Origin of the sequence: Bradyrhizobium sp. SZCCHNRI1009 (assembly GCF_032487575.1) — a bacterium.
GTDB lineage: Bacteria > Pseudomonadota > Alphaproteobacteria > Rhizobiales > Xanthobacteraceae > Bradyrhizobium.
In genome coordinates this window covers 569,190-626,133 of the sequence record NZ_JAUEUL010000001.1, presented here as the reverse complement: position 1 = coordinate 626,133, position 56,944 = coordinate 569,190, and the positions used below count along the sequence as shown (strand labels likewise).

Sequence of the window (56,944 nt, the reverse complement as noted above, 5' to 3'; positions counted from 1 at the left end):
ATTGGAGAGATCGCCGATGATTCGCTTGAGGGGCTCGGGCAGTTGACGGATCAAGGTCGGGATTGCGACGATCTGGTCTCGTTGCGCGAGGGCCGGATCCTTCATCAGGTCGATCACCTCGATGGTGTAGCGCCCCGGCAGATGCGTCTCGCACAGCTTCTTGAGGTTGGCGAGCGCCGCCAGCGATTTCGGCGTCTGACCGGCGACATAGAGCCGGAGATTGTAGCCGTCCTGTTCCATCGGAGCCGCCGTCATTTGCTGGATGTCAGCGGGTTGGCTGGGGAGCTCGGACCAGGCCTGGACGAACGGCTCTCGATCTGCGCTAGGCGAGCGGCTGCGCGCTGATCCTCGCGGGCAGCGCCTTCCAGACTGATGAGCTCCATCTCGCTCTCCTCGTTGGCCAGCTGAGCCTTGAGCGTTTCGATCTGAGCCGCGAGGTCGCGGCGGCGACGTTCGATCTCGCGCGTGCGGCGTTCCGTATCCTGCGTGCGCAGCAGGCGCTCTACGCGATCTCGCGCCTCCTGCGCCACCCTGGCCGATCCCGTGAGCACGCCCTCCGGGCCGACATAGACCTCGCGCAGCGAGATGCCGTCGGCACTCATGAGGAATTCGCGGACCTGGTTGGAATGCGCCATGCCGCGCGACTTCAGCAGATAGAGCTGGCGGTTGTGCTCGCCGTTGCTCTCGCGATTGTAGAGCAGCAGCCAGGTGTCGGTGAGCGACGAGATCTGCATCTCGGTCGTCGCCGTCTCCGCGCTGCCGGCGCCGAGATTGGTGAACAGCGCCGTCACGCCGCGCGCCTTCAGGAAATCGATGAGGCGCAACGTCATCGAATGCACGTCGCCGGCGACGCCGGCGCCCATGAGCGCCGAGATGGGATCGACCACGACGGCGGCGGGATCGAACTCCTTGACCTCGCGATGCATCGCGGCGAGATGCGTTTCCAGGCCGTACAGATTGGGGCGCCGCGCCGAGAACCGCAGCAGGCCGCGATCGACCCATTGCTGCAAGTCGAGACCGACCGACTTCATGTTGCGGATGATCTGCTGCGGGGATTCCTCCAGCGCGAAATAGATGCAGCGTTGCCCGCTCTTGCAGATCGAATTGGCAAAGTGTGCCGACACCGTCGACTTGCCCGAGCCGGCCATGCCCGAGATCAGGATGCTCGACCCCTTGTAGTAGCCCTGGCCTTCGAGCATCTCGTCGAGATCGGCGATGCCGGTCGACACCCGATCGGTCCACGCATCATGCGCGAGGCCCGACGAGGTGATCGGCATCACCGTGATGCCTTCCTGGTCGATGATGAAGGGATATTCGTTGGTGCCATGCGCCGTGCCGCGATACTTCACGACGCGCAGCCGGCGGGTCGAGAGCTGATCGTGCACGCGGTTGTCGAGCAGGATGACGCAGTCGGCGACGTATTCCTCGAGGCCGTAGCGCGTCAGCGTACCGTCACCGCGCTCGCCGGTGATGATGGCGGTGACGCCCTTGCTCTTCAGCCATTCGAACAGCCGGCGCAACTCGGAGCGCAGCACCGCCTGGTTGTCGAGGCCGCCGAACAGGGTCTCGATCGTATCGATCACGACGCGCTTGGCGCCGATCGAATCGATCGCGAAGCCGATGCGGATGAACAGGCCGTCGAGATCGTAGTCGCCGGCCTCTTCGATCTCGTTGCGATCGAGATGAATGTGGTCGACCACGATCTTCTTCTGCTCGATCAGCCTGTCGATGTCGTAGCTGAGCGAGCCGACGTTCTTGATCAGGTCCTCGGGCTGCTCCTCGAACGCGATGAACACGCCCGGCTCGTCATAGGCGACTGCGCCATTATAGAGAAACGTCATCGCGAACAACGTCTTGCCGCAGCCGGCCGCGCCGCACAGCAGCGTCGGCCGCCCTTGCGGCAGGCCACCGAAGGTGACCTCGTCGAGGCCGTCGATCCCGGTCGGCGATTTGGCGATGACAGGGAGATCCCGCGTCACGATTCGAGGACGCACACTCGTTTTCATCCAATCCCCCGCCATCAATTCAACACGCATGAGCCCGCACCAAGGCGAGTAAACGCGTCGGGAACCTAAAAGTTCCATGGGGCCGGCGAGATTTGCTCCGAAAGGCGGCCTGCGGGCGCAGAAACGGCTGGCCGCCCGCGCGGGACGGACGCACGCGGGACGGAACGGCCGGCCGCCCGACCGGTCGAAGCACCCCGGTCATAGACGGTACTGGCCGGCCTCAGCGCGCCGCAACCACCTTGAGGCCGGGCAGCAGCGCCGCGCCGCCGCGCGGGCTGCGCACCGGATTGATCTGGTACAGACCCCGCCGCTCCTGGTTGGGCCGGAACGCGTCGGTGATGCCGACGACCGATTCGGCGGCTCCCAGCAACAGCGTGCCGTCCGGCTCCATCACCTTGGCCATCCGCTCGAAGATCGAGGCCTTGGTGTCCTGATCGAAATAGATCAGCACGTTGCGGCAGAAGATGATGTCGAACTTGCCGAGATGCGAGAAGTCCTGCAGCAGATTGAGCTGGCGATGCTGGACCATGCCGCGGATGTCGGCGCTGAGCTGCCAGAGCTCGCCGAGCTGCGTGAAATATTTCACCAGCAGCTGGATCGGCAATCCACGCTGCACCTCGAACTGGCTGTAGAGGCCGGCCTTCGATTTCTCCAGCACCTCCTGCGACAGGTCGGTGGCGATGATCTCGATGCGCCAGCCGGCCAGCGCCGCGCCATGCTCCCGCAGGCACATCGCGATCGAATACGGCTCCTGTCCGGTCGAGCAGGCGGCCGACCAGATGCGCAGGGAACGGCGATTGGCGCGCGACTGGATCAGCGCCGGCAGGATGCCCTCACGGAGATGATCGAACGGAATCTTGTCGCGAAAGAAGAACGTCTCGTTGGTGGTCATCGCCTCGACCACCTGCGTCGTGAGCTGCTCCGCGCCGCTCTTGATCTTCTGCACCAGCTCCGTGATGCCCGGCAGGTTGGAGCGGCGGGCCAGCGGCAGCAACCGGCTTTCGACCAGGTACTGCTTATCGGCCGACAGATCGAGGCCGGAGCGATCCTTCAGGACCTTACGCAAGAACTCATAGTCCAGGGGTGTCACGAACGGTCTCCAGCAAACAGACGAACCAGCTTCGGTCCAATCTGATTCAAGGGAAGGACGGCCGCGCAGATGCCGGCATTGGCGGCCGCGCCCGGCATGCCCCAGACCACGCTGGTCGCCTCGTCCTGCGCGATCACGCTGCCACCGGCGGCGACGATGTCCTTGCCGCCGCGCATGCCGTCGGATCCCATGCCGGTGAGGATCACGGCCAGGGTCGAGCCCTGCCAGACCTCGATCGCCGACATGAACAAGGGATCGACGGCGGGCTTGCAGAAATTGACCGGAGGACCGTTGTCGAGCGCGATCACCACATCGGCGCCATGACGCGCCACACGCATGTGGCGGCCGCCGGGGGCAAGGTAGATCTGACCCGGCTTCACCACTTCACCGTCGACGGCCTCGTGGGCCGGCCGGCGGCTCGAGCGCGCCAGATGCTCGGCGAGGATGGTGGTGAAGGTCGGCGGCATGTGCTGGGTGATCAGCACCGGAAAGCGATCGATCACGGGGCCGAGCTCGGTCACCAGCGACATCAGCGCCTGCGGGCCGCCGGTCGACGATCCGATCAGCAGCACCTTCGGCATCTGCGAGCTGAATGAGCGGCGCGCCAGCTGGGTCGGCACGGCGGGCGCCACGGGGGCGACCATCGGCCGCGCCGTGGGCGCAGGCCGGAGCCCCTGGACTTGCGGGACGATCGGCGAGGCGGCCGGCGCATGCGGAGCGGGAGCGGCGCGGCGCGCCTTGGCGCCGAGATTGCGGATCTTCTGAATCAGATCGTAGTGGAAATTGTCGGCCGCCGAGGCCTCGCGCGTGCTCTCGGGCTTCGGGATGTAGTCGGCCGCGCCGAGCGACAGCGCCTTGAAGCTGATCTCCGCGTTGCGGCGGGTCAGCGTCGACGCCATGATGACGGCGAGGTTCTTCTTCTTGGCAAGCAGCTTCGGCAGGGCGGCGATGCCGTCGAGCTCGGGCATCTCGATGTCGAGCACGGCGACGTCGGGATTGACGCGATCGATCTGGTTCACGGCTTCGAGGCCGGTGCGCAGCGACGCCGCCACGACCATGTCGGGCTCAGACGCGATCCAACGCGAGATCATGCCGCGGATGACCACGGAATCGTCCACGACCATCACCCGGAGAGGTTCCTGCCTGGTCGAACTTGGGATCGAAGAACTGGCCAACGCGACGCTCATAGTTCACCAACAGGACAGAGGCACGGGGTGACGGCAAGCCCGGATGACCACGGGACCGACGCACGCAACGGAGATCAGATCAGCCCGACTTCCTGAAACTTCGCGGTCACGATGTCCTTGTCGAAGGGCTTCATGATGTACTCGTTGGCCCCGGCGTGCAGCGCGCGCGCGATGTGCGCGACATCGTTCTCGGTCGTGCAGAACACCACCTTCGGCGCGTCGCCGCCCGGCATGCGTCGGAGGTTGCCGAGGAACTCGTAGCCGTCCATGACGGGCATGTTCCAGTCGAGCAGCACCGCATCCGGGAGGCCCCGCTTGCAGATCTCCAGCGCCTGCTCGCCGTCCTCCGCTTCTACGATCTGGAAATCCAGACCTTCCAGAATGCGTCGCGCCACCTTTCGAATGACGCTGGAATCGTCAACTACCAGACAAGTTCTCATTTCAGCCTCACGAGATCAGGGTCCAATGCAACGACGCCTGATGCGCCGCTGCCCTCACGTTGCAGTGTTCAGGCCGCCATCTTGTCGGCGGCGAGCTCGAGCACGCGATCGACGTCGAGAATGACCATCAGCTGGCCGTCGAGGCGGTGCACGCCGCCGGCAAGCTTCGCCATGCGCGGGTCGAGGTTGACGGGGTTCTCCTCCCGGCCTTCCTCGGGCAGCCGCAGCACCTCGCCGATCTGGTCGATCAGGAGACCATAGGACTCGCCGCGCAGATCGACGCCGACCGCCATCGGCGGCTTGCCGTCCTCGGCGCGGGCAAGGCCGAGCCGCGCCCGCATGTCGACGACGGTCACGATGCGGCCGCGCAGGTTCAGGACGCCTGCGATCTCCGCCGATGACAGCGGCACCCGCGTCACCCGCTCCGGCATGAACACGTCCTGGACCCGGGAGATCGGCAGGCCGAACAGCTGGCCGCCGATCATCGCGGTGACGTATTCGACGGCGGCGCCCTCGGTGGTTTCGATCTTGCTGCTCATCGCACGCTACTCCTGTCCGCTTGCTGTCACGCGGCCCGCCGGTTGGCTTCGGCGCGGGCCCGTTCCTCGATCTGTTCCTTCAGCGCCGCGATCAGGCCGGGCCGGTCGAACTTGGCGATGTAGTCGTAGAGCCCCGCCTGGCGGCCGCGCTCGATCGCCGCCGGCGACACCAGCGACGACACCGCGATGACCGGCATCTGGTTCAGGTTCTGGTCGGCGCGGATCGCCTCGGTGAACTCGAAGCCGTTCATCTCCGGCATCTCGATGTCGGTGACGACGATGTCGAAGCTGTGCCCGGAGCGCAGCGTGGCGAGGCCCTCGAGCGCCGAGGCCGCGGTGCGCACCTTGTAGCCGGCCGACTTCAACACCGGCGCCAGCATGTTGCGGAAGAACGGCGAGTCGTCGACCAGCAGCACCGACTGCGTCTGCGACTCGGTGGCCATCTCCTTGCGGATGAACCAGTCGGCGAACGCCATCGGCAGGAAGTGGCCGACGTCGATCACCTCGGTCGCCTGGCCCTTGATCACCGCCGAGCCGAGGATGCCGTCCTTGGCGCCGGAGACCTGGATGTTGAGCCGCTCCTCGACGATGTCGATGATCTCGTCGACCACGAGGCCCATCGCGCGGGTCTCGTCGGCGAACACCAGGATCGGCTGCGAGCCTGACGTCTGCACCGACACGCCTTCCATCTGCACCAAGGGCATCAGCTGGTCGCGGTACTGCACCATGTAGCGGCCGTTGGAGATCTCGATCTTGTCGGCCGCGATCTCCTCGAGCCGCGTGACCAGCGCCAGCGGCACCGCCTTGGGCTGCGCCGTCCCGGCCCGGAACACCAAGAGCGAGGTGAGCTGCTCGCCGCCGATGGCGTGATGCGCGGCGTGCTCGTCGGACACCGCCTGCGAGGCCGAGCCGGCGGCGCCGAGCGCTTTCGCAATGCCGTTCGGATCGATGATCATGATCACGGCGCCGTCGCCCAGGATCGTGTTGCCCGAGAACATGTCGATGTGACGCAGCTTGGTCGACATCGGCTTGACCACGATTTCCTCGGTGTGGAACACGCAGTCCACCACGATGCCGAAGGTCTGGTTGCCGACCTGCGTCACCACGATGAAGCCGTTCTCCGGATCGGTCGACGAGCCGTCGTCGATCTTCAGGAGCTTCTTCAGATGCATCAGCGGCAAGAGCTTGTTGCGCAGGCGCAAGACCGCAGTGTCCTTGATGCGCTCGATGCGGTGCTCGGAGTTGGCGCGCGCGCGCACCAGCTCGACGACCGACAGCTGCGGGATCGCGAAGCGGTCGCCGCCGGCTTCGACGATCAGCGCCGAGACGATCGCGAGCGTCAGCGGGATCTTGATGGTGACCGAGGTGCCCTCGCCGACCACCGACTTGATGTCGATGGTGCCGCCGATCTGGTCGATGTTGGTGCGCACCACGTCCATGCCGACGCCGCGGCCCGAGACCGAGGTGACGGCGGCCGCGGTCGAGAAGCCCGGCTCGAAGATGAACTTGTGGATCTGCGCTTCCGTCATCTTCTCGAGCTCGGCCTCGGTGACGAGGCCGTTCGCCAAGGCCTTGGCCTTGATGCGCTCGGTGTTGAGGCCGCGGCCGTTGTCGGCGATGCAGATGATGATATGGCCGCCTTCATGATAGGCGGAGAGCCGGATGGTGCCCTGCTCGGCCTTGCCGGCCGCGGCGCGCTCGGCCATCGTCTCCAGGCCGTGATCGGCGGAGTTGCGCACCATGTGGGTGAGCGGGTCCTTGATCAGGTCGAGCACCTGGCGGTCGAGCTCGGTGTCGGCGCCGTGCATCTCGAGCTCGATCTGCTTGCCGAGTTCGGTCGCGAGATCGCGGACGATGCGCGGCAGCTTCTGCCAGGCATTGCCGATCGGCTGCATGCGCGTCTTCATGACGCCCTCCTGCAGCTCGGCGGTGACGTTGGACAGCCGCTGCAGTGGCACCTTGAACTCGGTATCCTCGTTGCGGCGGGCGATCTCGAGCAGCTGGTTGCGCGTCAGCACCAGCTCGGAGACCATCGTCATCAGATGTTCGAGCGTGTCGACGTTGACGCGGATCGACTGGTTGGCGACCTTGTCGTTCTCGTGCACCTCGCCGTCGGCATTGGCCTTCGGCCGCGCCGCCTTCTTCGGCTCGGCCTTGGCCTCTGCTTCCGCCTTGGCAGGCCCGGCCTTGGCGACCGGCGCCGGGGCAGCGGGTTTGGGCTCAGGCGCCTTCTCATGCGCGGGCGGCATCTCGATCGCGGTCTCGCGGAAGGCGCGCTCCAGCTCGTCGAGCGACACCTCGCCCGGACGCAGCGGACGCTCCAGCGTCTGGTCGATCAGCGAGCCGTGCGTTACCGCGGGGGCTGGCGGCGGTGCGGGCGGCGCGGGCGCGAGCGGTGGCGCGGCCTCGCCGGCGGCCATGGCCGCCATGCCGCGCTCGACCATGGCTTCGAGCTCGCTGATGAGGTCGCGGTCCTCGCCCTCGGGCTCGGCCTCGTTGGCCTCGAGCTGTCCCAGGATGTCCTTGATGCGGTCGATGGTGGTGAGGATCAGCGTCACGGCCTCGCCGGTGACCGGCATGCCGTCGCGGAATTTGCCCATCAGGGTTTCGGCGGCATGCGCCAGCGCCTCGAGCCGCGGCAGGCCGAGGAAACCGCAGGTCCCCTTGATCGTGTGCACCAGCCGGAAGATGTTATCGAGGATCTTGGCGTTGTTCGGCTCCTGCTCGAACCGCACCAATTGATTGTCGACGGTATCCAGGCTCTCGCTGGTCTCCGTCAGGAACTCACGCAACAGGTCATCCATGAAACTGGCCTTCGCACGCAACGGAACGCGACATGACGCGCCCTTCAAACCGTGGCCAGTTTCGGTGCAAAGCGTTTAATATTAGTTGAGTAAGCGCAAATGAACGGACTCAACAAAGAGATAAGATGCATCCGGACGAATTCGGACACATCGGCAAGGCTTGATTAACCGTGGTGAACGGATTCTTGCGCCTGTCCCACGACAAGAGGTCGCAGCACCGGCGCGGCAGGACGTCCGCCCGATCAGGCCGCCTGCACGACCATCGCATTGCCGTCGGCGGCGAGCGTCACCTTGAGGCCGCAGGCATCGGCGAGCAGTCGGGTGTAGTAGGGCTGCACCGCGTGGGCATCGATGGTCGATTGCAGGTCGCCACCGAGCAGATTGACGATGTTCTGCGGCAGCCGGGCATTGAGGCCGGTGGCGGCGACGCGGAAGCTCATGGTCTCGCCATCGCCGATCGGGTCGACGGTCAGCATGCCGCCGCGCGGGATCGTCTGCTGCGCCACCACCATCATGTTGAGCAGCAGCTTGACCCGGTTCTTGGGCAATAGCAGCCGCGGCAGATTCCAGGTGATCGAGGTCTTGGCGTCCTCGATGTGGCCGCGCGCCATGGTCTGGGCGTCGCCGAGATCGATCTGCGCGCCCGCCGAGCCGGCCGCACCAAAGGCGAGGCGGCAGAATTGCAGCCGGGCCGACGCCGTCTTGGCGCTCTTGCGGATCAGCTCCAGCGCGAAGTCGCGATCCTCCGGCTTCGGATTGTCGTCGAGCACCTCGAGCCCGTTGACGATGGCGCCGACCGGACTAATCAGGTCGTGGCAGACCTTCGAGCAGAGCAGAGCGGCAAGTTCGAGCGTATCGGGAGCGGGAATCGGATTGGCGATCTCGGGAGAGGACGTGCCGGACATTCGATGTTCCTGAAATCCGCGAACCTGGGCGAATCATGCTTGCGTTAACGCTTGATACACTGCGAAAGCAGGGACCGCCACCGGACTGAACGCGGGACACGGGAAAGTACGTAGCGGTCTTCCCGGCAGCGGCGGCTCAACGACCATGCGAACGGCCGTACCCGGATGCGCCGGGCGCCAGAACAGGGATACGATGATGCAAGCTGCGTACGGACCGGCCGGAAGGAGCACCGCGCAATGACGACGGCACCGACTGCAGGAACCGTCGAGGTCGAGGCCGCCGCGGCGCTGATGGCACCCCTGACGGAGCTCGTCGTCGAGGCGGCCCACGCGATCCTCGCCGTCAACCGCCGCGCCATGGCCGTCACCGACAAATCCGACGGCTCGCCGGTCACCGAGGCCGATCTCGCCGCCGACCGGGTCATTGCCGAGGGGCTGGCCCGGCTGGCGCCGGCGATTCCCGCGCTGTCGGAGGAGCGGGTCGGAGCCAGCGCAGGACCGTTCAAGGGCAGCTTCTTCCTGATCGATCCGCTCGACGGCACCAAGGAGTTCGTCGCCGGGCGCGGCGAGTTCACGGTCAATCTGGCGCTGGTCACCGGCGGCAGCCCGCTGCTCGGCATCGTCTGCGCGCCGGCCATCGGCCAGATCTGGCGCGGGCTGGTCGGCCGTGGCGCCGAGCGGCTGTCGTTCACGGAGGCGGGTCTGGCGGCCGCCGAGCCGATCCGCACCCGGCCGATGCCGCCGCAAGGCGCGGCATGGGTCGCCGCGGTCAGCCGGTCGCATGGCGATGCCCGCACCGAAGCCTTCATTGCGGCGCGACCGGGCGCCGTGCGCCTGCCGCTCGGCTCGGCCGTGAAGTTCGGCCGGCTCGCCGAAGGTCTGGCCGACATCTATCCGCGGCTCGGCCCGACGTCGGAATGGGACGTGGCGGCAGGCCATGCCGTGGTCGTAGCCGCCGGCGGCACCGTCACCAGCGAGACCGGCGCGCCGTTGCGCTATGGCGAGCGCCCCGACGGCTTCATCGTGCCGTCCTTCATCGCCTGGGGCGACCCGGCTGCGGTGAAGGTGTGAGACAGCCCTGCCGCGCTATTGCGGCAGGTCGTCCTCGAGCGCCGGCCAACGGGCCTCCGCACGCGGCAGATAGCGGCCCGGGTCGGCCGCGAAAGCGTCGCGGCTCTCCTCACGGTTGAACAGGAACAGCCGTTCCTCGACCACGACGAAGAAGCGCGGGTTGCCGGCCACCGTCACGCCGCGAGCCACGTCGGTCGGGTCATAGCCGCCGAATTGCGGGCCGTAGACCTCCGGATGGGCCAGGAACGAGGCGCGATTGCCCTCGTTGCGAAACCGCCAGACCACCCCGCCCTGGGACGCCTCGAAATCCGGCAGCCCCGGCATGGCCTTGCCATCCACGAAATAGGAAACAGGATCGAAGCCGTCGATCGCCAGCCCGCTGAAGCGGTCGGAGATGATGCGCTGCGTCGTGGCCGCCGGCGCGCCGACCGGCGGCAGCGCGGCGAGCGTGATGGCGGCAATTACAAGGCGAAACAGCGACTTTGACCCGGTCTGGGGCGGTTGTTGCCGTTGTGCGGTCATAGTTGGTGCCGATAACATGGGAGTCGCAGGGGCATCGCCCCTCGCCCGACAATCGCCCGATGTGGTTGGCGTCAGGTTAAGGCGAGGCTCGGGCAGCCGATAGCAGGGGATTTCCATCGATGAGTTTCGCATCCCGCCTTGCCGCCACGACGCTCGCGGCCGTGCTGGCCATGACCGCGTCGGTCGCCGCGCAGCAGGCGCCCCCGCCTGCCGCGCCGCCCTACCAGGCCGCGCCGCCGTATCAGCAGCCCGCACCGCCGCCGCGCCCTGCGCCCAGCCCGGACAGCTTCAATCCGGACGAGCTGGTCAATGCCGGCCACCGCTTCTTCGGCAACGTCTCGCGTGGCCTCGCCTCGGTGATCGAGCGCGCCGTCAGCCAATGGGGCCTGCCGAACGGCTACATCCTGGGCGAGGAAGGCGCCGGTGCCTTCGTCGCAGGTCTCCGTTACGGCGAAGGCACGCTCTACACCAAGAACGCCGGCGACCTCCGCGTCTATTGGCAGGGCCCCTCGCTGGGCTTCGACTGGGGCGGCGACGGCGCCCGCACCATGACCTTGGTCTACAATCTGCCGGCCACCAGCGCGATCTATCAGCGCTTCGTCGGCATCGACGGCTCGGCCTACATCGTCGGCGGCTTCGGCATGACGGCGCTGACCGCCAACAACATCGTGCTGGTGCCGATCAGGTCCGGCATCGGCCTGCGGCTCGGCGCCAATGTCGGCTACCTCAAGTTCACGCCGAGCGCGACCTGGAACCCGTTCTGACGGCGCTGGCTGATACCGCCAGGACACGTTCTCCCGTGACGGATCAAGGTTAACACGGCATTGGGCTGGCAATGAATCAGCCCGCCGTGCATTGTGATTCCGTTAATCATTTCGGATCGGGAGTTGTGCGTCATGGTCGAGCCGATCATGTATTTTGCGATCGGTTTTCTGATCGCCATGCTCTGTGCCCTCATGGTCGTGCCGCTGGTGCACAATCGTGCGGTGCGGCTGACGACGCGACGGCTCGAGGCGGCGACGCCGCTGTCGATGGCCGAGATCCAGGCCGACAAGGACCAGCTGCGCGCGGAGTTCGCGATGTCGGCGCGGCGGTTGGAGATGAGCGTCGACGCGCTCAAGAACAAGGCCACCGGCCAGCTCGCCGACCTCGGCAAGAAGACCGACGCCATCAACCGCATGAAGATCGAGCTCGGCGAGAAGAACGCCGCGATCTTTGCGCTGGAGGCGCGCGAGAAGGCGCTCAAGGACCAGCTCCGCGCCACCGAGGAAGAATTCGCCGCCAAGACCGAGGCGCTGCGCGCCGCCGAGCAGGCGCTGAAGGAGAAGCAGGCCGAGCAGGTGCGCCTGACAGCCGAGCTCAACGACAAGGCGCTGCTCGCCGACAGCCGCCAGGTCGAACTGGTCTCGGTCAGGACCCAGGTCGAGGAGCTGCGCAGCCGCGTCTCCGACGCCGAGAAGGAATTCTCCGCGACCCAGGCCCGCCTCGCGCTGGAGCGCGACGAATCCGACACCGCGACCAAGGCGCTCAACGACGCCCGCGCGCGGGTCGAGAATCTCAGCCAGCGCGTCACCGAGCTCGACCGCCAGCTGATCGTCCAGGTCAAGGAAGCCGAGATGCTGGCGACGCGCGTCGCCGACCTCGAGGGCCGGCTGTCGACCCAGGGCAAGCTGCTCGCCGAGCGCGACTTCGAGAACAACCAGTTGCGCGAGGCCAACGTGGCCGCCGACCGCGCCTTGAAGGAGCTGCGCGAGGAGCTGGCCGGCATGGGCAGCGGCAAGTCGGCCGCGTTCGAGCGGCTCAAATCCGAGAAGGCCGCCCTCGAACAGCAGCTCCAGGCCGCCCGCGACGAGCGCACCAAGCTGCAGCGCGAGATGAACGCCATCCAGCAGCAGGCCGAGAGCACCTGGGCCCAGGAGCGGATGGAGAACGCGCTGCTGCGCGAGCGCATCAACGACATCGCCGCCGAGGTCGCCAAGCTCGCGATGCAGATCGAGGGCCCGAACTCGACCATCGAGGCCATGCTGGCCGCCGAACCGGCCCCTGCCAAGCCCGCCAACGCCAATGGCGTCGCCGCGGCGCCGGCTGCCGCGGCCGGCGGTGCGCCCCAGGGCGGCACCCTGGCCGACCGCATCCGCGCGCTGCAGTCGCACGCCTCGCGGGCAAGGCAGATCGGGGCCTGAGAACGGGCCAGCGGGGCGCGGAGTGCGCGGCGGATCTGCCCCTCAGTTCAGCATGGAAGCCGGCACGCCATGGGGCCGGTTTCGGCCCCGATCGAGGACAGCCCGGCGCGCACCAGCAGTTTTCCTCGCCATCTCCGCCGCAAATCCTTGACACCCCCTGCCCGCGCTTCGTAAATCGCGGGCTCCGACGGACTGCTTCGGGCGCCTCGCTGGCTCACAGCCACGACCGCCACCGGCAACCGGGCGCATAGCTCAGCGGGAGAGCGTTCCCTTCACACGGGAGAGGTCCAAGGTTCGATCCCTTGTGCGCCCACCATTAAGCCAAACATTTCAACAGCTTAGAAGACCGTTTCCCTAACGATGTGCCCCAATTTGGCCGGGGCACAATCTGGGCACACGATAAATTTCAGCGATCGATTGTCGCGTTGCTCTCGACTCCCGAAAGCGCACCTGCTGGAAGGGTCGAGCAAAGACGCTCCGCTAGACCTTGAAGCTTGCGATTGGGGCCGCGGATGCAAGGAAGTTGTGGCCGTTCACATAGCTGGTTAGGAGAGGGTCTAGATCTTGGGCTTGGCTATAGAGCTCGCAGCTATCGTATCGGCGCAAGCAAGATCGAAACAGCAATGGAATGCCCAACGCCCTTGCAAGCGCGCCGAGTCACTCGAGAAGAACTCTATCAGATGGTCTGGGACAAACCACTCACCCGACTTACCGAGGAATTTGGCGTCACCGGCAGTTGGTCGAGTTGACTGGAGTGGCCGCACAGCTGTCCAGTTCCTGAGTTCGCCCCCCGAGGTCACGGCCACCTCGGATGCAGATCGTTGATGACCACGGGATGGGCGTGCGCGCCATTGTCGTCGCGGATATGGGGATGCTCGGTGGATAGATCCGGATGAACATGAGCCACCACGTCCAGATCCGCCGCCGGCCAGACTGTGGAGGCCAAGGCCGCACCGGCGAGCGTCAGGCTGGCGAGCGCGAACAACGTGGTCGTGAGTCCAGCCGTCGCGCCGAGCCAGCCGGCCAGCGGGTAGGTGATCAGCCAACAGACATGCGACAGTGCAAACTGAGCCGCAAACACCGCGGGCCTATCCGCCGCGGAAGCTGACCGGCGCAGCAGGCGACCGGACGGCGTCAGCACCGCCGAGTAGCCAACGCCCAGCAGCGTCCATGTCGCCAGCACAGCGTATTTGAGAGGTTCGTTCGCCGGCCGCGACCAAAAAGCCACCGTAAAGACGATGAGCACCCCAGCCAGCATCGCCGCGGACACGAGCATAATTCTCCGGTCCGGAAGCCGATCGAGCAGACGCGGCAGCAGCAGCGCAGCGATCATCGAGCCGCCGCCAAAGCACGCCAGCGCAAGGGCCACGTCGCCGTCGCCGCCCGCCATCATTCCCTTGACCAGGACGACGGTGTTCACGAACACCATCGATCCTGCGGCAGCTACGGAGAGGTTCAGCGCCAGCAGGCCGCGCAGGCGCGGCGTGCCGAGATAGATGCGCATCCCGCGGGTCGTATCGTCATAGAAGCCGCGCGCTTGCCGCGCTGGCGGCTGCGGAATGCTGACAGACACCACGAGTGCCGCAGAGCAGAAGAAACCGATCACCGTTCCCAGGAACAGCCAATTGAAGGTGACGAGCGTGAGCAGCGCGGCCGCCAGCGTAGGGCTCAGCAGGCTCTCCAAATCGTAGGCGAGGCGCGACAGCGACAGGGCACGGGTATAGGCATGCTCGTCCGGCAGCACATCTGGAATGGTCGCCTGGAACGTCGGCGTAAACGCCGCCGAGGCCGACTGCAGAACGAAGATGAGCAGGTAGACCTGCCAGACCCGATCGATGAAGGGCAGCGCGACGGCGACGGCCGCCCGGGTGACATCCATCGAGACCAGGAAGGCGCGACGCGGCAATCGGCCCGCGAGGCCGCCGACCACCGGCGCAACCATCACGTAGGCGATCATCTTGATGGCGAGCGCGGTGCCCAGCACGGCACCGGCGTTCTCCCCGGCGATGCGGAAGGCCAGAAGTCCCAGCGCGACCGTCATCAGGCCGGTCCCGACCAGCGCGATCACCTGCGCGGCGAACAGATGACGATAGGTACGGTCGGCAAGGACGGACAGCATCCCCTACTCCGCGGCGCGGCCATGGATGAATGACGGGCTCGCCTGGGCACTCGGCAGGCGAGAGCGTGGCACGGCGAAGCGCGCATACAGTGCGGGCAGGACCACGAGCGTGAGAAGAGTGGCCGACAGCAGACCGCCGATCACCACGGTCGCGAGCGGCTTCTGCACCTCAGCGCCGGTCCCGGTGGCAAGCGCCATCGGGACGAACCCGAACGAGGCGACGAGCGCGGTCATCGCGACGGGACGAAAGCGGGTCAACGCCCCCTCGACAATGCCGGCGCGCGGTTCCGCGCCCTCCGCGATCAGCTTGCGGATCTGCGTCAGCATCACGAGGCCGTTGAGCACCGCGACGCCTGACAGGGCGATGAAGCCGACCGCGGCCGAGATCGAGAACGGCATCCCCCGCAGCCAGAGCGCCGCGATGCCGCCGCTCAACGCCAGCGGTACGGCGCTGAACACGAGCAGCGCATCCCGCGCCGACCCCAGCGCGCCGAACAGCAGCATGTAGATCAGGACGAACACGGCCGGCACCACGAGCGCCAGGCGCTGACGCGCTACTGCGAAATTCTCGAACTGGCCGCCCCATGCCAGATAGCTGCCGGGCGGGAGCCGCACCTGGTCGCCGACCTTGGCCTGCGCTTCCGCCACGAGCGATCCGATGTCACGGCCGCGGACTTCGGCGGTGGCCACGACCCGCCGTTTGCCGTTCTCGCGGCTGATCTGATTGTAGCCGGTGGTCTGCTCGAACGACGCGATCGTCCGCAGAGGGACCGAGGCGGTCGGCGCATCAGGATTCGCGCGGGGCAGCGGCACCGGAAGTTCCTCCAGTGTCGGGATGTCGTTGCGCGCAGCATCGGAAAGCCGCACGACGATCCGGAAGCGGCGGTCGCCCTCGAACACGAGGCCGGCATCCGTGCCGCCGATGGCGGTCTGCACGAGATCCTGGACAGTTCCTAGACTGAGGCCGCGCCTGGCGATCTCAGCCTTGTCGATCTTGATGTCGAGGAAGGGCAGACCCGACGTCTCTTCCACCTTCACGCTCTCCGCGCCGTCGATCTTCCGAACCACATCGGCGATCTGAGCCGCGGTTCTCTGCATTTCGGAGAAGTCTTCACCGAACACTTTGACCGCGAGATCCTCGCGAACGCCGGCGATCAGCTCGTTGAAGCGCATCTCGATCGGCTGCGAGAAGCCGACCTTGTTGCCTGGAAGCTTGACGGCCACTGCCTCGATCTTCTTGATCAGGTCCTCCTTGGTCGCCGACGGATCGGGCCACTCATCCTGCGCCTTGACGATGATGTATGTATCGGATGCGCTGGGCGGCATGGGATCGGCGGCGAGATCCGGTGTTCCCGTACGCGAGAATACGAACGCGACCTCGGGCAATTTGCTGATCTGCCGTTCGATCAGAAGCTGCATCGCCTGTGATTGCGCCAGCGCCGTGCTGGGGACGCGCTTGACCTCCATCACGATGTTCTTTTCGTCCAGCGTCGGCGTGAACTCCTGTCCCAGCCGCGTGAAGAGCAGCACCGCGCCGGCGAACAGCAGCGCAGCCGCTGCGATCACCGGCAGGGGTCTTGCGACCGCGCCCGAAAGCACGGGCGCGTAGAGACGCTTGAGCGAGCGGACGATGACGTTCTCACCTTCCTTGACCGCACCGCCGATCGTGATCGCCACAGCCGCCGGGACGAAGGTCAGCGAGACGATGAAGGCGAAAGCCAGGGCGATCATCACGGTCAGCGCCATCGGCTCGAACGTCTTGCCTTCGACGCCCGTGAACGCGAGCAAGGGCGTATAGACCAGGATGATGATGAGCTGGCCGTAGACCGAAGGCCGGATCATCTCCGACGTCGAGGTCTTGACGGTCTCCAGACGCTCTTGCAGCGACAACACACGGCCGATCTCGCGTTGGCGCTCCGCGAGATGCCGCAGGCTGTTCTCCGCGATGATGACCGCTCCATCGACGATGAGACCGAAATCGAGGGCGCCCAGGCTCATCAGGTTCGCGCTGATGCGCCCCTGCAGCATCCCGGTAGCGGTCATCAGCATCGTGATCGGGATGACGCACGCGGTCACGAGCGCCGCGCGGAAGTTGCCGAGCAGCAGGAAGAGCACGGCGATCACCAGCAGCGCGCCCTCGGCCAGATTCTTGCTGACCGTAAAAATCGTCGCGTCGACCAGCTCGGTGCGGTTGAGAACGGTCCGGGCGAAGATGCCGGGGGGCAGCGTCCTGCTGATCTGTTTGATCTTTGAATCGGCCGCCGCGGCAACGGTGCGGCTGTTGCCGCCGATCAGCATCAAGGCCGTGCCGAGCACGACCTCGCGTCCGTTGATGCTCGCACTGCCGGTCCGCAATTCCTTTCCGATCGAGACATCAGCCAGATCCCTGACGCGCACGGGAACGCCGCCGCGCGTCGTGACCACAACTTGTTCGATGTCTTCGAGATTCTCGACCCGGCCGGCGGCTCGGACGACATAGCCTTCGCCGTTCTGCTCGATGTAATTGGCGCCCCGGCTGGCGTTGTTCGCCTCGATCGCGTCGACGACCTGCTTGAACGACAGACCGTAGCCGATCAGCTTCGCCGGATCCGGCTGCACCTGAAACTGTTTGACGAAGCCGCCGATGGCGTCGGCACCGGCGACGCCGGGAACGGTCTTCATCTGCGGGCGCACGATCCAGTCCTGCACGGTTCGCAGGTAGACCGTGCGCTGGAAATCGTCCGTCAGCCGCTCGCCTTCCGGCGTGAGATAGCTGCCGTCGGTCTGCCAGCCAGGCGCTCCGTCCCGGACCGGCGCAGACGCGCCAGGCTTCTCGTACTCGACCGACCACCAGTAGATCTCGCCGAGCCCGGTCGAGACCGGCCCCATCCGGACGTCGACTCCGGGCGGCAGACTCGATTTGGCCTCGTTGATGCGCTCCGTCACCAGCTGACGCGCGAAATAGATGTTGGTGCGGTCGGCAAACACCGCCGTGATCTGCGCGAAGCCATTGCGGGAGAACGACCGGGTCGCCTCCAGCCCGGGCATGCCGGCCAGCGCCGTCTCCAACGCGACCGTCACCTGCTTCTCGATCTCGACCGGGGTCAGCGCCGGCGCGACGGCATTGATCTGGACCTGCACGTTGGTGACGTCAGGCACGGCATCGATCGGCAGCCGTGCGAGCGACCAGAATCCGGTCGCTGCGGCGACGAGCGCCACGAACAGCACCAGCCATCGGCGATCAACGGAGAACGCGACGATACGTTCGATCATGCTCAGTCCTCGTCGCTGGGCTTGGCGAGCTCGGCCTTCAGCGAGAAGGTGTTCGTCGCGGCGATCGTCTCGCCTGCCGCGAGCCCGGAGACGATCTCCACGATCGCGCCGTCTCGTGTTCCGAGCACGACCTCGCGCTTTTCGAACCCCTGGGGCGTCCGGACGAAGACGGCCTTGCGGCCGTCGACCGTCTGCACGGCGGACACCGGAGCGGTGACGGGCACGTCGCGACGGTCGACAGCGATCGCAGCAGTGACGAACGACCCTGGGCGCCACCGGCCGTCGGGATTGGGGAGCGACGCCACCACCCTTGCTGCCCGCGTCTCTCTGTCGAGCAGCGGACTGACGAAGACGATCTTCGCCGCGCCGGCTTCCGGGATGCCGCGCAAGGTGATCGCGACCGGCTGGCCTTCTTTCACCATGGGCAGATCCGTCGATGAGACGGCCAGATCGACCCAGACCTGGCTCAGATCGACGATGACGAACAGCTCGGTCTCGAGACTATCTCGCCCGACTGCAGCACCGGCTTCGACCTTCCTCTCGGCGATCCGCCCGGAGATCGGCGCGCGGATATTCTGACTGCGCATCGTTCCGTCAGGGGCCTGCGGCAGCGACACGATCTCGGAATCATTGACGCCGAGTGCCATCAGCTTCTGGCGCGCGATGGCAAAACGCATTTCGCTCTGGGCGGCAGCATTGCGCGACTTGATATACTGCTGCTCGGGGACGGCGCGTCCCTCCCAGAGCGATTTGTCACGCGCGGTCAGATCCTGCTGCAGTTCATTCGAAAGCCTCGCCGCCAGATACTCGCTCTTTGCATCGGCGACTTCCCGGCTTTCGAGAACGGCAACGACGTCATCTTTCGTAACGTCGTCACCGATGTTCTTGCGCAGCTCGGACACGGTGCCCGCCAGCTTGACCGAGACGTGGGCGACGCGTCCGGAGTCCGGAACGATCGTGCCGGGGACGATCAATCGTCTCGCCACGGCGGCTGGGCCGGCCCGGGCGAGGTCAATCTCGGCAAGCTTGATGCGCTCGTCGTCCATGACGATCACCGCCGCTTTCGGATCGGGCTTGGCCGGCGCTGACTGCGCGAAGAGCGGCGACGCCAGCGTGGCCGCAGCGAGCGAGACGGCGAGACATGCACCCGCGGACCGGGTGGCCAAACCCATGCGATTTCTCCGCATCAAAGGTACCGCGATATCGCTTTGAACTCGGCAAGCACGGTCTTGGTCGACTTCCCGGAGGCGCCACCGTTGGCGGCCGCGTCCAGACAATGATCGACGTGATCGTGGATAAGAGCCTTCTTGGCCTCGGCGATCGCCTTCTCAACCGCGTGAAGCTGTTGGGCAAGATCAAGACAGGAACGGCCGTCGTCGAACATCGAGATCACCCTGTGAAGATGCCCCTCGGCGCGCTTCAGTCGCTTGACGATATCCGGGTGACTACTGTGAACGTGCTGCTTCATTGTCGATGATCCTATCCCCCTGGAGGGGATAGTCCATGGTAGAGGTCCGGCCAAGCCCCCCCGTTCAAGTGGGCCACGGGCCGAGCGTCTTGCGCTGCGTCCCCCTCACACCCGGCTTGGTGAAAAGATACACCCATGTCCGGGCGCCAGTTGCGCGCATGCGCAGGGCGAGACCAGGCAGCTTGTCGTCGTGGAGATAATGCTGTGCCTTGCCCGCCGGCAACGAGGCGGTGCGAATGAGAGCATCCGTGAGTGTCAGCTGGCTCGCTGCTTTCGCCATCAACCCGGTCCTTTCCATGTCCCGCGTGTGCCCCGCGACGAGGCCGAAACAGCCCCAGAACAAACCGGGTCTGAACTCTCCCTCTTTGTGTGCCCCCGGGGAAAATCCGCCGGGGGCACAACAGGGCACACAAAATGCAGTAAGGCGCACTATGGCCTGCCGTGGTAAAAACGGACACAAGCCACTGCTATTACGTACATTTTATAGGTTTCGACTGTGGCGCGAATGGGCTGGCCCTGGTCTAGGGATTGTGGTTCACACGGGAGAGGTCCAAGGTTCGATCCCTTGTGCGCCCACCATTTGCCGTCGCCATCCTTTTCCGTTCATGCGCCCCCTTGGGCTGGTCTGGCCTGTCGCCATGCCTCGGGCGACGCGATGGTCACGCAGGATTGAGCGGGATCAACGACTGCGCCGGCGCCTCGCTTATGTTAGCTGTCTCGCTCTGCGACCGGAAAGGTAACTCCATCTCGATGCGGCTCGTCCGTACCATCCTGGCGTTCGCGATTGCCCTGTCCGTGGCGATGCTGCCGATTGGCGCATCGGCGATGCTGCCGATTGGCGCATCGGCGGCTGCGATGGCGTCGTCGGACGAGATGCAGACGAGCATGCAGATGGACGACGGGTCCGGCATGTCGATGGACGAATGCTGTCCCGACGACATGAAGGGCACCGGCTCTCCTTCGCACACCTACAAGTGCGGCATGGGCTTCTGCTGCGCGGGCGGGACGGTTGCGCTCGGCGATGTCAGGGCCGTTGCCTTTGCGCCCCTCGCCGCGAGCGCGACCACGATCGCCATTCCCGCCGATCAGGTCGCTTCTCTTCACAGCGGCAGCCCTCCGTTCCGACCTCCTCGAATCTGATCTCGCACGAGCCGACGCGCGCCGTGCATGCGCGCCGATGACTGACGTGCGCGCCGCGGGCGCCACGGCCGAGATCCATTCATGAGGACAGGACCATGCTTTCCGGAATCAGCACCGCGGCGCTTGCCGCCACCCTTTCGCTCGCCGCATCGGCCGCCGTCGCCGGCGCCGCCGACTACAGCTTCGAGCCCGTCACGGCCGAGATGAAGAAGGGCGACGACGTCACGGTCGCCGTTCGTCTCACCCATAAGCAGACCGGCAAGGCCGTGACGGACGCGGTCATTTTCAAGACCCGCGTCGACATGGCGCCGGACGGGATGGCCGACATGGTGTCGGACGTGGCGCCGCTGCCCTCCAAGGAGCCCGGCGTCTACGCCTTCAAGACCGACCTGCCGATGGCCGGGCGCTACCAGGTCACACTCTCCGCGAAGGTGCAGGGCGAGCCCGAGACAGTCACCGGCAAGGTCGTCGTCAAGGCGACGAAGTGAGCCTGCGGGGCGCTCCCCGCGAGCGCCCCGATCTTCCCAACGGATAGCGCGCGTCGCGCGCCTCACGGTGATGTCATGAATATTTTGCGTCTGCTCGCGGCCGGAACGCTCGGCGCCGGCCTTGGTTTGGCTGGCCTCTGGTCGATCCAGACCTCGCCTCCGTCGCTTCGCAGCCATCTCGCCGCCGCGGCGGCCGAGCGAATGCCGCTGTATTATCGCGATCCCAGCGGCGCCCCTGCCTGGTCGGCAGGTCCCAGGAAGGACCAACGCGGGCGGGATTACCTGCCGGTCTACGACGACGATCAAGCCGCGCCGGACCCTGCGAAGCCGAAGCAGCAGGCGGACTCCTCGCGCCGGATTCTCTACTACCGCAATCCGATGGGCCTGCCTGACACGTCGCCTTCTCCGAAGAAGGACCCGATGGGAATGGACTACGTTCCCGTCTACGAGGGCGACGATGCCGAGGATGGCGTGGTGAAGCTGTCGCCCGGCAAGATCCAGCGCACGGGCGTGAAGTCCACGCCGGTCGAGCGGCGCACGCTCCATGTCGCGGTCAAGGCGCCGGGCACCATCCAGCTCGACGAGCGCCGCGTCTCGGTGATCGCGATGCGCGCCGAAAGCTTCGTGCAGAAGGTCGCCGACGTGACCACGGGCACGCGCGTGAAGGCGGGGCAGTCGTTGATGGAGATCTACAGTTCGGCCATTGCCGCGGCCGCAGCAGAATATCTGTCGACGATCAATTCCAACATCGTCGCCGGCAACGCCGCCTACGGCCGCGGCTCGCGCCAGCGCTTGACTAATCTCGATGTCCCGGAGCCGGTCATCACCGCAATGGAGAAGTCGCGCATCGCCCCGGTCACGGTGCAGTGGTCGGCGCCCCGCGACGGCATCGTGCTCGAGCGCAATGCGATCGAAGGCATGCGTGCCAATCCCGGCGACGTGCTGTTTCGTATCGCCGACATCTCACGGGTCTGGGCGCTGGCCGATGTCGCTGAACGGGACCTCGGAAGCATTGCCGTGGGACAGCCCGTGACGATCCGCGCGCGCAGCTTCCCTGGCCGGACGTTCACCGGGTCGATTGCGGTGATCTATCCGCAGGTGAACAAGGAGACGCGCACGGCACGGGTGCGGATCGAGCTCGCCAATCCCGACCTCGCGCTGCTCCCGGACATGTATGTCGATGCCGAGATCGACACGGCCGCCGCGGCGCCGGTGCTGGCCGTGCCGGCCGATGCCGTGCTCGACACCGGCAGCCGTCAGGCGGTGCTGATCGACAAGGGCGACGGCCGCTACGAGCCGCGCGCCGTGAAGCTCGGCCGCCGCGGCGCCGGCCATGTCGAGGTGCGCGACGGCCTGTCGGATGGCGAGGCGGTCGTCACCTCCGCCAACTTCCTGATCGATGCCGAAAGCAACCTGAAGGCCGCGCTGAAGAGTTTTGCGGACGCCAGCGAGCCGCAGCCCGCCGACGCCGATCATGCCGCCATGGGAGAGCACAAATGATCGCCCGCATCATCGCGTGGTCAGCGCGCAACCTGCTGCTGGTCCTGTTCGGCACCGGCTTCGCGGCGGCGGCAGGCTTCTACGCGCTCATTCATCTGCCGCTCGACGCGATCCCCGATCTGTCCGACACCCAGGTCATCGTCTACACCGAATATCCCGGTCAAGCGCCGCAGGTGATCGAGGACCAGGTCACCTATCCCTTGACTACGGCGATGCTGACAGTGCCGAAATCGAAGGTCGTGCGCGGCTTCTCGTTCTTCGGCGTGTCGTTCGTCTACGTCATCTTCGAGGACGGCACCGACATCTACTGGGCGCGCTCGCGCGTGATGGAGTTCCTGAACGGCGCCGCCTCGCGGCTTCCGGCGGGGGTCACGCCGACGATCGGGCCGGACGCGACCGGCGTCGGCTGGGTCTATCAATACGCCGTCATGTCGAAGGAGCTGAATCTCGCCGACACCCGCACGATCCAGGACTGGAACCTGAAGTTCGCGCTCGCCAAGGCCGAGGGTGTCGCCGAGGTCGCGAGCATCGGCGGCTTCGTCAAGCAGTACAATGTGGTGCTCGATCCGCAGCGCATGCGCGACCGCGGCATCTCCTTGCAGAAGATCCGCGATGCGATCCGCGCCAGCAACGCCGATGTCGGCGGCCGCACCGTCGAGCTGTCCGAGTTCGAATATGTCATCCGCGGCAAGGGCTATCTGAAGAGCATCAACGATCTCGGCAACATCGTGCTCAAAAGCTCCGGCGGTACCCCCGTGCTGCTGCGCGACGTCGCCAATGTCGAGCTCGGGCCCGACGAGCGGCGGGGCATTGCCGAGCTCAATGGCGAGGGCGAGGTGGCCAGCGGCATCGTGCTGCAGCGCTTCGGCGTCAATGCGCTCGACGTGATCGAGAACGTCAAGAAACGCTTCAAGGACATCGCGAGCAGCTTGCCCAGATCGGTCGAGATCGTTCCGGTCTACGACCGCTCGAACCTGATCTATGCCGCGATCGACACGCTCAAGCACACGCTGCTCGAGGAGAGCATCGTCGTCGCCTTCGTCTGCATCGTGTTCCTGCTGCATGTGCGCAGCGCCCTGGTCGCCATCCTGATGTTGCCGGTCGGCGTGCTGATGGCGTTCGGCGCGATGAAGCTGCTCGGCCTAGGCTCGAACATCATGAGCCTGGGGGGCATCGCAATTGCGATCGGCGCCATGGTGGATGCGGCGATCGTCATGATCGAGAACGCCCACAAGCACCTGGAGCGCGCCAAGCCCGACCAGTCGCGCGTCCAGATCCTGATCGACGCGGCCGCGGAGGTTGGTCCCGCCCTGTTCTTCAGCCTGCTGATCATCACCGTGTCGTTCATGCCGATCTTCACGCTGGAGTCGCAGGAAGGCCGCCTGTTCAGCCCGCTCGCCTTCACCAAGACGTTCTCGATGGCGGCAGCGGCGCTGCTCTCGGTGACGCTGGTGCCGGCGCTGATGGTGATCTTCGTCCGCGGCAGGATCATTCCCGAGCATCGCAACATCATCAACCGCTTCCTGATCTGGATCTACCGCCCGGTCATCAAGGGCGTGCTGCAAGCGAAAACGCTCGTGATCCTCGCAGCCATGGTCGTTCTTGCCGTCTCCATCTGGCCGGCGCGCCAGCTCGGCACCGAGTTCATGCCGAGCCTGAACGAGGGCACGCTGCTCTACATGCCGACCACCCTGCCCGGCATCTCCGTGACCAAGGCGGCAGAGCTGATGCAGATGCAGGACCGGATCATCAAGTCGTTCCCGGAGGTCGCCTCGGTTTATGGCAAGGCCGGACGCGCGGCGACCGCCACCGACCCTGCGCCGACCGAGATGTTCGAGACGGTCGTCAACCTCAAGCCGAGGGAACAGTGGCGTCCCGGCGTCACCATCGACGGCCTCGTTGCCGAGATGGACAAGGCGCTGCAATTCCCTGGCGTCTCCAACGCCTGGACGATGCCGATCAAGGCGCGCATCGACATGCTCTCGACCGGCATCCGCACGCCGATCGGCGTCAAGGTGATGGGCACGGACCTCGCCGAGATCGATCGTCTGGCCAAGCAGATCGAGCGGGTGATCAAGACCGTTCCCGGAACCTCCTCGGCCTATGCCGAGCGCGGCATCGGCGGCTATTACCTCGAGATCACGCCCGATCGCGAGGCTCTCGCCCGCTACGGCCTCCTGGTCCAGGACGTTCAGGATACGATCGCAGCGGCCCTCGGCGGCCAGACGATCACCACGACCGTCGAGGGCCGCCAGCGCTTCAGCGTGAACATGCGCTATCCGCGCGATCTCCGCGACAATCCGAAGGCCATCGCCAGCGACGTGCTGGTGCCGATGCCCTCGGGCGGCGCCGTGCCGCTCGGCGAGGTCGCGAAGGTCGAGCCGACCCGGGGTCCCACCTCGATCCGCACCGAGAACGGCCAGCTCGCAACCTACATCTATGTCGACATCCGCGACCGCGACATCGGCAGCTACGTCGCCGACGCGCAGCGCGCCGTCACCGAGAACATTCAGTTCCCGGCCGGGTACTACGTGGTCTGGAGCGGGCAGTATGAGTATCTCCAGCGCGCGGCGGCCCGGCTCAAGATCGTCATCCCTGTCACGCTCACCATCATCTTCCTGCTGCTGTATCTGAATTTCAGGGCCATGACCGAAACCCTGATCGTGATGCTGTCGCTGCCGTTTGCGCTGGTGGGCGGCATCTGGATGATGTGGTGGCTCGGCTTCAACCTGTCGGTCGCCGTCGCCGTCGGCTTCATTGCGCTGGCCGGCGTCGCCGCCGAGACCGGCGTCGTGATGCTGATCTATCTCGATCACGCGTTGGCCGAGATGAAGGCCAGGTGTGCTGCCGAAGGTCGCCCCCTGAACCGCCAGGATCTCCAGGACGCGATCATGGAGGGCGCGGTCGACCGCGTGCGCCCGAAGATGATGACCGTCGTCGCCATCATGGCGGGTCTCTTGCCGATCATGTGGAGCACCGGCACGGGGTCGGAGATCATGCAGCGCATCGCCGTGCCGATGATCGGCGGCATGATTTCGTCGACCCTTCTCACCCTGATCGTGATTCCGGCCATCTTCGGCCTGGTCAAGGGACACAGCCTGTCGACCAGAACAGGGACGGCGGCAGGCGCCCCAAGCGAGTCGCAGGACGTGCCGAGGGCCGCTTGACCACACCGACGGCGCCAACAAACGATCGTCACCCCTGAGCCCGCCGACCGTTGATGTGGATCAACCTGAATGGCCCACGTCCGGCCATTGTTGATCGCCCCCTGAAGGAGGACTTGGTCATGCAAAGATTGCCCCTGGCTTTTCTGTTGGCGTTTTCGGCTTTGGCGCATCCCGCCTTTGCTCAATCCTCCACTGACCATTCGGCCCATCATCCTGATCAGAAGGAAGCGCCAGCAACGGATGCCGGCAAATCGACCAGCGGAGCGAGCTCGTCACAGACCATGATGGGCGGCGGCATGATGAAGATGATGGACGGCATGCCGATGTCCAACATGATGCCGATGATGTCCGGCATGACGCGGCCGTCCGACGATGGCATGGGCGGCATGGAGGTGCTCGATCATGTGGAGGGACGGATCGCGTTCCTGCGGGCGGAGCTCAAGATCACGGACGCCCAGATGCCGGCATGGAACGGCTTCGCCGACGCGTTTCGCGCGCGTGCGAAGACGCTCGGTGATCTCAGGACTGCGATGATGTCGCAGGCCGGCTCGGAGACGGTGCTCGAACAGCTCACCGCACAGGAAAAATCGCTATCGGCCCGCCTCGAGGTCACGCGAGCGATCAAGACCACCCTGAGCGACCTCGTCGCAACCTTTTCCGACGAGCAGCGAAAGGTGGCCGACGAACTGCTCGCGCCCAATCTCGGTATGCCGCAGATGGGGATGCGGGGCGGCCGAATGAGCTCCATGCGGATGCAGCGGGGCCATTAGGAGAGGACCGGCTCCATGAAGCCGTCGACTCCGCCTCCGCCTAGCAGTCGTCAATCCGAACGGCGGATCCGCAGCGCTCGTCGGTTTCGTGCAACGACCGGTACGACGGGGCTGCCGGGGGCTGATCAGCAAGCGGATACGCCGCGAGCGTCGCATTCGATTTCTGCGGTCGACATGCGACGTTGACCGCTATAGGGTACCCCCCTATATTATGCTGATGTCGCATACCATCAAGCACAAGTCCAAGCTTCTCGCGCGCGTCCGGCGCATCAAGGGCCAGATCGACGCGGTGGAGCGCGCGCTCGAGGCGGAGCTCGGCTGCGCCGACGTGCTGATGCTCGTCGCGTCAGTCCGGGGCGCCATCGGAGGCCTGACCACCGAGCTGCTGGAAGATCACATCCGGCACCATGTCGTGGACCCCGCCCACGAAAGCGATCCCGACAAGGCCAAGGGCGCCGCCGACCTGATCGAAGTCGTGCGGACCTATCTGAAGTGAGACTGGCATGACCGATCTGGCTCAACTGCTCCAGCAAGGCAGCGCGCATGCGTGGCTGTTCGTGCCCAGCGCGATTGCCCTGGGTGCGCTGCATGGCCTGGAGCCCGGTCATTCCAAGACCATGATGGCCGCCTTCATCGTCGCGATCCGTGGCACCGTCCTTCAGGCCGTGCTGCTCGGCCTCTCGGCGACCATCTCCCACACCGCGATCGTATGGGTGGTCGCGCTCGCCGGCCTTCACTTCGGCCAGGAGCTTTCGGGCGAGCGCAGCGAAGCCGTCCTGCAACTGATCTCGGCCGTCATCATCATCGGCATCGCGGCCTGGATGGTCTGGCGCACCTGGCGCGACCAGAGTGGGCACCATGACCATCATCATCACGACGAGCCGCGATCGGTCGCGCTCGCCGGCCACGCGCTGTCGGTCGAGATCTTCGAAGACGGCGTGCCGCCACGTTGGCGGATCCGGGACGAGACCGCACTCCCGGCCGCCGACACGCTCCACGTCACGACCGTTCGTGACGACGGCCAAGAGCAGCAGTTCAGTTTCCGGGCCAGCGGCGACGCCTTGGAGAGCGTCGAGGAGATCCCGGAGCCGCACGCGTTCAAGGCACGCATCACGCTTGCCGGCGAGTCCGTGGAGATTCTGTTCGAGGAGCACACGCACGATCACATGGACCTCGGCGACGAGGACGATGCCCATGCGCGCGCCCACGCCGACGACATTCGACGGCGCTTCGCCGGCCGTACCGTCACGACCGCACAGATCGTCCTGTTCGGACTGAGCGGCGGCCTGATCCCTTGCCCCGCTGCCATCACGGTCCTGCTGTTGTGCATTCAACTGAAGCAGTTCAGCCTCGGCTTCGTCCTGGTGCTCTGCTTCGGCATCGGCCTGGCCATCACCATGGTGTCCGCCGGCGTGCTCGCCGCACTCAGCCTTCGGCATGTCGAACGCCACTGGTCCGGCTTCAGCCGCTTCGCGCACCGGGCGCCCTATCTCTCGGCTGCTCTGATCGTGCTGGTGGGGACCTATACGGGTTGGCTGGGCCTGCACGAACTGATGATCTGAGGCGGAGGCGCGCCGGGGGGCAAAGCCCGAGCAGCAGCACGTTCGCAGCGGGTCCAATTGCGCCAAGGACATGCCCTGAGCGCACCCCTCTCCGTCAGCGCATCGCGAAGAGCTCCTGGTGGAACCGCTCTCTGATAGGAAAGTCTTGCGCGCCGAAATCGCGCCTGAGAGCCTCGCCGAAGGCGGTCGGACCGCAGAACCAGATGCTTGCGTTTTGCCAGTCCGGCACTGCCCGGCGAACACGATCGCCCGTCAGCCGTCCGTCGCGGGCGTCGATGAGAACGTGCAGGCGGACATTGGCTGAACGCGCGTCCGCAGCGAGCTTTCCCAATGCCTCCTCGTCGACATCCGCCGTGGTGTGAAACAAGTCCACCGTCGCGACAGGGCAATCGGGGCTCCCCTTCCGCATGGCCAGCTCTTTCATGCGGGCGACAAAAGGCGTGATACCGATGCCACCGCCGATCCAGATCTGGTGTGTGCAATCGTCGTCGAAGGTGAAGCAGCCATAGGGGCCTTCGACCTTCACCTCCTGCCCGACATGGAGCTTCTCCCGCAACTGGCTCGTGTGGTCCCCGAGCTCCTTGGTGATGAAGGTGATCCTGGGGTCCTCAGCGTTCCAGCCGGACGCAATTGTGTAGGGATGGGCGCCCTCGGAGGCGTCCGACGTGGCAAAGGCGAACTGGCCCGGCTTGTGCCCGGGCCAGCCATGGGACACCTCGATTTCGGTCTCCATGGCTCTGACGCCGGGATAATATTTGAGCGAAGTGATCCTGCCTTTGACCTGCCGCCCGGCGCCAACGCGTTGTAGCAGCGCAATCGCGGCCGCCCACATCCCGCAGACAAGCAGCGCCGCCATGGTCAAGCCGAGCGGCGACATCCAGTAGCTGAACTTTGTCAGCGTGACCGCATGAAAGACCAACACCAGGTACGCCAGGGCGAGAAGCCGATGTGTCTTGTAGAACAGCCGATACGGGAAGGACTGAACGAGCGCCAAGGCAATCAGCACCACCGTGCCGTAAAAGGCCCACTCGCCGAGCCCCTCGGCCGATCCATGCAGGCTCGCAAACAGAGACTCGACGGGATTCGCGATGGGCGGCCTTGCCCCACGCTCCGGCCGCGCCAGCAGACCCCAGCCGACCGCCCATTTCGGACCGTTGGCCCAGAGCCAGTGGACGATGGCGGTCACAAGGGCCGCGATGCCGAACCATTTGTGCAGGCGGTACATCTTGTCGAGGCCGCCCAGCCATGCCTCCGGCCAGCGCGGTCGCAATGCGAGGATCATCGCCATGCTCATGCAACCGATTGCCAGGACGCCACTCAGCTGCACCATCCTTTCACGGAGTGGAAAGAAGGCGCCCGGTCCAAATGGATCTGGTTCCGCAACCAGCCACAGTAGCGAGAGAACCGCCAGGGTCCCCCAAAATGCTCGCTTGAGATTTTGCATGCGGGCTTCTCTCACGACGACATCGACGCAATCCTGGACTGATTAGGCGGCGCAGCCTTGAGCTGGCTCAAGGCTGATCGTCATGAGCTGCAAGCCAACTTCAACAGGGCTCGCAGGGTGTTCTCGTTCGGTTAGTTTGGCTGATGACCGTTGATAGCTGATCCGGAAAGCCTCGAGGCAGCGCCCGAGCTTGGCGAGAATGCCGATGCCTGATCGTGGGCTCGAGCAACCTCGGCCGGGATCTCGGCTGCGACGTCGCGCTGCAGGCAGAACTGATCGACGATCCATAGCAGCGCCATGGCCGCTTCGGGCTGGCGAGACTGCGCCGTCCGCAAGGGCGCGAGCGTCGGCACCGCCATGTCACGGCGCTCCGCCTGAGCGTCAGCGAGAGCGCGGTGCGCGAACCTCGCGATCTCCTTGGAAGAGAGAACCGGGCGCTAAACCTTTTGGCATGACATTCATTCCCATGACGCCACGAGGCCACCGCATCGCGATGCGAGCCCAAAGCCCGCAGCCGCAGGTGGAGGCTGCTGCGTAGATGCACTCGGCCAAATTGGCCTCGCTCACCCGCGCATGGGCTCCCTGCGCCCGGCACAATCGTCACAGAACGCCCTCGCCGCTGCCCGTGCCGCCGGTCAAGTCGGCTTTTGCGGGGCGGAACTCTCACGTTTTCCTGATTCCTGCGTCAGAACGCCGCGGGCCGAATTCGCCTATGGTCCGGCGCGTTTCCAACCCACGGAGGTTTTCCGCATGCGTAAACTGATCATCGCCACCGCCGCCCTCGCGTTCGTCTCGTCGGCCGCTCTTGCCCAGTCCACGGAGAAGCCGATGACGACCACCGGCCAGTCGGCGAAGAGCGGCGACGCCATGGGCGGGGGCGACACCATGAAGATGAGCAAGACGAAGAAGAAGTCGGCCAAGAAGACGTCCGGCGACGGCATGTCGAAGTAGATTCAGCGCGGGCGTGCCTCAAGGGGCACGCCCGGCGCTGCCAGTGGCTCGGACCGGTCGGTCCCGGTCCCGTCTGGAGAGCGCAATCGCGTCTGATCTCTTCTTCCCGCGCCTCATGGACGCGCCGCTGGCGGCGCCTCTCACGATGCGGGTCTCAGCGCCCGTGATCTGACGTGTCTATGCGGCCGCCAGCCCCATCTGCTGCAATCGCCCCGCGAACCAGGCCGACAGGACCGGGTCGATCCGGGCCCCGACATAGACCTCCGGCGTGATCACGTGGCGGCGGTCGAGAATCACCAGCACGCCGATCCAATAGGCAAACCACAGATGCGGGTCGGTCAGCGCCATCAGCTTGTGGCGGTCGTGCGCCAATGGCTGGTGGTTGCCGGCCTTGCGGACCTCGATCGCCAGCAGATTGTCGGGCACGGCGCGCTTGTGCACGACGATGTCGGGGTAGATCGATTTTCCCAGCTCGTCGTCGGTCGAGACGATGGTGCCGCGCGGGAGCAGCATGGCGCGGTCGCCGAGCCGGTTGTAGTCGCAATCGACGTCCCAGCCGAGGAAGTTGCGCTCCAGATGCACCGAGAGCCGGTGCGTCAAAGCGCGCTCACCGAGATCGCGGTCGAGGATGAAGCGCTCGCGCGCATAGAACTCCTGCAACGCGGAGATCAGCCGGTTCAATTCGCTGTGCATGCCGCCCAAACAAAACAAACGATGGAGACGTCACCATCAACACGCGATCGTGCTGAGTCGCCAACCACATAAATGCTGACATGACGCTGCCATCAACCGGCGGCCGATTTGCGGCCGCCGGGTTGCGGGCGGAGGAACCTACATCTGCACTTCGATCAGGCGCGGACCGTATTCGGCGTTCGCCTCGGCCAGCGCGGCATTGAACTCGTCGGCCGAGGTGACGGCGCGGCCGGGAACGCCCATGCCCTTGGCCATGGCGACGAAGTCGAGCGTCGGGCGGTCGATCTTGAGCATGTCCTGGGCGCGCTGGCCCGGCTCGCCGGCGCCGACGCCGTCGAACTCGCCGCGCAGGATCTGATAGATCCTGTTGGCGAACACCACCGTGACGACGTTGAGGTTCTCGCGCGCCTGGGTCCACAGCGACTGGATCGTGTACATGGCGCTGCCGTCGCCGACGAGGCACATCACCTTGCGATCCGGGCAGGCCACCGCGGCGCCGGTCGCCACGGGGGTCGAGAAGCCGATCGAGCCGCCCATGTTCTGCAGCCAGTCATGCGGCTTGGCGGCCGCCGTCGGCGGGAAGAAGCCGCGACCCGTGGTGATGGATTCGTCGACCACGATCGCGTTCTCCGGAATCGCATAGGCGATCGCCTGCGCGATGGTGGCGTGGTTGAGCGCCCCAGTGGGCTTGATCAGCTCGGCGAGCGGCTGCGGCTTGACGTCCGCGGCCTTGGCGCCGAGATGGCCGGCGAGCGCCTCGAGCGCGGCGGCCGAGTTCTCGCCCCACGCCGTCATGCGGTGGACCTCGGTGCCCTCGGCCTTCAGCATGCTCGGCTTGTTCGGATAGGCGAAGAAGGCGACGGGGTCGTTGGCCTCGACCAGCACGATGTGCTTGTAGTTCTTCAGGATCGGCAGCGCCTGCTCGATCACGTAGGGAATGCGGTCGATCGAGAACCGGCCGGCGCCGCGCGCCATGCGCGGGTGATAGGTCTGGCCCATCACGCGGCAGCCGGTCTTGCCGGCGATCTGCTGAGCGAAGGTCAGCGCCTGCTCGGTCAGCGCGCCCGCGGTCATCAGCACCAGGGTCTCGGGACCGTGGGCATGCAGGATCTTGGCGGCCTTCTCGACCGCATCGGCCGAGTAGCTCGGGCGCTGCGTCTCCGCCGGAACCTGGGCGATGCCGTCGGCCTCGTTCCAGGCGGTGTCGGCGGGCAGGATCAGGGTCGCGATCTGCGGCGGCGCGCTCTTGGCGGCGGCGATCGCCGCGGCGCCGTCGGCGGCCACGGCCTTGGCGCTCGGCGAGGTCCGCACCCAGTCCGACATCGGCCGCGCCAGGCCCTCGATGTCCGAGGTCAGCGGCGCGTTGAAGCCGATGTGGTAGGTGGCGTGCTGGCCGACGATGTTGACGATGCCGGAGCGCGCCTTCTTGGCGTTGTGCAGATTGGCGAGGCCGTTGGCGAGCCCGGGGCCGAGATGGAGAAGCGTCGAGGCCGGCGTGCCCTTCATGCGGAAATAGCCGTCGGCGGCGCCGGTGACCACGCCCTCGAACAGGCCGAGCACGCAGCGCATGCCCTCGACACGGTCGAGCGCGGCGACGAAGTGCATCTCGGACGTGCCCGGATTGGTAAAGCAGACGTCAACGCCCCCCGCGACCAGGGTCCGCACCAGGCTTTCCGCACCGTTCATCCTATTCTCCTGCTGATTCCGCGCGCCATTTGCAATGCTGGGCAGATCAATCATTGTTCGCCCGCGGCGTCAAAGGGGCTGGCCGCATTGCTGCCATCGCCACGGTGCTCATGCGCGGGCTTGGCTAACAGGATGTTGGTCCAGGACGCGGGCGATTTTCCGTGGGATTTGGGTCACGGACCGTCGCCACATACCGGCCTCACGCCGCCGTGGGTTGCGAAGTGCAACCGTTTATGGCCTGTCTGCGAACGGAATTGATATTTGCCAGGGGATGGAAATGAAGCGCTGTTTGGCTTTGGGAATTGCTGCGGTGGCGTCGGTGGCAAGCGCCGGGATGGCGCGGGCGGAAATGTTCGACACCAGGGACATCTTCGGCGGCGGGCCGAACTTCTACCAGGGCGCCGTCAGCCCGATCCCGCGCGAGACCGTGATGTTCCAGAGCCAGTATGCGCCGGGCACCATCATCGTGAACACCAGCGAGCGCCGGCTCTATCTGGTCCTGCCCGGCGGCCAGGCGCTGCGCTACGGCATCGGCGTCGGCCGCGACGGGTTCCGCTGGAGCGGCGTGCACCGCATCACCGCCAAGAAGGAATGGCCAGCCTGGACCCCGCCGTCGCAGATGCTGCGGCGCCGGCCCGACCTGCCGCGCCACATGGCCGGCGGCATCGAGAACCCGCTCGGCGCGCGCGCGATGTATCTCGGCTCCACGCTGTACCGAATCCACGGCTCGAACGAGCCCGAGACGATCGGCCAGGCGGTATCGTCGGGCTGCTTCCGCATGACCAATGACGACGTCGCCGACCTCTATGACCGCGTTTCGGTCGGCACCACCGTGATCATCAAGAACTGAGCGCCGCACGCGGCCGCGACGATGAAGCAACGTCCCAGCGCGCATCCTCGCCAGGAGCGGCCCCGCTCCTGGCGCCCCGTGCGGAGCGCGGTGGTGGCCGCGCTGGCTGCGCTCGTGACCATGCCGCTGCCGGCGTCCGCCGCCGAGATCCCGGCGATCGCCGCCCGCCAGCGCGTCGAGAAGAAGAGCTTCACCGACGCCGAGATCACCGACGGCTTCTTCAAGACCGCGTTCGGCGCCGAGTATCACCTGGCGGGCCGGGTCGACCGCATCCGCAAGTACAGCGCGCCGGTGCGGGTGTTCGCCGACGGCCGCCGCGCCGACCGCAAGGCGCAGCTCGCCAAGGTCGTCAGCGACATCGCCGCCCGCATCCGCAACCTCGACATCGCGATGACCGAGACCGACGGCGACGCCAATGTCCGCGTCAAGCTGGTGCGCGACCGCGACCTCTACCACACCATCAGCCAGGCCTATGGCAGCGAGCGCGCGCGCGAGATCAAGACCTCGCTGGATCCGCAATGCCTGTCCGGCTTCCGCAAGAACGAGGCGTTCGAGATCGAGCGTTCCGACGTCATCCTCACCGTCGACAACGGCGACTTCGTCTTCCTCGATTGCGCCTATGAGGAGCTGCTGCAGTCGCTCGGGCCCATCAACGACACCGCGAGCGTGCCCTGGACGATGTTCAACGACAACGTCTCGATGGGCTATTTCGACGTCTACGACCAGTACATCCTCAACATGCTGTACGACCCGCGCGTCAAGGCCGGCATGACGCTCGCCGAGGTCAAGGCCGTGCTGCCGGACGTGCTGACGGATGTGCGGGCCTGGGTGAGGAAGACCAACAATCTGGCGGAGTGAGAGGGGTTGAGTTCGCGGGGGGTCTTGGCCCTTAGTTGAGGTTCCTATCGCGCGTCAAACTCTGGTGTCGTCCCGGCGAACGCCGGGACCCATACGCCGCGGCCCTGCGATGAAGCACGCTGGGCGAGACCTTCTTCCAACAATCAAACTCGGTGGTTATGGATCCCGGCGTTCGCCGGGACGACACCGGTTTTGCCGAAACGGACCCGGCAACTCAGTAGCGGCGGCGGCAACTCCGCTACTTGCAAATCCCCTTCAACGCCCGCCATTCTTCCGCGCTCAGCAGGGGCGGGCCGCTCGGCGGCCGGTCTTCGGCGCGCATGCGGGCGAGACGGTCCTCGCTGAGCGGATGGCTGGCCCACAGCGACGGGCGCTTGCCGTCCTCCTTGCCGGTGATGCGGAACAGCAATTCGCCCATCGGCCGCGTCGGCCGTCCGAGCTTGTGCATCACCTCGATCGCGAAGCCGTCCGCGGCCGCCTCCGCCTCGCGCGAATAGGACGCGTTGATCATGGCCCGCGAGGCGAAGACCGCCGCGCCCGCACCGGTGACGTCGCCGAACAGCAGGCCGATCAGGAACGAGCTGCCGCCATTGTGGATCAGCTGCCGCAGGTTGTCGCGATGCTTGAGGTGGCCGAGCTCATGCGCCAGCACGCCGGCGACCTCGTCGGGGTCGTTGGCCTTGTCGAGCAGCCCCCTGAACAGGAAGAACCGCCCGCCCGGCAGCGCGAAGGCGTTGGGGATCGGCGTGTCCAGCACCTGCGACGCGATGCCGTCGTCAAGGCCGGCGGGGCGGCGCAGCGCCGTCACCAGCTTGGCGAAGGCGGCCTGCCCGGCCGCCTCGGTGCAGAGCTTGTCGCCGAACACGGTCTGGATCTGCACCACGGCGGCCTCGCCGAGATGCCGCTCCATGGTCGGCGGCACCAGCGGCGTCAGGCGGTCGGAGGCGAACGGAATCACCACCAGCACGACGGCGACGATGGAGGCCGCGGCCGCCAGCGACCAGCCGACGATGCGCGCGATGGCGCCGCGGGTCATCCTGTTCTGGTCGATGTGGCCGCAACGCGCGATCAGTTCGGCCGACAGCGCCGCGTCGCGGATCTCCAGCCGCGCCAGCGGCGACGCCGACAGGCAGCTTACGCGCAGCGTGCCGCTCGGCGCATCGACACGGCGGATGTCCTCATAGGGCCAGGAGACGAAATTGTCGGCGCTGCGCATCACCAGCTGATTGGCGAGGCCGATCGTGACCGTCTGCCGCCGGTTGGATAGTCCGTCGAAATAGACCGCGGGGCCGCCGAGCGGAGCGGCCGGCTCGACCGGCGTGGCGTTGGCTGGCGCAGCAGCGCCCGCCGGCCCGGGATCAGAATCCGGCGACGTCGAGTCCATCGGCAAACCCTTCGCCGAGCGCGCTGGCCAGATCGCCCTTGGCGGCGACATTGGCCATGGCCTCGATGCCATGCACGTGAACCGACTGCAGCACCTTCGCCCACATGTCGCGCACCAGATAGAGCCGCATCACGACGTTGAGCGCCAGGATCCAGGCGATGTAGCCCAATCCGACCAGCACCAGCATCGGCACATTGTCGGACAGCGCCTGCACCTGAGGCAGGCCGTCGCTTCCCGGCCCCAGCAGCTTGATCATCAGCGCGGCGACGCCGCTGAAATAGGCGCCGGAGGCGATCGACAGCAGGAACCACCAGCCGATCACCTTCCAGTAGAGACCGTAGAAGGCATTGTTTGGCAGGTCCGATTCCAGCCGCACGCCGCCGAAGCGAATGCCCGACAGCCACCAGCGCCACTCGATCGCTTTGAACTGCGCATAGACGAATGGAAACAGCGGAAACAGCAGCAGTGCAAACGGCGCGACCAGCCACAGATACCAGGCGCGCTTGAAGAACTCCCAGCCGCGCCCCTCGAAGTCGCCGCTGAGATCACCGTAATGCGAATGCCGCATCTTGTAGCGCTCGAGCGCGGCGGCGCGCCACGGCCAGGCCAGCCCCAGCGTGACCACCGCCAACAAGGTCCACAGCATGGCGCGGCCGGCATAGGCCCAGCCCGAACCCGTCATCCAGAACCGGATGCCGCGCCAGACCGTGCGCGTCAGCCGGTAGCGGCGCGCGCGGAAGATGGCGAACTGGCCGAACGCGTAGAAGGCGATCACCAGCGGCACGCTGGCGAAGCCCTGGTAGCGCTCGGCCTCGACGCCGATGAGGAAATAGGCGAGATAGATCGGGACGAGGATCGCCATCGCGAACAGGAAGCCGATCAGGAGCTCCTTGCCGCGCCCGGTATATTCGGCGGCATCACCGTCGACAGCCGTGTTGACCCAGAGATGCCGGCGGATGTCGGTCGCGAGCCAGAAGCGGTAGAAGCCCAGTGTGATCAGTTCGATGGCCGCCCCGCGGCTGACCAGCCGGAAGAACTCGCCACGCGCCCCCGAGAAGGTAGCGGTGAGAGGCGGAAGCGGCGGCGGCTGCTCCGGAACGTAACTCATCTGGTTCACGGCTCAGGCCTCCGACACACGCAAAAAGATCTACAATATGCCTCGATGGTTCGTCGCCGGGACGACTCCGAGGTTCGACGCATTTTCTACTTAAGTCGGCCGGAAAAAAACACCGGCCTGGGTGGGGATGATTAAAATATCTGCAACTGGCCGGTTGGCGAACGCATGTCCCGCATACGCCAACCGTTAGGTCGGCGCCTCAGGACGTCTTCTCGAACAATTCCCGCCCGATCAGCATGCGGCGGATCTCGCTGGTGCCGGCGCCGATCTCGTAGAGCTTGGCATCGCGCAACAGCCTCCCGGTCGCATAGTCGTTGATGTAGCCGTTGCCGCCGAGCAGCTGGATCGCGTCCAGCGCACATTGCGTCGCCTTTTCGGCGGCGAACAGAATGGCGCCCGCGGCGTCCTCGCGTGTCGTCTCGCCCCGATCGCAGGCCTTGGCCACCGCATAGACATAGGCGCGCGCGGCGTTCATCGTCGTATACATGTCGGCCACCTTGCCCTGGACGAGCTGGAAGGTGCCGATCGGCTGGCCGAACTGCTTGCGCTCGTGCACATAGGGCAGCACCGCGTCCATGCAGGCCTGCATGATGCCGAGCGGACCCGCCGCGAGCACCGCGCGCTCGTAGTCGAGGCCCGACATCAGCACGTTGACGCCGCGGCCGACCTGCCCCAGCACGTTCTCCTCCGGCACCTCGCAATCCTCGAACACCAGCTCGCAGGTGTCGGAGCCGCGCATGCCGAGCTTGTCGAGCTTCTGCGCGGTCGAGAACCCCTTCATGCCCTTCTCGATGATGAACGCGGTGATGCCGCGCGGGCCGCCTTGCGGATCGGTCTTGGCATAGACCACGAGCGTCTCCGCGACCGGACCGTTGGTGATCCACATCTTGTTGCCGTTGAGGACGAAGCGGTCGCCTTTCTTTTCGGCGCGCGTCTTCATCGACACCACGTCGGAGCCGGCCTGCGGCTCGGACATCGCCAGCGAGCCGACATGCTCGCCCGAGATCAGCTTGGGCAGATATTTGCGCTTCTGCGCCTCGTTGCCGTTCCGGCGGATCTGGTTGACGCAGAGATTGGAGTGGGCGCCGTAGGACAGGCCGACCGAGGCCGAGGCACGCGAGATCTCCTCCATGGCGATGCAGTGCTCGAGATAGCCGAGGCCGGCGCCGCCATACTCCTCCTCGACCGTGATGCCGTGCAGGCCGAGCTCGCCGATCCGCGGCCAGAGGTCGCGTGGAAACTGGTTGGAGCGGTCGATCTCGGCGGCGCGCGGCGCGATCTGCTCCTGCGAAAAGCTCGCCACCGTCTCGCGGATCGCGTCCGCGGTCTCGCCGAGATCGAAATTGAACATGCGCTGCGCGTTGGCGATCATGGGGCGGCCTCCTGCTAGTCTTCTGCTTTGCAACAATGGCTCAAAGCCATATTCCGTGGCGTGGCGCTTGTCACGCCCGACGTCCGGCCGAACACCAGCCTTGCAACGCAAGACTTGACGGGTCAGCCCCCGTCAAACTCGGCGCTTGCCCCGCGCTCCCGGGCAGGATGTAATCGCGCCAAGCATCGCCGGACAGCGCGAATCCGGCCATCAGGGAGACGTCCATGCACGGGACCAGCACGACGGCCGAGGCACATCGTCACGCCGCGAAGGGCGAGCGCGTCATCGACGCTGCCGCCGGCCGCGCCGCATCGCTGCCGCTCGCCGAATTCGACCCCGGTCATCCGGAGTTATTCCGCACCGACACGCACTGGCCCTATTTCGACCGGCTGCGCCGTGAGGATCCGGTGCACTACTGCAAGGAATCGATGTTCGGCCCCTACTGGTCGATCACCCGCTACGACGACATCATGGAGATCGAGACCAATCACGCGGTGTTCTCCTCGGCGTCCGCGCTCGGCGGCATCACCATTCGCGACGTCGATCCGGATCTCCGCCGCGAGAGCTTCATCGCGATGGACCCGCCGCGCCACGCCGCGCAGCGCAAGACCGTGGCACCGATGTTCACGCCGACACATCTCGACGAGCTCGCGATCAACATCCGCAAGCGCTCCGCCGAATGTTTGGACAACCTGCCTGTCGGCGAGGTGTTCGACTGGGTCGATCGCGTCTCGATCGAGCTGACCACGCAGATGCTGGCGGTGCTGTTCGACTTCCCCTGGGAAGACCGCCGCAAGCTGACGCGCTGGTCGGATATCGCCACCACGATTCCCGGCCCCGACGGGCTGGTAGCGACCGAGGACGAGCGGCAGGCGGAGCTGATGGACTGCGCGCGCTATTTCGGTCGGCTCTGGCAGGAGCGCGCCAGCCAGCCGCCGAAGAGCGACCTGCTGTCGATGATGGCCCACAGCGAGGCGACGCGGAACATGGACCCGAAGAACTTCCTCGGCAACCTCGTGCTGCTGATCGTCGGCGGCAACGACACCACGCGCAACACCATGTCCGGCAGCATCTATGCGCTCAGTCAGAACCCTGATCAGTACCGCAAGCTCAAGGACAACCCTGCGCTGATCGACAGCTTCGTGCCCGAGGTCATCCGCTGGCAGACCCCGCTCGCCCACATGCGCCGCACCGCGCTGGAGGACATCGAGTTCCGCGGCAAGCAGATCAGGAAGGGCGACAAGGTCGTGATGTGGTACGTCTCGGGCAACCGCGACGAGGCCGCCATCGAGCGCCCCTACGACTTCATCATCGACCGCGTCAGGCCGCGCCAGCATCTGTCATTCGGCTTCGGCATCCACCGCTGCGTCGGCTTGCGTCTGGCCGAATTGCAACTCAAGATCATCTGGGAGGAGATCCTGAAGCGCTTCGATCATATCGACGTGATGGACGAGCCGAAGCGGGTCTATTCCAGCTTCGTGAAGGGATACGAAACGTTGCCAGTACGGATCGCGGTGTAGGCTGTATTGAAGACGAATCGATCGCGGATTGAAATCCGGCACAAAGCCTCGCGTCGGGTGACGCACAATCGACCCATCCGGACTGAGCGAAGCCGCTCAGCGCGGTATGCGATACAGCGCCCTCTCCCCTTGTGGGAGAGGGCATCTCCGGCCCATCCGCGCACACGGTTGGGTGAGGGGTATCTCTCCGCGATCGACGCCCGCGGAGACAGACCCCTCACCCGACCGAGTTCACAGGGCTTTCCTGCATGCCCTCTCCCACAAGGGGAGAGGGCGCATTCATACGCACCTCATCTGCCGACCCTCGATCGGCAGATGCTGAGTTCAACGAAAGGGACCACCCCATGACCGTCCAGGCCGCGCTGCGTTCCGACAAGGCCGATCTGCTGCGCGACGCGCGCCTCGAGGCCTATGCGACGCCGATCGAGGACTTCCATCCCGGCGCACCGCGGCTGTTCCAGAGCGACACGATCTGGCCGTGGTTCGAGCGGCTGCGCAAGGAGGCGCCGGTGCACTACTGCACCAAGGCGCCGATCGAGCCCTATTGGTCGGTGACGCGCTATCACGACATCATGCATGTCGACACCAGCCACGCGCTCTTCTCCTCGGACGTCAGCAATGGCGGGATCATGATCCGCGACGTGCCGCCCGGCTACGAATGGCCGAGCTTCATCGCGATGGACGAGCCTCGCCATGGCGAGCAGCGCAAGACGGTGCAGCCGATGTTCACGCCGGAGCATCTCGACGAGATGGCGGTGCTGATCCGGCAGCGCTCGGCCAAGGTGCTGGACTCGCTGCCGCGCAACGAGACCTTCAACTGGGTCGAGAAGGTCTCGATCGAGCTGACGACGCAGATGCTGGCGACCCTGTTCGATTTCCCGTTCGAGGAGCGCCGCAAGCTGACGCGCTGGTCGGATGTCTCAACCGCGCTGCCCAAGAGCGGCATCGTGTCATCGGAAGAGGAGCGCCGCCGCGAGCTCGGCGACTGTGCCGAGACCTTCGGCCGGATGTGGAAGCAACGCCAGGCCGAGCCCGGCCGCGACCTGATCTCGATGATGGCGCATAGCGAGGCGACGCGCCACATGACGCCAGACAATCTGATGGGCAATCTGATCCTGCTCATCGTCGGCGGCAACGACACCACCCGCAATACGATGACCGCCTCAGTGCTGGCGCTGAACGAGAACCCGGCCGAGTATCAGAAGCTGCGCGACAATCCGGCGCTGATCGAGACCATGGTGCCCGAGGTGATCCGCTGGCAGACGCCGCTCGCCCATATGCGGCGCACGGCGCTGGTCGATACCGAGCTCGGCGGGAAGACAATCAGGAAGGGTGATCGCGTCGTGATGTGGTACGTCTCGGGCAATCGCGACGAGGAGGTGATCGAGAACCCCGACGCCTTCATCATCGACCGCAAGCGGCCGCGCATCCACCTCTCCTTCGGCTTCGGCATCCACCGCTGCGTCGGCATGCGGCTGGCCGAGCTGCAACTGCGCATCGTCTGGCAGGAGATCCTCAAGCGCTTCGACCGAATCGAGGTCGTGGGCGAGCCGAAGCGGGTCTATTCCAGCTTCGTGCGAGGTTACGAGTCGCTTCCTGTGAGGATTCCGGGGTGAGGGCCACGCCTGAGGCCCCCCACCTGTTCGATCGCCCGTCGTCGCAACCCGGCGGCGCGATTCGAGTTAGAAGCCGCGACTGAAATTGCCGTCAGCCCGCCCAATCTCGAGCGCCTGGGCCTTCGACACCCGATCGCGACACATGATGTATTTCAGAACCTGCGCGTCGGTCCCGGCACGATGAGCACGCCACATGTCGAGGGAGAAGCCGTCCTTTGCCATGCAGGCTTGAGAGTGAGGACTGTCGTTGCGCTCTCTGGCGTTTGCAACGCTGGAAGCGAAGAGCGCGGTCGATACCAGGAAAAAACCAAGCAGTTTCATCAAATCATTCCCTTGAGATGTCATGTGAGATCAAACACGGGAACAATAGCCAGCACGATCGCAAGCACAAGCGTGGGGTTGCCCATAAAATCACGGGGAGACATGATGACCTCATGTGATGAGGCGCAACGCGTGCTTTGACCAGATCATTCCTCGCACCCTTTGCGGGTGCTCATTTACCGAAAGTCGTCATGGCAGTATCCGACCCGCCGACAACAGGCCCCGACTGGCCGCTTGCCATCTACGAGGCGCTGAAGGCCGCCGACGTCCGGCAACTCTGCTACGTCCCGGACGCCGGCCATTCCCGTCTGATCGGCCTTGCGCATGACGATCCCGCAATCGCCACCACGGTCCTGACCACCGAAGAGGAAGGCGTCGCGCTGTCCGCCGGCGCCTGGCTCGGCGGCCAGCGCGCGGTGCTGCTGATGCAATCGAGCGGCGTCGGCAATTGCGTCAACATGCTCTCGCTGCTTCCGAGCTGCCGCTTCCCGTTCCTCACTTTCGTGACGATGCGCGGCGAATGGGCCGAGTTCAATCCGTGGCAGGTGCCGATGGGAAAGGCCACGCAGGCCGCCTTCGAGATCATGGGCGTCACCGTGTTCCGGCTCGAGCATCCCGAGGACGCCGGCGAGATGGCGGCGGCCGCCGCCAAGCTTGCCTATGACAGCGAACAGCCGATCGCGGTGCTGATCTCCCAGCGCATGATCGGCGCCAAGAAGTGGACGGAGGCCAAGTGATGCGTGCCGCACTCGACCGCCGCGCCGCGGTGAAAGCGCTTTTGCAGGACCGCGGCGACCTCCTGGTCGTCAGCGGCCTCGGCTCGTCGTCCTACGACGTATTCGCCGCCGGCGACCATGATGCGAATTTCTACCTGTGGGGCGCGATGGGCGGCGCAGCCATGATCGGCCTCGGATTGGCGCTGGCGCAGCCGTCACGGCCGGTCGCGGTCATCACCGGCGACGGCGAGCAGTTGATGGCGCTCGGCAGCCTCGCGACATCGGCTGCGAAGAGGCCGCGCAATCTTGCGATCGTCGTGCTCGACAATGCCCATTTCGGCGAGACCGGGATGCAGATGAGCCATTCCGGGCTCGGCGCAAATCTCGAGCTGATCGCGACCGGCGCCGGCTTTCCCTCCGTCAGCACGATCGAGGACGGCGCGGCGCTCGCCGCCTTCCGGCCGAAGCTGCACGCGTTGTCCGGGCCGCACTTCGCCCGCGTCGCGATCTCGACCGATCACGTCGACCGCGCGCTGCCGGCGCGCGACGGTGTCTTCCTCAAGAACCGTTTCCGCGGCCATCTCGGATTTCCCGTCAGCTAGAACGCGTGCGCAGGCCGGCTTGCTCTGTCGCTCCGGCAAGGCTGCCCGGCTGCAACGCTGGCATTCCAAGCTTGCCAAGCGTGACCCGCTTGGTCATAGGCTATCAGGAACAAGCCCAGGGAGAGAGCCCAGGCCGCGTCACGGCGGCCCGCGGAGCAACAGATGACAGAACAGCAGCATCAGCACGACGATTACGCCGACATCCGCGACGCAGTGGCCAAGCTGTGCGCGCAGTTCCCCGGCGAATATTGGCGCAAGCTCGATCGCGAGATGGCCTACCCTTCCGCCTTCGTCGATGCGCTGACGCAGGCCGGCTATCTCTCGGTGCTGATCCCCGAGGAATATGGCGGCGCCGGGCTGAAGTTGTCGGCGGCGGCGGCGATCCTCGAGGAGATCCAGCGCGCCGGCTGCAATGGCGGCGGCTGTCACGCCCAGATGTACACGATGGGCACGGTGCTGCGGCACGGCTCGGCCGAGCAGAAGGCGAAGTGGCTGCCGAAGGTCGCCAGCGGCGAGTTGCGGCTGCAGGCGTTCGGCGTCACCGAGCCGACCTCGGGCACCGACACGACCTCGCTGAAGACGGTCGCGAAGCGTGACGGCGACGGCTATATCGTCAACGGCCAGAAGATCTGGACCAGCCGCGCCGAATATTCCGACCTGATGATCCTGCTCGCGCGCACCACGCCGAAGGACCAGGTGCAGAAGCGCACCGAGGGTCTCTCCGTTTTCATCGTCGACATGCGCGAGGCCAAGAAGGCAGGGCTCACCATCCGCCCGATCCGGACGATGATGAACCACGCCACGACGGAAGTGTTCTTCACCGACATGCGCGTTCCGGCGGAGAACCTGATCGGCGAGGAAGGCAAGGGCTTCCGCTACATCCTCTCCGGCATGAATGCCGAGCGCATCCTGATCGCGGCCGAATGCGTCGGGGATGCCAAATGGTTCATCGCCAAGGCCACCGCCTATGCCAAGGAGCGCGTCGTGTTCGGCCGTCCGATCGGCCAGAATCAAGGCATCCAGTTCCCGATCGCCAAGGCCTATGCGTCGATGCGGGCCGCCGAGCTGATGGTCAAGGAAGCCACCCGCAAATACGAGGCCGGGCAGGATTGCGGCGCCGAAGCCAACATGGCCAAGATGCTCGCGGCCGACGCCTCGTTCGAGGCGGCCAATGCCTGCATCCAGACCCATGGCGGCTTCGGCTTCGCCGAGGAATACGACGTCGAGCGCAAGTTCCGCGAGACGCGGCTGTATCAGGTGGCGCCGATCTCGACCAACCTCATCCTCTCCTACGTCGCCGAGCACGTGCTCGGCATGCCCCGGTCGTATTGAGGTCTGCGATGCTGCCGCTTGAGGGAATCACCGTCGTCGCCGTCGAGCAGGCGGTGGCCGCGCCGTTCTGCTCGTCGCGGCTGGCCGATGCCGGCGCTCATGTCATCAAGATCGAGCGGCCCGAGGGCGATTTCGCCCGTGGCTATGACGCCGCCGCCAAGGGGCAGAGCAGCTACTTCGTCTGGCTCAACCGCGGCAAGGATTCGCGCGTCGTCGATCTCGCCAAGCCGGAAGGCCGCGCCGAGCTCGAGAAGCTGATCGCCGGCGCCGACGTGCTGCTGCAGAACCTCAAGCCCGGCTCGATGGACAGAATGGGCTTCGCCCGCGAGCGGCTGCGCAAGGACTATCCGAAGCTGATCTGCTGCACCATCACCGGTTACGGCGACACCGGTCCCTACGCCGACCGCAAGGCCTATGACCTGCTGATCCAGGCCGAGAGCGGGCTCGCCTCGATCACCGGCGGGCCGGATGGTCCGTCGCGCGTCGGCATGTCGATCGTCGACGTCGCCACCGGCGCGACGGCGCATGCCGCGATCCTGGAGGCTCTGATCAAGCGCGGCCGCACCGGCGACGGCGCCGATATCAGGATCTCGATGTTCGACGTGATGGCCGACTGGCTCACGGTGCCGCTGCTCAACGCGGAAGCCGGCAATGCGCCGAAGCGCATCGGCCTCGCCCATCCCTCGATCGCGCCCTATGGCGTGTTCACCTCGAAGGACGGCAAGGACATCCTGATCTCGATCCAGAGCGAGCGCGAGTGGAAGACGCTGTGTGCCAAGGTGCTGGACCAGCCGGCCCTGCCCGACGATCCGCGCTTCGCCAACATGGTCGCGCGCGTGCGCAATCGCAGCGTCACCGACGGCATCGTCGCCGAGCGCTTCGCGGCGCTGTCGCGCGATGAGCTGCTGGGCAAGCTCGCGAGCGCCGACATCGCCTTTGCCGAGGTCAACAGCATGTCGGATCTCGCGGTCCACCCGCATCTGCGGCGGATCGAGGTCGACACGCCAAACGGCGTCGTCAGCTATCCCGCACCGGCGGCGATCGTGGTCGGCGACGACAGGCGTTACGGCGCCGTGCCCGCGATCGGCGAGGCCGCCTCGCCCCATCAGCGAAAGGGATGATCATGACGGACACGCTCGATCTCGATCACCTCCGGCAATGGATCGGCCGCAGCGCCGAGGCGACCGACCTCGTCACCCCGCAGCTCACCAAGGGCCTGCGCGCGACGCTTTTTCTGGACATCGGCGAACCGACGACCGGCGACATCGCGCCCTACACAGTGCACTGGTGTTTGGGCCAACCGGTGTTTCCGCACGATCAGCTCGGCCCCGACGGCCATCCGACGCGCGGCGGCTTCCTGCCGCCGGTGCCGCTGCCACGGCGGATGTGGGCCGGCGGCGAGGTGCAGTTCATCGATCCCCTGCGCGTCGGCGATGTCGCGACGCGTGTTTCGACGATCACCGACGTCACCCTGAAGAGCGGCTCGACCGGCCAGCTCTGCTTCGTGTCGGTGGAGCATGTCGTATCGACGCCGCGCGGTGTCGCGATCCGTGAGCGCCAGGACATTGTCTATCGCGACATGGGCGGCGCGCAGGCTGCGCCGGCAAAAGCGCCGCCGCCTCCGCCGGTCGCGCAGCACAGCGAGACGCGCGTGTCCGATGCGGTGCTGCTGTTTCGCTATTCCGCGCTGACCTTCAACGGCCACCGCATCCACTACGACCGCGACTACGTCACCAGGGTCGAAGGCTATCCGGGCCTGATCTTCCACGGCCCGCTGCAGGCGGCGCTGCTGGTCGAGTTCGCCGCCAAGCTGAAGGGCAAGCCGCCGGCCAGGTTCACCTACCGCGGCGTGCAGCCGTTGTTCGAAGGCAGCGAGTTCTCGGTCAACGCCAACGACAAAGATGGCGGCCTCGAGCTGTGGACGGCCAACGCCGAGCGGCAGCCGACCATGAAGGGCACCGCGACGTGGTGAGATAGGCTATCGTCATTGCGAGCGAAGCGAAGCAATCCAGGGCCGCACCCGGGACTCTGGATTGCTTCATCGCTTCGCTCCTCGCAATGACGGCAATTCGAGGAAACGCCTTTGGCAAGAACAACCAAAACAACAACCAAGCCCGTCACCGTCAAGCAGGCCACCTTCGCGCTGCTGCGCGCCTTCGGCATCAAGAAGGTATTCGGCAATCCCGGCTCGACCGAGCTGCCGTTCCTCAGCGACTGGCCCGACGACATCGACTACGTGCTCGGCCTGCAGGAGGCGAGCGTGGTCGGGATGGCCGACGGCTATGCGCAGGCGACGCGCAATGCCGGCTTCGTCAACCTGCATTCGGCCGCCGGCGTCGGCAACGCGCTCGGCAACATCTACACCGCGCATCGCAACCAGACGCCGCTCGTCATCACCGCCGGCCAGCAGGCGCGCTCGATTCTGCCGCTGCAGGCGTTCCTCTATGCCGAGCGTCCGTCGGAATTTCCCAGGCCCTACGTCAAATACAGCGTCGAGCCGGCGCGTCCGGAGGACGTGCCGGGCGCGATCGCGCGCGCCTATTACACCGCGATGCAGCCGCCCTGCGGCCCGACCTTCGTGTCGATCCCGATCGACGACTGGATGCATCCGGCGCAGCCGGTCGCGGCGCGCAAGGTCAGCCGCGAGCTCGGCCCCGATCGCGCCGCGATGGACGAGCTGGTGGGCGCGCTCGCCGCGGCGAAGAACCCGGCGCTCGTGGTCGGCCCCGGCATCGATCGCGCCGGCTGCGTCGATCTGGTGGTCGCGGTCGCCGAGAAGGCCAGGGCCGCAGTCTGGGTCAGCCCGTTCTCGGCACGCTGCGCGTTCCCCGAGCGCCATCCGCAGTTCCAGGGCTTCCTTCACGCCTCGCCCGGTCAATTGTCCGACGCCCTGAAGCCGCACGACCTCGTCGTCGTGATCGGCGCGCCGGTGTTCACCTTCCATGTCGAGGGCCACGCCGCGATTTTCGACGGCGCCACCACGCTGTATCAGATCACCGACGATGCCGAAGGCGCGGCCGTGCCGCCGATCGGCACCAGCATCATCGCGACGATGCGTCCGGCATTGTCGCTGCTGCTGGAGTTGCTGCCGGAGACTAGGCGCGCGGCGCCGAAGGGCCGCGTGCTGCCCGACGCGCCGAAGCCATCCGATCCGATCCCGGTCGACTATCTCCTGCATACGCTGGCGCAGGCGCTTCCGGCGGGCAGCGCCGTGGTCGAGGAGATTCCCTCGCACCGGCCGGTGATGCACAAGTACATGCCGATGCCGGGCGCGGATTCGTTCTACACGATGGCGAGCGGCGGGCTCGGCTACAGCCTGCCGGCGGCGGTCGGCATGGCGCTGGGCCGTAGCACCGGCCGCACGGTGTGCCTGATCGGCGACGGCTCGGCGATGTATTCGCTGCAGGCGCTGTGGACATCAGCGCAGCGCCGGCTGCCGCTGACGGTCGTGGTCATCAACAATTCCGGCTATGGCGCGATGCGCTCGTTCAGCCAGGTCATGCAGGTGCGCAACGTGCCCGGGCTCGAGCTGCCCGGCCTCGACTTCGTCAAGCTCGCCGAGGGCATGGGCTGCGACGCGGTGCGCGTGAGCCATGCCGCCGAGCTCGAAGGTGCGCTGGCGCGAGGCCTCTCCCATGCCGGCACGAGCCTCATCGAGGTGATGGTCGACGCCGCGGTGCCGCTGCTCTACGCCCAGAAGGGCTGAGCCCGCGTTCGTACAGCGGACGTTCTGTCAACTGCGCCGTATGCGACAATGCGTCGCATCTTCAATGGCGGCAGCATGGCTCGCCGCGAAATGCTCATCGGCCCGCCGCAACCGTGCAACCGGCGGTGTCGAGCGCAACTGATTGTTTCGAAAGCTTTCTGCTCCCCCGCGCCATCTCGCCGCGGCCGGCTTGCCGCAAACATCGCGAAATCCTGCCGTCAGCTTGCAGGCAGACGCCTTGCTGCTTGCAAGGTCCGACCATTCTGCAAGCCAAAATCATTTTCAAAAGGTTCCATCATCCAATCCAGCGTACCAAGGGAGTTGAGCTGATGGCGGATAAGAAGAATCTTCAAACCGCGGCGTCGAGGACCGATCTCTATCGCCATGTCAGCGTGCTGGCCCTGATGTCCGCTCTGGCGGTGACGGCGCTGCCGCATCAGGCCCATGCGCAGGCGATGACCACCGCCCTTGCCACATCGGCCACCACCAACGCCGCCGCGAAGGCGGCGCAGGATGCGGCGGCGAAAGCCGCGGCACAGGCGGCCGCCAAGGCTGCCCAGGATGCCGCTGCCAAGGCCGCGGCTGCTGCCGCCGCCAAGGCCGCGCAGCAGGCCGCCGCCAAGGCTGCGCAGCAGGCTGCTGCGAAGGCGGCGGCCGACGCGGCTGCGAAGGCTGCAGCCAACGCCGCTGCGAAGGCCGCGGCCAGCGCCGCCGCCAAGGCTGCCTCCAAGGCTGCCTCCACGGCTGCGACCGCCGCTGCGGCGACCGCGGCGAGCAGTGCCGCCAAGACTGCGGCTGCAACGACGACGGCCGCGGCCATGACGACCAGCACCACCGCCAAGCCGGTTGCTGCCACCACCACTTCGGCTGCGACGACCAGCACGGCCGCCAAGCCTGTCGCCGCCGCCAGCACCGCTGCCAAGCCCGCTGCTGCCGCCACCGCGGCAACGACGACGACCGGCACGGCCAAGACCGCCGCCGCGACCACCACGAGCACGACCACCACAGCCGCCAAGCCGGCCGCGGCGGCCACGACCACCGTCGCGCTCGCCAAGGCCACCGCGGCGCCGGCAGCCGCAGCGACCCCGGCCAAGGCGGCCGCCGCAGCGTCGAGCAGCAGCGATGCCGTCGCCAAGGCCAATGCCGCCGCAGCAGCCGCGGCGCAGACCGCGGCCGCCGCCGAGGCGCAGGTCGCTGCCGACCGCAAGGCGATCGACGTCGCCCGTCAGGCCGAGCAGAACGCGAAGGGCGCCGCGATCGAGGCGCAGGAACAGGCTGAAAAGAACCCGACAGCCGCCAACCAGGCCGCGGCGACCGCGAACGCCGCGAAGCTAAGCGCGGCCTCGGCCGCGCTGCAGGCCGCGTTCCAGAAGCTCGACAAGGACATCGACGTCTCCAACGAGGCCAAGGAAGCCGCCAACGCCGCCAAGGACACCGCGCGCGAGACGGCCGAGGCTGCCGGCAAGGCGGCCCAGCAGGCCGGCCAGGCGGCCGGCAACGCCAACAATGGCGGCAATGCCAACAATGGCGGAGCGGCGGCCGGCAACGGCGGCAACAACAACAATAACAACAACCAGCAGAACCAGGCGGCCCAGGAAGCCGCCGAGCAGGCTGCGCTGCAGGCGGCGTTGAAGACCGGCGAGCAGGCACGCGCGGTCGCCCAGCAGAAGACCCAGGCCGCGCAGGCGGCTGCGACCCAGAACCAGAAGACGGTCGAGGCTGCGCTGAACCAGAAGATCGGCACGATCGATGCGACGGTCGAAGCGGCCGAGCAGAAGGTGAACGCCGACCGGCAGGCCCTGGAGCAGGCGCGCCAGGCTGCGCAACAGGCCAAGCAGGACGCACAGGAGGCCGCCGAGGTCCTCGAGCGCGCCAACAATGCGGCCAACCAGGCCGCGCTGGCGGCCGCGCAGGCCAAGGCGCAGACCACCGCCAACGCCTTCAACCAGGCCAACGCGACGCTGAACGCCGACAACCAGGCCCTGACCCAGGCCCGCGAGACCGGCGAGCAGCAGGAGCAGGCGCTGCGGGCCACAGCTCAGCAGCAGATCCAGGCCGGCTACACCGCCGCCCAGCAGGCCACCCAGGCCGCCTGGGCCGAGGCGCAGCAGATCGGCAACGCCGCGCTGGCCGCGCTCGAACAGTAAGACCGCTCCGCGCCGCCGCTCGGGTTACGCCGGGCGGCGCGGACACCGATAACGATAACAAGACCATCACCAGCCGCATGCCGAACCGACCGGGGATGGCGCACGCGTCGGCGACCTGACCTCATCCCGCCGCGTGAGACTCCCCGGTCACCCCACCCGTCAGGCATGCATTGCCTCGAGGCCCCGTCCCCTGCGGGGCCTTTCTTTTTTTGCGCGAGACGGGCCAGCCCGCCCTCGACGGCCATGCAGACCGGGCGCATCGGCCACTAATCCGGTCGGACAGACGTCGCCGCGTCGGATGCGCGGGTTCGCGTTCGTGCCCTCGCTGTCGCGCGGCTCGCGCGGAACGACGGGCCGAGGTGCACGCGGCGACTGTCGTCCACCCGCCCTGTTGCCAGCTCAATATTGGAATCGCACGCCGACGACGCCGACCACCGCCATGAAGTTGTTCAGCGCGATATTGGAGCGGGTCCATTCGGTGCGGACCTCGCTCTTGAGCTGAACATTGCGGTTCATCTTGTAGGTGCCGCCCGCGGCAAGGAACATGCGCTGGTCGACGCGGCCGATGCCGACGAACTGATCCTGGCCGTAGCCGCCGCGCAGCGTTCCGATCAGCCACGGCTCGAACTGATGATCCATCTGCAGGATCACGTCGCGCGACAGGATGCCCGAGACGTTCATCGCCGGCGTCTCGGAGGCCTGCGAGCGCGCCACCAGCACGAAGGTGGTGGCGTCGGTCGCGGCCCAGGCGAGCGTCGCATCCGCGATCACGCCGTTGATGTTCGGCATCAGCGGCGAGTCCATGCGGCGCGTGAGATAGCCGACCGAGGCTTCGCCGGTCAGCGTTCCCACGTTGACGACGGCGCCGCCGCGCGCGGTGATGCCGCTGGAATCGCGGCGCTGGCCGTTGAAGTCGACCTGCAGATCGTGGTTGCGCCGATCGAAACTCATGTCGACAAACGGCGAGATGTTCGGCGTCAGCGCATAGGTGACGCGGACCTGCGCGCCCGGCTGGGTGTAGTTGCGGTCCTGCGTCCGCAGCGGCACGTTGGCGACGATCAGCGCGTCGTTGAACACGACGCGGTCGGCCGATCCCTTGAATGCGATCTCGGCGGGACCGATCTTCTGCAGCACGCCGGCGCTGCCGCCGAACGTCGTGGCGCGGGGCAGCTTGAGCGCACCCGGCAGCGCCAATGCATCGTTGACGAAACGCGCCTCGCCGGTGATCGCGGTGCCTTCGACGAAGTCGTAGCGTCCTTGCGCCCGCGCCTCGAAGGTCGGATGGCTGAGCGAGCGGACGTTGGTGTCCTCGGTGTAGGCGCCGCGGAAATCGGCGTTGAGCTGATGCCGCTCCCATTGCGAGCGGACCGCGACTTCCGTCGCCGCGATGGCGACCGGTGAGCCCTGCCCGCCGTTTCGCCGGGTCGGATTGGTGTCGTAGCCGGCCTGGATCTCGACGGCGGGCTTCACCAGGAACGACCCGACCATCACACCCGTCGGATCGTAGGGCTTCGCATCGGCGGTCACCGGTTGCGGTTTCACCGTGTTCAGATTGCGATCGGGAAGAACGTCGCGGTTGCGCAGCACGGCCGCGGGCTGGGCTGCTGCCACGGTCTCGTCCGGCTTGGCCGGCTGTGCCTCGGCGGCTGGCTTTGCTGCGATCTGCCGTGCGGCGGGTTGCGGCGCGGCGCGTTGAGCGTCTCCCGCCGGCTCGGCCGTGGCGACGCGCGCGCCACGGGCGGGCTGAAACGCGGCGAATCCGAAGCTGCCGACCGCCGCGTCGCGCTTGCCCGGCGCGGCCAGCGACGGCGCACCGGCCTCGCGCACCGGACGCAGCAATGCGCTGACGCCACGCGGGTCCTGGCGCATCATCAGCGTCCGGCTGTCGTTGGTGATCCGCGGAACGTTGTAGTAGATGCTGCGCGCCGTCACGTGACGGAAGAACAGCCGGTCGGCGCGTCCCGGAACGACGTCCGTCGGCTTGGCCTTGATGGTCTGCTGCGCGGACGCGCCGTCCACCACCATCACGGTCAACAGCAGCACCTCGACGAGCGCGAGCGTGACCCCGCGGTGGGATCGCGTCACCATGAGCCGCTTGGTCCGCACCGCGAACGCGCCGGTCTTGTGTGGTGAATGAGCCTGCAAAGCAATGCCGGGGTATGCCAATATCACGCGACGACGTCAGGTCAGGGCGCCGTCGCAATGAATACGCAGCGCATGCACGCGACGAGCTCCCCTTGCCTGGCAGATAGCCGGAAAACGTCGGCGGAAGTTTTGCCGAGCCGGGATGATTTCAGGCGAGATTGAGAGCTGTTCGCAATGAGTCGCCGCGAAGCCGCGCAGCGGTGTCTTGGCGTTCGCAGACCAAACTAATTAGTTGAAACGAAGACGATCGCTGCGCGGAAGCCGGCGAAATTCGGACCTCGGCATGATCCTCTTTCGACGACAATCAAGGGTCCGAGACGGCTGCGGCGATCGCGGGCGCTGCGTCGTCGGCGACGGCCGACGCCTCTCGGATTCAGGACGCGAGGAAGCCGCCATCGGCCGCCAGGACGTGGCCCACGACATAGGACGACGCGTCCGACAATAGCCACAGCACGGCCTCGGCGATGTCCTCGGGCTGCCCCATCCGCCGCAGCGGCAGGCCGGCGGCGACGGTCGCGATGTCGCCGACACCGGCGCGCAGCATCATGTCGGTGACGACGCGTCCGGGCGCGATCGCGTTGATCCGGACGCCGCGCGGCGCCGCCTCCATCGCGGCCGATCGCGTCAGCGAAATCACGGCGGCCTTCGACGCCGAATAGAGCGCAAGCCCCGCATTCGGATTGCGCACGCCGCTCACGGAGGCGTTGATCACGATGCGGCCGCGGCCCTGCGCATACATGACCGGCAACTGCGCGCGCAGGCACAGGAACACCGAGCGCACATTGGCGTCGAACACGTCCGCATAGACGCCGTCGCCCTGCTGCTCGATCGGCGCCCGGCGCTCCTGGAATCCGGCATTGTTGAACGCCGCATCCAGCCGGCCATAGCGATCCAGCACGGCCTGCACGAGGTTCGCGACGTCGTCCTCGCGCGTGACGTCGGCCTTCACCGCGAGCGCCTCGGCCCCGAGCGCCCGGCATCGTGCCGCCGTATCGGCCAGCTCGGCCTCGCGCCGTCCGGCGACGACGACTGCCTCTGCGCCGCCGGCGGCGAGCTTCAAGGCGGCGGCCCGGCCGATGCCGGAGCCGCCCCCGGTGACGAGGCAGACCTGCCCCTGCATCCGCGACGCCGCGGGCGCGCTTGCCCCGGCCGTGAGCTGCGTATCACTCATCTCCGACCCTCCGCTGTACGGCGTCGTCGATGCCACGTTGCATCGGCAATTTGTTGTATGATACAACTATATGGCAGGAGTCAAGATGCCCGACCCGGATCTCACGCTCGTCGACGACATCCGCGCCGCCGCGCGCCTGATGGTGCGCGAGCTCGGCTTCATGGAAGCGACGCTGGCCGCCACCGACCTTCCGCCGTCGGCGGTTCACACCATCCTGGAGATCGGCCTGCGCGGCCCGCTGACGGCGATGCAGCTCGGCACGATCCTGCATCTGGAGAAATCCAGCATCAGCCGCATGGTCCGCAAGCTGATCGACAGCGGCGAGTTGCAGGAGACGATCGATGCCGGCGACGCCCGCATCAAGCCGCTCTGCCTCACAACCAAGGGACGGAAAACGCTGGCGGCGCTGCACGCCTTCGGCCGCCAGCAGGTTCGCGGCGCCCTGTCGTCGCTGTCGAAGGCCGAGCAGCGCACGGTGCGCGAGGGCCTGTTGCTGTACGCCCGCGCGCTCGAAGCTTGGCGCGCGGCAGAGCAGGACATGCAGCCGTCGGAGCCATGAGCGCGCCCGACGGGCAGATTGCGCATGCGCGTCATGACGAAACTGCCCGTCGTGTTGAAATGCCGCAGCACGTGGCCTTGCACCGTCGGGCAAATCAGGACGATGTTTCCGCGCATCCCGCCTCACACGAAGGGGCGTTGCGCGCGATCGTCACGACACGCGAGGCGGGGAGCGATGGCCGCGAGATGTCGCAGCGTGCTTGCGCGCGGACGAACGGCAACTTGCGGACGTGAAGTCGCAGGGTCCTGATACCCCGACGCTGGTATCACCCGCGCAATGCGCAAGCATCGTCGCGGCATGGTGGCCAACAAGCCCGGCGCACCAGGGAGACTGCGTATAAGCGTTAAAGACCGTCGCGCAGGGAATGCCGGAGTGTTCGGCTTTGCCTGTGGTACCTGCCGCCTGCATTTTTTCTGCAGGCGGGCCATGGGTGAGGCCCTCACCCGGCATTCCCTGCGCCCTTCGTCTGTTCGGAGGGAGCCAAATGACCGTACAACTCGGACGCCCAAGGTCGCGAGAACGCGAGGTCATGTCATGAGCCGTGCGGATATGGACGCAGGACCTGCCACGCCGTCATTGCGAGCGAAGCGAAGCAATCCAGGGCAGCGCTCGCGACTCTGGATTGCTTCGCTTCGCTCGCAATGACGGAAACGACCAATGTCCGATGTGTCGCGAAGGGTCCACTGTCAGATTGTCCGACAACTCAAATCATCCGACGACAATGGCTGCAATCCTACTTGCCGAACTCGTCCCGCATCTTCGCCTGGATCTTCGCCATGCCGCCGAGCCAGCGGTCGTAGTTCTCGGTCTTCTTGCGCATGTAGCCAAGGACCTGCGGATGCGGCAGGATCAGGAAGCTCTCCTCGGCAAGGCCCTTCAGCACGTCTTGCGCGACCTGCTCCGGGCTCAGATCGCCGTCGCCGGATTGCGGGCCCTTCGGGATCGATCGCAGCATGTCCGTGTCGACGCCCTGCGGACAGAGGATCGAGACCTTGATGTTGTCGGCCTTGTGCGAGATCGCGAGATTCTCGGCAAATCCCACCGCGGCATGCTTGGTGGTGGAGTAAGGCGCGCTGCCGACCTGCGACAGCAGGCCGGCCGCCGAGATCGTGTTGAGGAAATAGCCGCCGCCGCGCGCCTTGTAGCGCGGGATCAGATGCCGCGCCGCGTAGACATGCGCCATCACGTGAATGGCCCAGCTCCGCGCCCACGGCTCGTCGGAGGTGCCGCCGACATTGACCGACAACGGGTCGAAGCCGCCGCCGATGCCGGCATTGGAACAGAACAGCGCAATCGGCCCGAACTGCCGCTCGGTTTCCTCGATCACGTGCCGGATGTCGGCTTCCTGGGAGACGTCGCATCTGAAGGCGGCGCCGCCGATGCCATCAGCGACGGCCTTGGCGCCGGCTTCGTCGAGATCGGCCACGATCACCTTGGCCGCCCCAGCAGCCGCGAACGCCTCGCACAGCGCCTTGCCGATGCCGCGGGCTCCGCCGGTGACCACAACAATCTTGCCGGTCACCTGCATGCAAAGCCCTCCTCGTGGAATTTTCTAGGTCAAGACCAGGTCGAGCACCGCGGTATAATGAAAGCCGGCGCCCAGCAACACGAAACCATGCCAGATCGCGTTCTGGAAGCGCAAGCGCCGCCACGAGTGGAAGATGACGCCGAGGCTGTAGAGGATGCCGCCGGTGAGCACGCAGGCCAGGACCGAGGCCGGCATCACCGAGATCACCCGGTCGTACATCATGACGCCGCTCCAGCCGAGCGCGAGATACAGCCCGATCGACAGCGCGTCGAAGCGGCCCGGCCAGCGCAGCTTCAGAACGATGCCGAAGATGGCGACGCCCCAGACCCCGAGCAGCAGCGCGGCCGAGAACACCGTGTCCTTCAGGGCGGCGATGAACGGCGTATAGGTGGCCGCGATGAGCACGTAGATGGCGGAGTGGTCGAAGCGGCGCAGCACCCATTTGGTCGGCGACACCGGCCACAGATTATAGGTTGCCGACAGCGTCAGCATCGAGAGCAGTCCCGCGACATAGATCGACACCACCACGATGTCGACGGCGCTGGCATAGATCGAGGTCAGCACGACGAGCACGGTTGCGGCGACCAGCCCGGCGGCGATGCCGACGACGTGGACGACGCCGTCCGCGATCATCTCGACCTTGTCGTAGTTCCAGCGCATCGCGCCGGTGGCGGCATGGACGGAGGTCGAGGCGAACTGCTTCAGTTGAAATACGGTCATGTCAGAGCCTGGTGCCGGTTTTCCGGGACAATTGTGCCGGAAGGATTATGGTTTCCAGTGGTCAACGTTCCGTTCAAAGTCTGGTTCTATCCGGAAACGGGCCGGAATTGTGAGCTTGAATCCGGTGTTTTGCATCGCCACCTGTCAACAATCGCTCACGCCCTTTTCAACTGGCGAATTCCCCTCCTCCCATGGTGACCTTTTCCGAACTCGTCGAGGAAGCGCGGCTCTCGGCCCGTGCCCTGCTCGATTATGGCGAGAGCTTCCTCAACCCGACCGTCCGCCTTGGCGTC

The 56,944-nt window shown here is 66.2% G+C and carries 50 protein-coding genes, 1 tRNA gene and 1 pseudogene (2 of these 52 only partly in view); 26 read left to right on the top strand and 26 right to left on the bottom strand.

The genetic code is table 11. The features are described from left to right. The 8 genes from QX010_RS02870 to chpT form a co-directional block, all read right to left on the bottom strand. Positions 1–255: the 5' portion of a circadian clock KaiB family protein gene (locus QX010_RS02870; RefSeq protein WP_012046401.1), read on the bottom strand. The gene continues 42 nt to the left of window position 1, outside the view; the window shows 255 of its 297 coding nt (coding positions 1–255); the start codon lies at positions 253–255; its stop codon lies off the left edge, out of view. Further along, entirely contained in the window at positions 252–2,006 is a 1,755-nt protein-coding gene (gene kaiC, locus QX010_RS02865) for a circadian clock protein KaiC (protein WP_316177480.1), read from the bottom strand. The genes QX010_RS02870 and kaiC overlap by 4 nt, the downstream gene beginning before the upstream one ends. 220 nt (positions 2,007–2,226) lie before the next feature. Beyond that, positions 2,227–3,096: a protein-glutamate O-methyltransferase CheR gene (locus tag QX010_RS02860; protein ID WP_316177478.1), complete on the bottom strand. Its 870-nt coding sequence runs from the start codon at positions 3,094–3,096 to the stop codon at positions 2,227–2,229. After that, positions 3,093–4,283 (bottom strand): chemotaxis response regulator protein-glutamate methylesterase, encoded by a 1,191-nt coding sequence (locus tag QX010_RS02855; protein ID WP_316177476.1) that lies wholly within the window; start codon positions 4,281–4,283, stop codon positions 3,093–3,095. The genes QX010_RS02860 and QX010_RS02855 overlap by 4 nt, the downstream gene beginning before the upstream one ends. 74 nt (positions 4,284–4,357) lie before the next feature. Continuing rightward, entirely contained in the window at positions 4,358–4,723 is a 366-nt protein-coding gene (locus QX010_RS02850; RefSeq protein ID WP_006613312.1) for a PleD family two-component system response regulator, read from the bottom strand. Between the two features lie 68 nt (positions 4,724–4,791). Further along, complete coding sequence (locus QX010_RS02845) at positions 4,792–5,262, bottom strand: chemotaxis protein CheW (RefSeq protein ID WP_315714012.1); 471 nt, start codon at positions 5,260–5,262, stop codon at positions 4,792–4,794. A 26-nt stretch (positions 5,263–5,288) separates the two neighbouring features. Then, positions 5,289–8,066 carry a hybrid sensor histidine kinase/response regulator gene (locus QX010_RS02840; RefSeq protein ID WP_316177474.1) on the bottom strand — a complete coding sequence of 926 codons (2,778 nt, stop codon included), beginning with the start codon at positions 8,064–8,066 and terminating at the stop codon, positions 5,289–5,291. Between the two features lie 242 nt (positions 8,067–8,308). After that, positions 8,309–8,971 (bottom strand): histidine phosphotransferase ChpT, encoded by a 663-nt coding sequence (gene chpT, locus QX010_RS02835; protein WP_316177473.1) that lies wholly within the window; start codon positions 8,969–8,971, stop codon positions 8,309–8,311. A 237-nt stretch (positions 8,972–9,208) separates the two neighbouring features. Here chpT and cysQ point away from each other — a divergent pair, with 237 nt between their 5' ends. Beyond that, positions 9,209–10,042 carry a 3'(2'),5'-bisphosphate nucleotidase CysQ gene (gene cysQ / locus QX010_RS02830; RefSeq protein WP_315803215.1) on the top strand — a complete coding sequence of 278 codons (834 nt, stop codon included), beginning with the start codon at positions 9,209–9,211 and terminating at the stop codon, positions 10,040–10,042. Between the two features lie 15 nt (positions 10,043–10,057). Here cysQ and QX010_RS02825 read toward each other — a convergent pair whose 3' ends face one another. Beyond that, on the bottom strand, positions 10,058–10,564 hold the full coding sequence (locus QX010_RS02825; protein ID WP_315803214.1) for a YHS domain-containing (seleno)protein: 507 nt from the start codon (positions 10,562–10,564) through the stop codon (positions 10,058–10,060). A 119-nt stretch (positions 10,565–10,683) separates the two neighbouring features. Between QX010_RS02825 and QX010_RS02820 the strand changes: the two genes are divergently transcribed. The 3 genes from QX010_RS02820 (at position 10,684) to QX010_RS02810 (ending at position 13,063) form a co-directional block, all read left to right on the top strand. After that, entirely contained in the window at positions 10,684–11,328 is a 645-nt protein-coding gene (locus tag QX010_RS02820; RefSeq protein WP_316177471.1) for a DUF1134 domain-containing protein, read from the top strand. A 132-nt stretch (positions 11,329–11,460) separates the two neighbouring features. After that, positions 11,461–12,747, top strand: coding sequence for a hypothetical protein (locus QX010_RS02815; protein WP_316177469.1), 1,287 nt, complete (start codon positions 11,461–11,463; stop codon positions 12,745–12,747). Between the two features lie 241 nt (positions 12,748–12,988). Beyond that, positions 12,989–13,063, top strand: a tRNA-Val gene (locus QX010_RS02810). 480 nt (positions 13,064–13,543) lie between these two features. Here QX010_RS02810 and QX010_RS02805 read toward each other — a convergent pair. The 5 genes and pseudogenes from QX010_RS02805 to QX010_RS02785 all read right to left on the bottom strand — a co-directional run. After that, entirely contained in the window at positions 13,544–14,866 is a 1,323-nt protein-coding gene (locus tag QX010_RS02805) for an MFS transporter (protein ID WP_316177467.1), read from the bottom strand. 3 nt (positions 14,867–14,869) lie between these two features. Next, positions 14,870–18,118 carry a CusA/CzcA family heavy metal efflux RND transporter gene (locus QX010_RS02800; RefSeq protein ID WP_316177466.1) on the bottom strand — a complete coding sequence of 1,083 codons (3,249 nt, stop codon included), beginning with the start codon at positions 18,116–18,118 and terminating at the stop codon, positions 14,870–14,872. 2 nt (positions 18,119–18,120) lie between these two features. Further along, positions 18,121–19,395: an efflux RND transporter periplasmic adaptor subunit gene (locus QX010_RS02795; RefSeq protein WP_316177464.1), complete on the bottom strand. Its 1,275-nt coding sequence runs from the start codon at positions 19,393–19,395 to the stop codon at positions 18,121–18,123. Beyond that, positions 19,305–19,586 carry a metal-sensing transcriptional repressor gene (locus QX010_RS02790; protein ID WP_316177462.1) on the bottom strand — a complete coding sequence of 94 codons (282 nt, stop codon included), beginning with the start codon at positions 19,584–19,586 and terminating at the stop codon, positions 19,305–19,307. The genes QX010_RS02795 and QX010_RS02790 overlap by 91 nt, the downstream gene beginning before the upstream one ends. 70 nt (positions 19,587–19,656) lie before the next feature. Then, a pseudogene (locus QX010_RS02785) lies at positions 19,657–19,866 on the bottom strand (Arm DNA-binding domain-containing protein); the annotation flags it as partial. A gap of 470 nt (positions 19,867–20,336) precedes the next feature. Here QX010_RS02785 and QX010_RS02780 point away from each other — a divergent pair. From QX010_RS02780 to QX010_RS02750, 7 genes are all read left to right on the top strand, one after another. Continuing rightward, positions 20,337–20,726 carry a hypothetical protein gene (locus QX010_RS02780; RefSeq protein WP_316177664.1) on the top strand — a complete coding sequence of 130 codons (390 nt, stop codon included), beginning with the start codon at positions 20,337–20,339 and terminating at the stop codon, positions 20,724–20,726. A 95-nt stretch (positions 20,727–20,821) separates the two neighbouring features. Further along, positions 20,822–21,214 carry a FixH family protein gene (locus QX010_RS02775; RefSeq protein WP_316177460.1) on the top strand — a complete coding sequence of 131 codons (393 nt, stop codon included), beginning with the start codon at positions 20,822–20,824 and terminating at the stop codon, positions 21,212–21,214. A 75-nt stretch (positions 21,215–21,289) separates the two neighbouring features. Continuing rightward, complete coding sequence (locus tag QX010_RS02770; protein ID WP_316177458.1) at positions 21,290–22,714, top strand: efflux RND transporter periplasmic adaptor subunit; 1,425 nt, start codon at positions 21,290–21,292, stop codon at positions 22,712–22,714. Then, a complete protein-coding gene (locus QX010_RS02765) occupies positions 22,711–25,881 on the top strand; it encodes an efflux RND transporter permease subunit (protein ID WP_316177457.1) in 3,171 nt (1,056 codons plus the stop codon). The genes QX010_RS02770 and QX010_RS02765 overlap by 4 nt, the downstream gene beginning before the upstream one ends. A 53-nt stretch (positions 25,882–25,934) precedes the next feature. After that, positions 25,935–26,651 (top strand): Spy/CpxP family protein refolding chaperone, encoded by a 717-nt coding sequence (locus QX010_RS02760; protein ID WP_316177455.1) that lies wholly within the window; start codon positions 25,935–25,937, stop codon positions 26,649–26,651. A 217-nt stretch (positions 26,652–26,868) separates the two neighbouring features. Further along, complete coding sequence (locus tag QX010_RS02755; RefSeq protein ID WP_315714001.1) at positions 26,869–27,147, top strand: metal/formaldehyde-sensitive transcriptional repressor; 279 nt, start codon at positions 26,869–26,871, stop codon at positions 27,145–27,147. Positions 27,148–27,154: 7 nt separating this feature from the next. Further along, a complete protein-coding gene (locus tag QX010_RS02750) occupies positions 27,155–28,213 on the top strand; it encodes a sulfite exporter TauE/SafE family protein (RefSeq protein WP_316177453.1) in 1,059 nt (352 codons plus the stop codon). Positions 28,214–28,307: 94 nt separating this feature from the next. Here the strand turns inward: QX010_RS02750 and QX010_RS02745 are convergent, their stop codons facing one another. Beyond that, entirely contained in the window at positions 28,308–29,657 is a 1,350-nt protein-coding gene (locus tag QX010_RS02745) for a ferric reductase-like transmembrane domain-containing protein (RefSeq protein WP_316177451.1), read from the bottom strand. Positions 29,658–29,788: 131 nt separating this feature from the next. Beyond that, on the bottom strand, positions 29,789–30,016 hold the full coding sequence (locus QX010_RS02740; RefSeq protein WP_316177449.1) for a hypothetical protein: 228 nt from the start codon (positions 30,014–30,016) through the stop codon (positions 29,789–29,791). Between the two features lie 391 nt (positions 30,017–30,407). Here QX010_RS02740 and QX010_RS02735 point away from each other — a divergent pair, with 391 nt between their 5' ends. Further along, positions 30,408–30,608 carry a hypothetical protein gene (locus tag QX010_RS02735; protein ID WP_315803201.1) on the top strand — a complete coding sequence of 67 codons (201 nt, stop codon included), beginning with the start codon at positions 30,408–30,410 and terminating at the stop codon, positions 30,606–30,608. A 177-nt stretch (positions 30,609–30,785) separates the two neighbouring features. Here QX010_RS02735 and QX010_RS02730 read toward each other — a convergent pair whose 3' ends face one another. Further along, the gene (locus QX010_RS02730) at positions 30,786–31,301 is read right to left on the bottom strand and encodes a hypothetical protein (RefSeq protein ID WP_316177447.1); all 516 of its coding nucleotides are present in this window, start codon (positions 31,299–31,301) and stop codon (positions 30,786–30,788) included. A gap of 138 nt (positions 31,302–31,439) precedes the next feature. Continuing rightward, positions 31,440–32,987, bottom strand: a complete 1,548-nt coding sequence (locus tag QX010_RS02725) for an acetolactate synthase large subunit (protein WP_316177445.1) — start codon at positions 32,985–32,987, stop codon at positions 31,440–31,442. A 277-nt stretch (positions 32,988–33,264) separates the two neighbouring features. On the opposite strand from QX010_RS02725, the gene QX010_RS02720 reads away from it, so the two are divergent. Both QX010_RS02720 and QX010_RS02715 read left to right on the top strand, forming a co-directional pair. After that, positions 33,265–33,837, top strand: a complete 573-nt coding sequence (locus tag QX010_RS02720; RefSeq protein ID WP_316177443.1) for a L,D-transpeptidase — start codon at positions 33,265–33,267, stop codon at positions 33,835–33,837. A 120-nt stretch (positions 33,838–33,957) separates the two neighbouring features. Then, a complete protein-coding gene (locus QX010_RS02715; protein WP_316177662.1) occupies positions 33,958–34,695 on the top strand; it encodes a DUF2927 domain-containing protein in 738 nt (245 codons plus the stop codon). 238 nt (positions 34,696–34,933) lie between these two features. Here the strand turns inward: QX010_RS02715 and QX010_RS02710 are convergent, their stop codons facing one another. The 3 genes from QX010_RS02710 to QX010_RS02700 all read right to left on the bottom strand — a co-directional run bounded on the left by QX010_RS02710 (position 34,934) and on the right by QX010_RS02700 (position 38,568). Next, positions 34,934–36,079 (bottom strand): M48 family metallopeptidase, encoded by a 1,146-nt coding sequence (locus QX010_RS02710; RefSeq protein ID WP_315803197.1) that lies wholly within the window; start codon positions 36,077–36,079, stop codon positions 34,934–34,936. Next, a complete protein-coding gene (locus tag QX010_RS02705; RefSeq protein WP_316177660.1) occupies positions 36,054–37,187 on the bottom strand; it encodes a DUF898 family protein in 1,134 nt (377 codons plus the stop codon). Before QX010_RS02705 ends, QX010_RS02710 begins: the two co-directional genes overlap by 26 nt. Positions 37,188–37,395: 208 nt before the next feature. Further along, positions 37,396–38,568, bottom strand: a complete 1,173-nt coding sequence (locus tag QX010_RS02700; protein ID WP_315803196.1) for an isovaleryl-CoA dehydrogenase — start codon at positions 38,566–38,568, stop codon at positions 37,396–37,398. Between the two features lie 224 nt (positions 38,569–38,792). Here QX010_RS02700 and QX010_RS02695 point away from each other — a divergent pair, with 224 nt between their 5' ends. Beyond that, the gene (locus QX010_RS02695; RefSeq protein WP_316177441.1) at positions 38,793–40,088 is read left to right on the top strand and encodes a cytochrome P450; all 1,296 of its coding nucleotides are present in this window, start codon (positions 38,793–38,795) and stop codon (positions 40,086–40,088) included. Positions 40,089–40,432: 344 nt separating this feature from the next. After that, positions 40,433–41,704 carry a cytochrome P450 gene (locus QX010_RS02690; RefSeq protein ID WP_315803194.1) on the top strand — a complete coding sequence of 424 codons (1,272 nt, stop codon included), beginning with the start codon at positions 40,433–40,435 and terminating at the stop codon, positions 41,702–41,704. Between the two features lie 66 nt (positions 41,705–41,770). Here the strand turns inward: QX010_RS02690 and QX010_RS02685 are convergent, their stop codons facing one another. Continuing rightward, entirely contained in the window at positions 41,771–42,025 is a 255-nt protein-coding gene (locus tag QX010_RS02685) for a hypothetical protein (RefSeq protein WP_316177439.1), read from the bottom strand. Between the two features lie 191 nt (positions 42,026–42,216). Between QX010_RS02685 and QX010_RS02680 the strand changes: the two genes are divergently transcribed. From QX010_RS02680 to QX010_RS02650, 7 genes are all read left to right on the top strand, one after another. Further along, on the top strand, positions 42,217–42,762 hold the full coding sequence (locus QX010_RS02680) for a thiamine pyrophosphate-binding protein (protein WP_316177437.1): 546 nt from the start codon (positions 42,217–42,219) through the stop codon (positions 42,760–42,762). Beyond that, on the top strand, positions 42,762–43,343 hold the full coding sequence (locus QX010_RS02675) for a thiamine pyrophosphate-dependent enzyme (protein WP_316177435.1): 582 nt from the start codon (positions 42,762–42,764) through the stop codon (positions 43,341–43,343). The genes QX010_RS02680 and QX010_RS02675 overlap by 1 nt, the downstream gene beginning before the upstream one ends. A gap of 162 nt (positions 43,344–43,505) precedes the next feature. Further along, positions 43,506–44,675: an acyl-CoA dehydrogenase family protein gene (locus QX010_RS02670; protein ID WP_316177433.1), complete on the top strand. Its 1,170-nt coding sequence runs from the start codon at positions 43,506–43,508 to the stop codon at positions 44,673–44,675. 8 nt (positions 44,676–44,683) lie between these two features. Continuing rightward, complete coding sequence (locus tag QX010_RS02665) at positions 44,684–45,796, top strand: CaiB/BaiF CoA-transferase family protein (protein WP_316177432.1); 1,113 nt, start codon at positions 44,684–44,686, stop codon at positions 45,794–45,796. A 2-nt stretch (positions 45,797–45,798) separates the two neighbouring features. Then, complete coding sequence (locus QX010_RS02660) at positions 45,799–46,647, top strand: MaoC family dehydratase N-terminal domain-containing protein (protein ID WP_316177430.1); 849 nt, start codon at positions 45,799–45,801, stop codon at positions 46,645–46,647. Positions 46,648–46,758: 111 nt separating this feature from the next. Continuing rightward, positions 46,759–48,381 (top strand): benzoylformate decarboxylase, encoded by a 1,623-nt coding sequence (gene mdlC / locus QX010_RS02655; protein ID WP_316177428.1) that lies wholly within the window; start codon positions 46,759–46,761, stop codon positions 48,379–48,381. Between the two features lie 329 nt (positions 48,382–48,710). Then, positions 48,711–50,528, top strand: a complete 1,818-nt coding sequence (locus QX010_RS02650) for a hypothetical protein (RefSeq protein WP_316177427.1) — start codon at positions 48,711–48,713, stop codon at positions 50,526–50,528. Positions 50,529–50,927: 399 nt separating this feature from the next. Here the strand turns inward: QX010_RS02650 and QX010_RS02645 are convergent, their stop codons facing one another. Then, complete coding sequence (locus QX010_RS02645) at positions 50,928–52,616, bottom strand: outer membrane beta-barrel protein (protein ID WP_316177425.1); 1,689 nt, start codon at positions 52,614–52,616, stop codon at positions 50,928–50,930. Positions 52,617–53,046: 430 nt separating this feature from the next. Next, complete coding sequence (locus QX010_RS02640) at positions 53,047–53,844, bottom strand: glucose 1-dehydrogenase (protein WP_315803184.1); 798 nt, start codon at positions 53,842–53,844, stop codon at positions 53,047–53,049. A gap of 85 nt (positions 53,845–53,929) precedes the next feature. Between QX010_RS02640 and QX010_RS02635 the strand changes: the two genes are divergently transcribed. Together QX010_RS02635 and QX010_RS02630 are read left to right on the top strand one after the other, a co-directional pair. Then, entirely contained in the window at positions 53,930–54,403 is a 474-nt protein-coding gene (locus QX010_RS02635) for a MarR family winged helix-turn-helix transcriptional regulator (RefSeq protein WP_315803183.1), read from the top strand. After that, positions 54,400–54,636: a hypothetical protein gene (locus tag QX010_RS02630; RefSeq protein ID WP_315803182.1), complete on the top strand. Its 237-nt coding sequence runs from the start codon at positions 54,400–54,402 to the stop codon at positions 54,634–54,636. Before QX010_RS02635 ends, QX010_RS02630 begins: the two co-directional genes overlap by 4 nt. Positions 54,637–55,136: 500 nt before the next feature. Here QX010_RS02630 and QX010_RS02625 read toward each other — a convergent pair whose 3' ends face one another. Both QX010_RS02625 and trhA read right to left on the bottom strand, forming a co-directional pair. Continuing rightward, positions 55,137–55,931 carry an SDR family oxidoreductase gene (locus QX010_RS02625; RefSeq protein WP_316177422.1) on the bottom strand — a complete coding sequence of 265 codons (795 nt, stop codon included), beginning with the start codon at positions 55,929–55,931 and terminating at the stop codon, positions 55,137–55,139. Between the two features lie 24 nt (positions 55,932–55,955). Next, the gene (trhA, locus tag QX010_RS02620) at positions 55,956–56,651 is read right to left on the bottom strand and encodes a PAQR family membrane homeostasis protein TrhA (RefSeq protein WP_315759485.1); all 696 of its coding nucleotides are present in this window, start codon (positions 56,649–56,651) and stop codon (positions 55,956–55,958) included. A gap of 191 nt (positions 56,652–56,842) precedes the next feature. Between trhA and QX010_RS02615 the strand changes: the two genes are divergently transcribed. Beyond that, positions 56,843–56,944: the start of a YcjX family protein gene (locus QX010_RS02615; RefSeq protein WP_316177420.1), read on the top strand. It continues 1,362 nt past the right edge of the window; the window shows 102 of its 1,464 coding nt (coding positions 1–102); its start codon is at positions 56,843–56,845; the stop codon falls past the right edge of the window.

What these genes read in the sequence shown, in the direction of transcription:
- QX010_RS02845 (WP_315714012.1), bottom strand. Translation starts at nt 5,262, where the DNA reads ATGAGCAGCAAGATCGAAACCACCGAGGGCGCCGCCGTCGAATACGTC.
- QX010_RS02800 (WP_316177466.1), bottom strand. Translation starts at nt 18,118, where the DNA reads ATGATCGAACGTATCGTCGCGTTCTCCGTTGATCGCCGATGGCTGGTG.
- QX010_RS02790 (WP_316177462.1), bottom strand. Translation starts at nt 19,586, where the DNA reads ATGAAGCAGCACGTTCACAGTAGTCACCCGGATATCGTCAAGCGACTG.
- QX010_RS02735 (WP_315803201.1), top strand. Translation starts at nt 30,408, where the DNA reads ATGCGTAAACTGATCATCGCCACCGCCGCCCTCGCGTTCGTCTCGTCG.
- QX010_RS02660 (WP_316177430.1), top strand. Translation starts at nt 45,799, where the DNA reads ATGACGGACACGCTCGATCTCGATCACCTCCGGCAATGGATCGGCCGC.
- QX010_RS02650 (WP_316177427.1), top strand. Translation starts at nt 48,711, where the DNA reads ATGGCGGATAAGAAGAATCTTCAAACCGCGGCGTCGAGGACCGATCTC.
- QX010_RS02690 (WP_315803194.1), top strand. Translation starts at nt 40,433, where the DNA reads ATGACCGTCCAGGCCGCGCTGCGTTCCGACAAGGCCGATCTGCTGCGC.
- QX010_RS02685 (WP_316177439.1), bottom strand. Translation starts at nt 42,025, where the DNA reads ATGAAACTGCTTGGTTTTTTCCTGGTATCGACCGCGCTCTTCGCTTCC.
- QX010_RS02675 (WP_316177435.1), top strand. Translation starts at nt 42,762, where the DNA reads ATGCGTGCCGCACTCGACCGCCGCGCCGCGGTGAAAGCGCTTTTGCAG.
- QX010_RS02770 (WP_316177458.1), top strand. Translation starts at nt 21,290, where the DNA reads ATGAATATTTTGCGTCTGCTCGCGGCCGGAACGCTCGGCGCCGGCCTT.
- QX010_RS02855 (WP_316177476.1), bottom strand. Translation starts at nt 4,283, where the DNA reads ATGAGCGTCGCGTTGGCCAGTTCTTCGATCCCAAGTTCGACCAGGCAG.
- QX010_RS02635 (WP_315803183.1), top strand. Translation starts at nt 53,930, where the DNA reads ATGCCCGACCCGGATCTCACGCTCGTCGACGACATCCGCGCCGCCGCG.
- QX010_RS02850 (WP_006613312.1), bottom strand. Translation starts at nt 4,723, where the DNA reads ATGAGAACTTGTCTGGTAGTTGACGATTCCAGCGTCATTCGAAAGGTG.
- QX010_RS02750 (WP_316177453.1), top strand. Translation starts at nt 27,155, where the DNA reads ATGACCGATCTGGCTCAACTGCTCCAGCAAGGCAGCGCGCATGCGTGG.
- QX010_RS02700 (WP_315803196.1), bottom strand. Translation starts at nt 38,568, where the DNA reads ATGATCGCCAACGCGCAGCGCATGTTCAATTTCGATCTCGGCGAGACC.
- QX010_RS02820 (WP_316177471.1), top strand. Translation starts at nt 10,684, where the DNA reads ATGAGTTTCGCATCCCGCCTTGCCGCCACGACGCTCGCGGCCGTGCTG.
- QX010_RS02745 (WP_316177451.1), bottom strand. Translation starts at nt 29,657, where the DNA reads ATGCAAAATCTCAAGCGAGCATTTTGGGGGACCCTGGCGGTTCTCTCG.
- QX010_RS02630 (WP_315803182.1), top strand. Translation starts at nt 54,400, where the DNA reads ATGAGCGCGCCCGACGGGCAGATTGCGCATGCGCGTCATGACGAAACT.
- cysQ (WP_315803215.1), top strand. Translation starts at nt 9,209, where the DNA reads ATGACGACGGCACCGACTGCAGGAACCGTCGAGGTCGAGGCCGCCGCG.
- QX010_RS02665 (WP_316177432.1), top strand. Translation starts at nt 44,684, where the DNA reads ATGCTGCCGCTTGAGGGAATCACCGTCGTCGCCGTCGAGCAGGCGGTG.
- QX010_RS02740 (WP_316177449.1), bottom strand. Translation starts at nt 30,016, where the DNA reads ATGGCGGTGCCGACGCTCGCGCCCTTGCGGACGGCGCAGTCTCGCCAG.
- QX010_RS02815 (WP_316177469.1), top strand. Translation starts at nt 11,461, where the DNA reads ATGGTCGAGCCGATCATGTATTTTGCGATCGGTTTTCTGATCGCCATG.
- QX010_RS02840 (WP_316177474.1), bottom strand. Translation starts at nt 8,066, where the DNA reads ATGGATGACCTGTTGCGTGAGTTCCTGACGGAGACCAGCGAGAGCCTG.
- QX010_RS02730 (WP_316177447.1), bottom strand. Translation starts at nt 31,301, where the DNA reads ATGCACAGCGAATTGAACCGGCTGATCTCCGCGTTGCAGGAGTTCTAT.
- QX010_RS02695 (WP_316177441.1), top strand. Translation starts at nt 38,793, where the DNA reads ATGCACGGGACCAGCACGACGGCCGAGGCACATCGTCACGCCGCGAAG.
- trhA (WP_315759485.1), bottom strand. Translation starts at nt 56,651, where the DNA reads ATGACCGTATTTCAACTGAAGCAGTTCGCCTCGACCTCCGTCCATGCC.
- QX010_RS02725 (WP_316177445.1), bottom strand. Translation starts at nt 32,987, where the DNA reads ATGAACGGTGCGGAAAGCCTGGTGCGGACCCTGGTCGCGGGGGGCGTT.
- QX010_RS02645 (WP_316177425.1), bottom strand. Translation starts at nt 52,616, where the DNA reads ATGGTGACGCGATCCCACCGCGGGGTCACGCTCGCGCTCGTCGAGGTG.
- QX010_RS02755 (WP_315714001.1), top strand. Translation starts at nt 26,869, where the DNA reads ATGTCGCATACCATCAAGCACAAGTCCAAGCTTCTCGCGCGCGTCCGG.
- QX010_RS02625 (WP_316177422.1), bottom strand. Translation starts at nt 55,931, where the DNA reads ATGCAGGTGACCGGCAAGATTGTTGTGGTCACCGGCGGAGCCCGCGGC.
- chpT (WP_316177473.1), bottom strand. Translation starts at nt 8,971, where the DNA reads ATGTCCGGCACGTCCTCTCCCGAGATCGCCAATCCGATTCCCGCTCCC.
- QX010_RS02680 (WP_316177437.1), top strand. Translation starts at nt 42,217, where the DNA reads ATGGCAGTATCCGACCCGCCGACAACAGGCCCCGACTGGCCGCTTGCC.
- QX010_RS02760 (WP_316177455.1), top strand. Translation starts at nt 25,935, where the DNA reads ATGTGGATCAACCTGAATGGCCCACGTCCGGCCATTGTTGATCGCCCC.
- QX010_RS02825 (WP_315803214.1), bottom strand. Translation starts at nt 10,564, where the DNA reads ATGACCGCACAACGGCAACAACCGCCCCAGACCGGGTCAAAGTCGCTG.
- QX010_RS02775 (WP_316177460.1), top strand. Translation starts at nt 20,822, where the DNA reads ATGCTTTCCGGAATCAGCACCGCGGCGCTTGCCGCCACCCTTTCGCTC.
- QX010_RS02780 (WP_316177664.1), top strand. Translation starts at nt 20,337, where the DNA reads ATGCGGCTCGTCCGTACCATCCTGGCGTTCGCGATTGCCCTGTCCGTG.
- QX010_RS02805 (WP_316177467.1), bottom strand. Translation starts at nt 14,866, where the DNA reads ATGCTGTCCGTCCTTGCCGACCGTACCTATCGTCATCTGTTCGCCGCG.
- QX010_RS02715 (WP_316177662.1), top strand. Translation starts at nt 33,958, where the DNA reads ATGCCGCTGCCGGCGTCCGCCGCCGAGATCCCGGCGATCGCCGCCCGC.
- QX010_RS02720 (WP_316177443.1), top strand. Translation starts at nt 33,265, where the DNA reads ATGAAGCGCTGTTTGGCTTTGGGAATTGCTGCGGTGGCGTCGGTGGCA.
- QX010_RS02765 (WP_316177457.1), top strand. Translation starts at nt 22,711, where the DNA reads ATGATCGCCCGCATCATCGCGTGGTCAGCGCGCAACCTGCTGCTGGTC.
- QX010_RS02705 (WP_316177660.1), bottom strand. Translation starts at nt 37,187, where the DNA reads ATGAGTTACGTTCCGGAGCAGCCGCCGCCGCTTCCGCCTCTCACCGCT.
- QX010_RS02710 (WP_315803197.1), bottom strand. Translation starts at nt 36,079, where the DNA reads ATGGACTCGACGTCGCCGGATTCTGATCCCGGGCCGGCGGGCGCTGCT.
- QX010_RS02670 (WP_316177433.1), top strand. Translation starts at nt 43,506, where the DNA reads ATGACAGAACAGCAGCATCAGCACGACGATTACGCCGACATCCGCGAC.
- kaiC (WP_316177480.1), bottom strand. Translation starts at nt 2,006, where the DNA reads ATGAAAACGAGTGTGCGTCCTCGAATCGTGACGCGGGATCTCCCTGTC.
- QX010_RS02640 (WP_315803184.1), bottom strand. Translation starts at nt 53,844, where the DNA reads ATGAGTGATACGCAGCTCACGGCCGGGGCAAGCGCGCCCGCGGCGTCG.